Below are 57,671 nucleotides of genomic sequence, written 5' to 3' on the forward strand. Positions count from 1 at the left end.
TCGCTGTCGCAAGCCGCCAGAACCGCCTCGGGCGCGCCCTTTACCGCAAAGAGGAAGCGGCCGTCGCAGCGGTGGACCGTCGCCATCATGCGCGTGGCCGTATCGAAGGCGCAGGCCCGCACCGGCGGCAGTTTTTCCAGCAAGGCCCGACGTTCCAGCCCGGCATTTCCGGCCGCGCGAAGCAGCGCCAGTTCCATGGGATCGCCCACGTCGCCGGATGTCCCCGCATCCCCGCCTCCAAGGCTCGCTTCATTGCACAGGGCCGCGATCTGCAGAAGCGCGCGCACCGCGCCATCGCTGCCAAACGCATGCGCGTCGACCGTGCCTGACGGAAGCACGGCTTTCGCCACGGACATCCGGTTTTCGGTGAGCGTCCCGGTCTTGTCGGTCAGGATCAGCGTCGTCGCCCCCAGCGTCTCGACCGCGGAAAGGCGCTCGACCAGCGCGTTGCGGCGCGCCATGCGCCACATCCCGCGCGCCAGCGCCAGGGTCGCGACGACGGGCAGACCTTCCGGGATCGCGGCAACAGCCAGCGCGATCGCGGTCGTCACGATCCGCAGAGGATCGTGCCCCTGCGCGATGCCAAGACCGACCAGAGCCAAAGCCAGCGCAAGCGTCAGCCAGAGCAACTGGCCCGAAAGGCGCGCAAGGCTTTTTTCCAGCGGCGAGCGTTCCGGATTCGCGTCTTCCACCAGCCGCGAGATATTGCCCAGCTCCGTATTGATCCCGGTGCCTACCACCACCGCGCGCCCGCTGCCGCGAATGGTCGACGTGCCCTTGAACAGCATGGACCGGCGGTCTGCCAGCCGTGTCTCGATGCCGACGGGTTCAGGCGACTTGTCGACCGGAACCGATTCCCCGGTAAAGGTCGATTCGTCTGCCGCGACACTGGATGAAGACAGCAGCCGCAAATCGGCGGAGACAGAATCCCCCGCATCCAGCAGAACCACGTCGCCCGGCACAAGATCGGCCGCGGCCACCATGCGCGCCGTTCCATCGCGCAGCACCCGTGCGGACCGCGTCCCCAGCGACCGCAATGCCTCCATCGACCTTGCCGCCCTGATCTCCGTAAAAAACCCGATCAAGGTATTGAAAAGAAGTACAAGAAGGACTGCAATGCCTTCGGGCCATTCCCGAAAATAGAACGACAGCGCGGCGGCGGCGGCCAGCAGGTAAACCACCGGACTGGCCAACTGGTGCAGCAGGATCGACAACTTCCGCACCCGCCTGCGCGACCGGATCGTATTCGGGCCAAACCGGCCAAGCCGGCGATCCGCCTCTGCCTGCGAAAGACCGGCGGCCGGATCTACGTCCAGCGCGACGATCACGTCGGCCGCAGGCAAATGGTGCGCCCCGGCCAGGGCGGCGCAATCCGGCTGCAAATCTGCCTGCGGCTTCATAAGCGGCCTTTTACCGCAGGCCGGCCGCGAAATTAACCCGTTTCGGACCCCGGGAAGGTTTGCGCGTCGGTTTTGCCGCGCACGCTTTCGTTGCCAGCGTGCCTGTTCGGCAACGTGATGATCGGCGGGTTCAAGGCGGTACTCGTCCTGTCGCCCGCCGCCTGCCGCAGGAGCAGATTACCGAAGAAGCCGTGGAACTGGCAGCCGGATCGCAAGCCGGCCGGCATTGAGGCATCGTCCGAATTTGGGACGATTGCGAAATTATTGATCTGGATCAAAGAGGTTTTATTGCTTTCTTGACAAAGACTTGCCAAATCAAACGACGACTTTGCACGAACTGCTGGAAGATCGAGCGGGGGACGGAAACATGACTATGCTGCCCTGCCGTCCGCATCGAAGCGTTCGCCCCGAGGGCAGAGCCTGCCGGCGGGGTATTGTCCGGCTAAGTTTCACCACATGACCATAAGTATTATATCATACTTTGCTAATGCAGCGCGCGTTACTAGCTATGATGCTCGAACCATCGGTTAGCGCGCTGCTGAACGAAAGTCCGTGTCGGGTCGCCTGAGGTGGCACGGACGGGGCCGGGCCTTTCAAACGGCCCGGCCCCAATTCAGGGATTATCGATCAGCGGCCAGTCTGGCCCAATGTGCCTGTTCCGCCAGTCCAACTTTTCGCCTCGGCCAGAAGGCGGATCACTTCCTCATCCTCGGTCTGCCGGAAATCGCTATAGTGCAGGCCCACCGCCCGGAACGGTTCGGGCGTGGCAAGGCACACCACACGGTCGCACAGCGCGCGCATCTGCTGCACCACGTCTGCCGGGGCGAGTGGCACCGCCAGCACGATCCGCGCGGGCTCTGTCCTGGCGAGCCCGCGCAGCGCCGCGCGAACGGTGCTGCCGGTGGCAATACCGTCATCCACCACCACGACCGTGCGCCCCTTCAGCTCTACGGGAGGCCCGGTGCGATAGAGCGCGCGCCGCCGCTCTATCTCGGCAAGTTCGCGCCGCACCTGCAGTTCGATATATTCGCTCCCCGCACCGACCATGCGCGCCATGGCATCGTCCATCACTACTTGCGGCGAAGCCCCGTCTACCAGCGCCCCGATGCCATATTCCTCATGGCCCGGCGCTCCGATCTTGCGGACCATCAGGATGTCGAGCGGTGCGCCAAGCGCCTTGGCAACCTCGAAACCCACCGGCACGCCGCCGCGCGGCAGAGCCAGCACCACGGGATCTTCAAGATCGAGAGGCAGAACCGTGGCTGCCAGCTTTTCGCCAGCCTCGCGGCGATCCGCAAACAGCACGTCCTGCGTCATCGCGCATCTCCCACATGACGGCGGAACCATTCGATCGCCAGTGCGACAACCTGATCCAGCGTGCCCGGCTCTTCGAACAGGTGGCCTGCCCCCGGGACGATAACCAGGTCGCGTTCGCAGCGCATCGCGTCATAAGCACCGGCATTCAGATCGATCACGATTTCATCCAGCCCGCCCACGATCAGCAAGACCGGCGCACGCACCCGTGCCAGCGCGTCGGCACCGGCGAGGTCGGACCGCCCGCCTCGGGACACGACCGCCGCTATGCGCGGATCGGCTGCGGCTGCCCGCAATACCGCACCGCCGCCAGTGCTGGCCCCGAAATAGCAGGGGCGCAGATCGCGCGTTTCAGGCTGTTCCGCGGCCCAGTCCACCGCGATACGCAACCGGGCGGCAAGCAAGGCAATGTCGAACACGTTGCGCCGGTCCCGCTCTTCCTGCGGCGTCAGCAGATCGAGCAAAAGCGTTGCCAGGCCGGCCTCACGAAGGCGCGCCGCGACATAGTTGTTGCGCGGGCTCAACCGGCCGCTACCGCTGCCGTGCGCAAAGATCACCAGTCCCTTTGCCCCTTGCGGCACGCCGAGGATGGCAGACAGGCCCAGCCTTTCACCGATCAGCACGTCGCGCGGCGCGCCCGTAGGAGGGGCGGGTCCGGTCATAGCCCGAACGGCCAGACTTCGGGCGCACCGCGCGGGCGTTCGTGCCCCAGCGGAGTGACCGCGCGCGTTTCCTCGAACCACACGAAGGCATCGAACTGGTCGGCAAGAACGGCTTCAAAATAGTGGCTCGCGCGCTCGGTTTCCGGCCGATAGACGACGCCGATCGCCCGTTCCAGCAGCGTCTGCGAAAGCAATTCGACCAGATCCTTTCGCTTGCGTCCGCGCCAGTCGGTAAGGCTGCGCGCATAGCCGGTGCGGCGGAACGCGGATTCCCAGCTGTCGTCGCGCGCCGGGCGCACCTGCATGATGCGCATGTCCGCCCCCCAGTCTGACGCCGCTGCCACCGAGCCGCGATCGGTTCCGAAACCGACAAGCACCGCCTGGTCTCCGAACGCGGCGCGCGAAAGTTCGCCTATGTTGAACTCTCCGTGCCAGCCCATCGAGGTGGCCGAAGCGTTGCCGACGTGTGAATTGTGCGCCCAGACGACCGCGCGCGCATCCTCGCGATGCGCCATGATGCGCAGAAGCGTATCGAACATGTGCCGGTCGCGCAGGTTCCAGCTGGCCGTCGATCCGCGATACATCGCCCGGTAATATTGCTCTGCCCCCCGCACGATGCGGGCATTCTGCTCCGCATCAAAATAGGTCTCTCCATCGTCTTCCAGATAGGCCATGCGACTGGCCAGCAGCTTTTCAAGCTGGGCCACGACCGCTTCCTCACACCCCTTGAGCAGGCCCTGCGTCACCGCCCGTCCATAGTGTTGCGGCTCGTCGTGCCATGGCGTGAGGCAGGCATAGCGCCGCCGGGCCTCCGCCGCCGCGGCGGGGTCATGCACGTCCAGATAGGTCGTCACCGCATGGATGGATTCGCCCAGCGAATAAACGTCCAGCCCGTGCATACACGCCCGTCGATCGTCGGGCAGCGTGGCGTTGTGCGCCCGCAGCCAGTCGGCCAGCGCCAGCACCTCCCGGTTACGCCACATCCAGGTGGGGAAGCGCTGGAATGCCTCGCCCTTGCATGGACGCGGCGCACGATGGCGGGCGTAATCGTCTATTCGGGCGATGTCGGGCCAGTCCCCCTCTACCGCCACGATGTTGAAGCCGTGCCGTTCGATCAGCCGCCGGGTGATCGCCGCGCGCGCGGCATAGAATTCGTGCGTGCCGTGCGTGGCCTCGCCAAGCAGAACCAAGCGCGCATCGCCGAACCGGTCAAACGGGTCGGCAAAGTCCTGCGCATCGGCATTGGGCAACTGCTCTGCCGCATCGCGCAGGCCGCCGATCAGGTCAGCCTCGCTAACGGTAATCCGGCTCTCGATCGACATCGGTCGCTCCGCCAGTCTGCAACATGGACGTTTGCGGCGAACCGGCCCTGCCCGCACCGTCTACCGACTGACGCGGCAGTGATCGGGCATGGCGCCGCTCCGCGCCGATTGACCCGCAAGCCCAGACACCGCAAAAAGTGGCAGCCGTTCGGCCGCCAGAGCTTACTTGGGTCGTGGCAGCATATATACCCGATTCGGATTTAATTCACTTGATCCCGATCAAGAAGATCCGGGCCGATCTGCAAATCCATGATTTCACGTTCGTTTATTCGGTAATGCACATGCCAATTCAAACAGGTATTGTCCTGTACAGGAAATCTAGCACGGCCGCGTTGAACTGATCGTTGCGGTCGCCTGCGACCATGTGACCGGCACCCGTTATATTGGTGACTTCAAGCGCGGGGATCCGACGTCTGAGATCGGCGACGCCCTCATCAGTAACAATGTCGGATTTGAGTCCGCGGACCAGCATCGTCGGAATCCTGTCGGTCCAGTCCGCTTCATCCATCACGCTCAGCAGAAAACTTGGCTGGCCTTCCGCACCATCCAGTATGCGCGGGTCCCAATGCCAGCGCCAGCGTCCATCGTCGTCCTGCCTGAGGTTTTTCGCAAGGCCGGATACGTCGTCGGGCCGCGGCCGGTCCGGATTGTAGGCGGCAATCGCGTCTGCCGCTTCCTCAAGATCGACAAATCCCTCGGGGCGGGAGGTCATGAAGGCGCGGATGCGCGCGACACCGTCGACCGAAACGAGCGGCACGATGTCCACAAGCACAAGAGCCGCGGGATCGAGCCCCTCAGTCGCAGCCTTGAGCGACGTAGCTCCGCCGAGCGAAGCGCCAACGAGGGCGAAGGGACTGTTTCCCGCCGCAACGACTGCCCTGAGATCGGCTGCCCGCCCCGCCAGATCGTAGCGTCCCTGTGGGTCCCAATCGCTGTCGCCATGGCCGAGCAGATCGTAGTTGATGACCCGATAGCCGGCATTCGCCAGTTCCACCCCGGCACGCGACCAACTGTGCCGCGTCTGCCCGCCTCCATGCCCGAGCACGACGGTCGGAGCGTCCTGTGGCCCCATTATGTCGGCAGCGATGGTCAGGCCATTGCGTGTGCGTATTCTGATCGTCGCCACGGCAGGCTTCTCCCCGTTGGAACTTTCGCCAGAATGACGAAAAACCCGCACATGCGCATAAAATCAATACCGGAACGTACCCCAATGTTGTTTTGGGCGGGTTCCCGACGAAGACCGCCATGTCCGCCGGCGCGCCTTCGTTGGCCGTCACGACGCCGGCGTTGGACCGGTTGCGCTGGATATCATCCCATGTTGCCAACGCCCTTGCTGCATCGCACAAGGGGGACATGCGTATCGCCATCGTCGATGAAAGTGCCTCTCGTGCGGCTGTGATCCGGGAGGGCCTGGTCGCGATCGAAGGTTGCGAAATCTTCGTCGTGAACGAAAGGCGCGGCCTTGTGGCGCGGATCGGAGAGATCGAACCGGACATCGTGTTGATGGACCTGGGCAACCCGTCGCGCGACGTGCTTGAGGAATACTTCACGGTCAGCCGCGCGTTGGCAAAGCCGATTGCCATGTTCGTTGACGAATCCGATGAGGAATCGATCGCGGCATCGGTCGAAGCCGGGGTGTCCGCCTATGTTGTCGACGGGCTGGCACCGGGCCGCATCCGCCCGCTGCTCGATCTCGCGGTGCGCCGGTTCAATGCTTTCGCGCGCCTGCAGGCCGACCTGAACGAAGCGCGCGGCAAACTGGCCGACCGCGAGACGATAGACCGCGCCAAGCGCATCCTGATGGACACCCGCGGCATATCGGAGCCGGACGCCTATTCCGAACTGCGCAGCACGGCGATGAACCAGGGCCGCCGCATCGTCGACATCGCCGAAGCGGTCGTGACCGCGCAAAAGCTTATGGGGGGCAAGCCTTGAGTGCAGAACTGACAATCGGTTTCCTGCCGCTGGTCGATGCGTGCCTGCCTATCCTGGCGCGCGAACACGGTTTCGCGGAGGAAGAGGGGCTTTCGCTCCGGTTGGTAAAGGACATGAGTTGGGCGACCGTTCTGGACCGCCTGCTCTACGGTCATTCGGATGCTGCGCACCTTCTGGCCCCGTTGGCCATCGCTGCCACTCTGGGCCGTGGGCGGCCCGCGCAGCCGCTTTCGGTTCCCATGGTGCTGGGTCTGAACGGCAATGCGATCACGTTGCACCCCGACATCGCCGACCGCATTGCCCCGAAAGGCGCACTGGCCGACCCGGCCGAAGCAGGCGCTGCGCTGGCGATTGTAGCAAAGCAGCGCAAGGACGCCGGACAACCCCTGCGCTTTGGCGTAGTGCATCGCTATTCCAGCCACAACTATATGCTGCGTTACTGGCTGGCCGCTTGCAGCATCCGCCCGGACCGGGACGTGGAAATCGAGATTGTCCCACCTCCCTTCTGCGCCGATGCGCTCGAGGCGGGAGAGGTCGACGGAATTTGCGTGGGCGAACCGTGGAACAGCGTCGCGGTTGAGCGTGGCGCGGGCCGTATCGTGCTTGTGACCGCCCAGATCTGGCGGCGCGGCGTGGAAAAAGTGCTCGCCTTGCGTGAGCCGACGCTCGATGCGCGGCGCAGCGAGGTCGAGGCGCTTGTCCGTGCGCTGGTCCGCACCGCGGCGCACTTCGTCGACCCTGAAAACTGGGAGGCCAATGCGGCGATCCTGGCGCGTCCGGAATACCTTGACGGTGATGCGGTTCTGATCCGTCGGGCGATTTCGGACCACCCCCTGCTGGCAAGGGGCGAGCCGCCGTTCCACGTACCGGATTTCATGTTCCAGTACCGGGAGGCCGCGACCTTTCCATGGGTTAGCCAGGCCGAGTGGCTCTATACCCAGATGCTGCGCTGGGACGCGCTGCCCTTCGATCCGGAGGAAGCGCGCCGGGCAGCGGCAGTATTCCGTCCCGATGTCTACCGCAGCGCACTAACGGGCAGCGGAGAGCCGTTGCCGGGGGCAAGTTCGAAGGTCGAAGGCAGCCTTTCCGGCCCGACCTCGGTCGGCACGCAGCAAGGTGAAATAACGTTGGAAAGCAATCGCTTCTTTGACGGGAAGATGTTCGATCCGACACATCTAGACCGGTATCTGGCAAGTCTTCCCTGAGGCCACCCATCGACAAATTTCATGTTGCAACGCAAAAAGGGGCTTGCCGTCCGATCGGCGAATCGCTTACTCATCAGGCGAACGCAGGAGGCGCTTCCCAAAGTCGGGAAGGCAAATCGCCACCTTCGCTGACTTCAACATTGCGTGGCAACGTCGCCGCCCGATCTGGTTCCTTCCGGGACCAAGTCGAGGCGGCTTTTTTTCGTGTTGTCCGCGCGCTGAAACGAGGACGGGTAATGAGCGGCAGGACCACCTTCGGAATCGACCGGCGCGGAATGATCGCGGTGCTGCTGGCGGGCGTTGCGCTGGCAAGCTGCGGCAAGGGGCAAAAGACGCCCGAAAGCAGCGCGGCGGTTGCCGCATCGCCCAATGGTGGGGTGGAAAAGCCCGTTCTGAAGCTGGGCTTCATCAAGCTGACCGACATGGCCCCGTTGGCCATCGCCAAGGAAAAGGGTTTCTTCGCGCAAGAAGGCCTGAACGTGACGCTGGAACCGCAGGCGAACTGGAAAGTGCTGCTCGACGGCGTGATCGGCGGCCAGCTTGACGGTGCGCACATGCTGGCGGGCCAGCCGCTTGCCGCGACGCTGGGCATGGGCACCAAGGCAGACCTGATCGCGCCGCTCAGCCTCGACCTCAACGGCAATGCCATCACCGTGTCGAACGGCGTGTGGCAACAGATCGCCCCTTCCCTGCCCAAAGGCGCCGACGGCAAACCGCAACACCCGATTTCGGCCAGCACGCTTGCCCCGGTGGTCGCCAGCTACAAGATGCGCGGCAAGCCGTTCAAGATGGGCATGGTCTTCCCGGTCAGCACGCACAACTATTACCTCCGGTACTGGCTGGCGGCGGGTGGCTTGAATCCCGGCTATTACCAGCCGGGCGGGGTTTCCGGCACAACCGATGCGCAAGTGCAGCTTTCCGTAACGCCGCCGCCGCAGATGCCTGCCACGCTGGAGGCGGGCACCATTGACGGATATTGCGTGGGCGAGCCGTGGAACCAGGCGGCGGTGCAGAAGAAGATCGGCGTGCCGGTCATCACCGACGACGAGATCTGGCATAACAACCCGGAGAAGGTCTTCGGGATGCGCAAGGATTTCGCGGAGAAATATCCCAGGACCACCGAAGCGCTGCTGCGCGCGATCATCAAGGCACAGCAATGGCTTGATGCCGACAATGGCAAGAACCGCGCCGAAGCGGTGAAAATTCTCAGCCAGCCGAACTATGTCGGCGCCGATCCGCAAGTGATTGCCGCATCGATGACGGGCAAGTTCACGTTTGAGCCGGGCGATACGCGCAGCGCGCAGGGCTTCAACATCTTCTTCGACAAATATGCCGGATACCCGTTCTATTCGGACGCGGTGTGGTTCCTCACGCAGATGCGCCGCTGGGGCCAGATCCCGGTCGACCATCCGGATCAGTGGTATTTCGATGCAGCCAAGTCCGTCTATCGGCCCGACCTATATCTGACGGCGGCCAAAAGCCTCGCCGAAAAAGGCGTGATCCCGGCTGCCGCGATCCCCAAGACCGACGGTTTCAAGCCGGTCGACAACGGGTTCATCGACCACGTCCCCTACGACGGCAAGAAGCCCAACGCATACCTCGCCAAGTTCAGGATCGGACTGAAGCAGGGCCAGAAGGTCACCGCTTCGGGCGTGACGGGCTGACACAGACAATTCCCGGAGACTTGAAATGGCAACCGCCTACGCAGAGATCCTTGACGAAGAACCCGCAACGATGACGGCGACCGAACCCGCTGCCCCGGCGAGCGCGCCGGCAAAGGTCGACAGCCAGCAATCCGGCGCGTCCGGTCCGGTCGGCAATGCGCTTGCTGCTCTTGCCACCGGTTTGCGCAAATTCGCGAAGGGCTTGCTGGCCCCGACGCTGGGCATCCTTGCCTTCCTGGGGCTTTGGGCGGTGCTCGCACCGCAAGTGCAGACTTCGCTTGGCGCATTGCCGGGGCCGGTCGAGGTCGCGGAACAAGGCGTCGTATTGTTCGAGGAATGGCAGGCCTCGCGCGAACAGGCGGCGGAGTTCTATGCCGCGCAGGACGCGCGCAACGAAGCTGCGATTGCCGCTGGCAACCCGCAAGCGGTGCAGCACTTTGACTATGCCGGCGCACCGACCTTCGTCAGCCAGGTGTTCACGTCGCTGGAAACCGTCGCGCTCGGCTTCTTGCTTGCGACGATTGTCGCGGTGCCGATCGGGCTCGCCTGCGGGCTTTCGCCGGTACTCAACGCCGCGATCAACCCTCTGGTGCAAGTGATGAAACCGGTAAGCCCCCTCGCCTGGCTGCCGATCGTGACGATGATCGTCTCGGCCACGATCACCAGCACAGACCCGATGCTTGCCAAGAGCTTCGTGATTTCCGCAGTCGTCGTCACCCTGTGCTCGCTTTGGCCCACGCTGATCAACACCGCGGTCGGCACGGCTTCCATCGACAAGGACCTGATGAACGTCGGCCGCGTGCTCAAGCTGGGGTGGTTCGCGAAGCTGACCAAGCTCGTACTGCCATCGACGCTACCCTATATCTTTACCGGCATGCGGTTGTCGCTGGGCGTGGGCTGGATGGTGCTGATCGCGGCAGAAATGCTCGCGCAGAACCCCGGCCTCGGCAAGTTCGTGTGGGACGAATTCCAGAACGGCAGTTCGCAAAGCCTTGCGCGGATCATGTTCGCGGTGATCGTGATCGGCCTGATCGGCTTCGCGCTCGACCGGCTGATGATGGCCCTTGAATCACTCGCTAACCATAATCACGCGATCTGAGGGAGGCAGCGATGCAACCGATCCTTTCGCTTTCCGGCGTCACCAAAAGCTACGAAGGCAAGACCGGCGGTGTTACCGAAGTGCTTGGCGGCATTGACCTGGAAGTTCGCGAAGGCGAATTCATCGCGGTCCTCGGCTTTTCGGGTGCGGGCAAGACGACGCTGATCTCTGCCATTGCCGGATTGATAGAACCCGATGCGGGTGAAATCCTGCTGCACGACGAACCTGTGAACGGGCCGGCGCGCGACCGGGGGCTGGTGTTCCAGTCCTATTCGCTGTTCCCGTGGCTGACGGTCGGCCAGAACGTCGCGCTGGCGGTCGATGCCGTGCACAAGGACCGGTCGCGGGCCGAGCGCGCCGCTCTGGTGCGCCAGAAAGTGGACCTCGTCGGCCTTGGACACGCGATGGACCGCAAGCCCGCCCAGCTTTCCGGCGGCATGCGCCAGCGCGTTTCGGTTGCCCGCGCCCTGGCGATGGAGCCGGAAATCCTGCTGCTCGACGAACCGCTATCCGCGCTTGACGCGCTGACCCGCGCCAAGTTGCAGGACGAGATCGAACGAATTCGCGAGGAGGAAAAAAGAACCATCATCCTCGTGACCAACGACGTCGACGAAGCGCTGCTGCTTGCCGATCGCGTGGCCGTGCTCACCCCCGCCCCGGCCGCGCGGATCGGCCGGGTGTTCGACGTCGCCCTGCCGCGCCCGCGTGAACGCGAAACGATGAACGACGATCCGGCTTTCAAGAGCTTGCGCAACGCGATTGTCGGCTATCTCGCATCGCTCAACGCGGGCGCGGCCTCAGCCGAAAAATCGGGAGAACTGCCCAACGTCACGCCGCTGGACCTCGCGCCGCCGCCCAAGGCCTATCGCGATGCGCAAGCCGCCGGTGTCGAGCGGCGCTATCTGGAGTTCTACAACCTCCACAAGGTTTATCCCTCGCCCAAGGGGCCGCTGACCGTGGTGGAGGACTTCAACCTGCTGATGGACAAGGGTGAGTTCGTCTCGCTCATCGGTCATTCGGGATGCGGCAAATCGACCGTGCTTACGATGGCGGCAGGGCTGAACGAGATCAGCAAGGGCGGCATTGTGCTCGACAACCGAGAGATCGACGTGGCCGGGCCGGACAAGGCGGTGGTGTTCCAGGCACCCAGCCTGATGCCCTGGCTCACCGCGCGGCAGAACGTCGCGCTGGGCGTCGAACGGGTCTATCCGCATGCCGGCAAGTCCGAACGCGGCGACATCGTCGATTACTATCTGGATCGCGTCGGGCTTGGCGACGCAAAGGACAAGATGGCGGCGGAAATGTCCAACGGCATGCGCCAGCGCGTGGGCATCGCCCGCGCCTTTGCGCTCAGCCCGCGATTGCTGCTGCTCGACGAGCCGTTCGGGATGCTCGACAGCCTTACCCGCTGGGACTTGCAGGATGTGCTGGTCGAAGTGTGGAACCGCACCAAGGTCACCGCGATCATGGTTACGCACGATGTCGACGAAGCGATCCTGCTGGCGGATCGCGTGGTGATGATGACCAACGGGCCGCGCGCCACGATCGGCAAGGTGCTGAAAATTGACCTGCCGCGCCCGCGCGACCGCAAGGCGCTGCTCGAACATCCGGACTTCTATGCCTACCGCCAGGAAGTGCTACATTTCCTGGCCGAATACGACCACGGACCCAGCGCGAAGGCGGCCTGAACCGCTCGCACCAGCCGCGCGGCAATGGTGCCGTCCGGCAAGAGAGGATTGCCGATAGATCCGCGCGCACCTTGCGCGCTTTGCGGCGGGCAATGGCGCCTGCCCTCCATGCTTACCGGAGCAATCCCGCTCCGCAAGGGGGACCACATGCGCCATACCGTTTTCACGCTTGCCGCCGTTTCGACCATCGCCATCGCCGCGCCCGCCCATGCGAAAGCAGGCGACCCGGTCGCCATCGGCGGCGGGTTCTCGCTTGACCCGATGCTGAACGCGCGGCTGCGTTATGAAGCGGTCGACCAGCCTGCCACCGATGCCGATGCGGTAACGCTGCGTCTGCGATCCGGCTTCGAACTGAAGCACGCGCCCTCGCACCTGTCCGCACTTGCGGAAGCCGAAGCGACGCTGGGCATCGTGAACGATTACAACGCCTTTCCCTTCGCCATCGCCGACAGCCAGCGCCGCACCGGATATTCGGTCGTGGCCGACCCGATGAACGTCGAACTCAACCGGCTGCAAATCCAGTACAAGACGAGGGCCGTTGCGCTGACAGTCGGGCGCCAGCGCATCAACCTCGACGATCAGCGCTGGGTGGGTTCGGTCGGCTGGCGGCAGAACGAGCAGACCTTCGACGCGGTGCGCGGCGAAGTGAACTTCGGGCCGGTGTCGCTCGACGGCACTTATTCGATAAGCCAGCGCACGATCTTCGGCACAGACGCCGGGCCACGCATGGCCTATGGCGGAGACTTCGTGTTCCTTGGCGCGGGGGTCAAGGCGGGGCCGGTGCAGGTCAAGGGTTTCGCCTACCTGCTCGATTACGACGAAGCGTTTTTCTACGCCAGCAGCACGCAGACATATGGTCTGCGTGCCACAACTGCGCTGCCGCTGGGCAAGGGGATAAAGCTCTCGCTGGCGGGAAGCTATGCGCGCCAATCGAATTACGGCACCAATCCGTTCACCTATTCGGCCGACTATATCGCCGCCGATGCAGGGCTGGCTTTCGGCTCCGTAGCGCTGACCGGCGGCTATGAGAAACTGGGCGCGGACAACGGCCGCGCGGTGCAATCGCCGATGGCGACGCTGCACAAGTTCAACGGCTGGGCGGACGTGTTCCTGACAACTCCGCAGACTCCAAGCTATGCCGGCCTGCAAGACTATCACGGCGGCCTGTCATGGAAGGCACCCAAGTCGCTGAAGGCGCTGCCCGGTCTGAACGCTGCGGTGATCTGGCACAGCTTCGATAGCGACACCGGCAGTGTTCCCTACGGCACAGAGTGGGACGCGAGCGTCGGCTTCAGGCTCGGCCCGGTAGGACTTCTGGCGAAATACGCCAACTACAACGCGAGGGACTTCGGAGCGGATACGAAGAAGTTCTGGCTTCAGGCGGAGATCGCCTATTGAACGCAAGACCGGCCCGGCGTGCTGCACTGCAAAAAACGGCTTGCCGCCGCCGGGCCGAATCGGTTACTCTTCAATCAACGCGAATTGCGACGCTCGTCCACTGGAGGACGAAACGGCCGCCGCAGTCGCGACCAGACTTACAACGCGTGGCAACGAAGCCGCCCGTACCCGTCCCGCAAGGGACCGGTTGCGAGGCGGCTTTTTCGTATGCGCGCGAGACACGGAGGCAGACGTGAATGCGCCGATGAATTTTGAAAGCGGAAAGGCCGGTGGCCAAATCCGCGAACGGCTCGTGGTTATCGGCAACGGCATGGCCGGCTGCCGCGCGGTGGAGGAAATCCTCGCCCGCGATCCTGGCCGGTTCGACATCACGATCTTCGGCGCGGAACCGCGCGTGAACTACAATCGCATCATGCTTTCCCCGGTACTCGCGGGAGAGAAGCGGTTCGAGGACATCGTCATCAACGACGAGGCCTGGTACGCGGACAACGCGATCACGCTGGTTTCGGGCGATCCGGTTGCGCAGATCGACCGCGCGAACGGCGCGGTGATCGCGAAATCGGGAAGGGTGGAGCCTTACGACAGGTTGCTGATCGCGACCGGCTCCGACCCGTTCATCATCCCCGTGCCCGGCGCGGGCCTGCCCGGTGTGGTCACTTTCCGCGACCTCGACGACGTGGAAAAGATGCTCGCGGCAGCCGATGGCGGTGGAAAAGCCGTTGTGATCGGCGGCGGGTTACTGGGCCTTGAAGCCGCGCACGGCCTCAGCCTGCGCGGCATGGACGTGACCGTGATCCACCTGATGCCAACGCTGATGGAACGCCAGCTGGATGAAGCGGCGGGCTACCTGCTCAAGAGCGAGCTTGAACGGCGCGGCCAGACGATCCTGACCGGCGCCGATACAGCCGAGATCGTGGAACGCGACGGGCACGTTGCCGGCGTGAAGCTGAAGGACGGACGCGAGATCGAAGCCGATATCGTGGTCATGGCTGTCGGCATCCGTCCTGCCACCGGGCTTGCTAGGGCGGCGGGGCTGGAGGTCGAGCGCGGCATCCTTGTCGACGATCACATGGTTACGTCCGACCCGGCAATCATGGCGGTGGGCGAGTGCGTGCAGCATCGCGGCACCTGTTACGGCCTTGTCGCGCCGCTGTGGGACATGTGCCGCGCGCTGGCGGATGCCGCGACGGCGCAACCCGGCGCGGGCTATGCCGGTTCGGTCACATCCACCAAGCTGAAGGTTTCGGGCATAGACCTGTTTTCCGCCGGCGATTTCTCCGGCGGTGCGGAATGCGAAGACATCGTGATGCGCGACGCGTCACGCGGCATCTACAAGCGCGTGGTAGTGAAGGACAACCGCGTGATCGGCGCGGTGCTCTATGGCGATACCGCAGACGGCAGCTGGTATTTCGACCTGCTCAAGAAGGGCGAGGACGTATCACCCATCCGTGAGGCGCTGATCTTCGGGCAGGCCTTCGCGTCCGGAGGTGCGCTCGCGGACCCTAACGCCGCCGTTGCCGCCCTCTCGGACGATGCCGAGATCTGCGGCTGCAACGGCGTTTCCAAGGGCGCGGTGGTCAAGTGCATCGAAAGCGGCGCGCATTCGGTGGACGCGGTGCGATCGACCTGCAAGGCGTCTGCCAGTTGCGGCAGTTGCACCGGGCTCGTCGAAAGCCTGCTGGCGATCACGCTGGGCGACGGCGCGGTAGAGGCCGGGCCGAAGACGCTGTGCAAATGCACCAGCTTCACCCATGACGACGTGCGCCGCCTGATCCTGGAAAAGGAACTGAAGGCCATCCCGCAGGTCATGCAGGAACTGCACTGGACCACGCCCGACGGCTGCGCTTCGTGCCGTCCGGCGCTCAATTACTACCTGCTCTGCGCATGGCCCGGCGAATACATTGACGACCAGAAGAGCCGCTTCGTCAACGAACGGCTGCACGCCAATATTCAGAAGGACGGCACTTATTCTGTCGTCCCGCGCATGTGGGGCGGCATCACCAGCCCGAAAGAACTTCGCGCGATCGCCGACGTGGTAGAGAAATACGACGCGCCGATGGTCAAGGTAACGGGCGGGCAACGGCTCGACATCTTCGGGATCAGGAAGGAAGACCTGCCCGCGGTCTGGGCCGACCTGAACGCCGCCGGGATGGTGTCGGGCCATGCCTATGGCAAGTCGCTGCGGACAGTGAAGACCTGCGTCGGGTCCGAATGGTGCCGCTTCGGCACGCAGGATTCGACCGGCCTCGGCGTGAAGATCGAACGCATGACCTGGGGCAGCTGGATGCCGCACAAGTTCAAGATCGCGGTCAGCGGCTGCCCGCGCAATTGCGCCGAAGCCACGATCAAGGACTTTGGCGTGGTTTGCGTGGATTCGGGTTACGAGCTTCACGTCGGCGGCAATGGCGGGATCAGGGTCCGCGCCACCGACCTGCTCTGCAAGGTCGCCACCGAAGAGGAAGCGATGGACACTTGTGCAGCGTTCATCCAGCTCTACCGCGAGCAGGCGCACTACCTTGAACGCACCGCTCCGTGGATCGAACGCGTCGGGCTTGATCACGTAAAGGCCGCCTTGTTTGGCGATCCCAAGGCGGTGAGGCGCTATGCCGCGCGGTTCCGCTTTTCCCAGCAGTTCATGCAGGACGACCCCTGGGCGCGTCGCGCCGCGGGCAAGGAAGCCGAACTGCACCAGCATCTTGCCGAAGTGCGCCCCTTCCCCGCCCCGGCACCACAAGAGGAGATCGCCTGATGCACGGCGAATGGCTCGATATCGGCCCGGTCGACCAGATCGCGCCCGGCAACGCGCGCACGCTTCCGGTTCGCGGCGGTGAGGAGATCGCGATCTTCCACACGCTCGACAACCGCTTCCACGCGCTGGTCAACAAGTGCCCGCACAAGCAAGGCCCGCTCTCACAAGGGATCGTTCACGGCGGCGTGGTGACGTGCCCGCTGCATAACTGGAACATCTCGCTGAAAACCGGGGAGGCGCAAGGCGAGAGTGCAGATGAACGGGGGGCTTGCGTGCCGGTGATCCCGCTGAAGGTAGACGCGGGGCGTATCTACCTGCTGCGCTCGGCCGTGCTCGGGCAGAAGGCGGCCTGACCCTTGCGGCAGGTACGCACAACGTGCGCCTATTGCGGTGTTGGCTGCGGCGTCCTCGCCGACGTTACCGGCGAGCGGTCCGTGCAGATCAAGGGCGACCGCGACCATCCCGCCAACCGGGGCAGACTCTGTTCCAAGGGCACGCACCTGGCGGAAACGGTTGGCCTGGAAGGCCGGTTGCTGCACCCGATGATCGGCACGCAGCCCGCATCATGGGACGCGGCGCTGGACGAAGTCGCGGGCCGGATGCGCGAATGCATCGACCAGCACGGGCCGGACAGCGTGGCCTTCTATGTTTCCGGGCAATTGCTTACCGAGGATTATTACGTCGCTAACAAGCTCATGAAGGGCTTCATCGGCAGCGGCAACATAGACACCAACTCGCGCCTGTGCATGGCAAGCGCAGTCGCTGCGCACAACCGCGCCTTTGGAGAGGACGTGGTGCCGTGCAGCTATGAAGACCTCGACGCGGCAGACCTGATCCTGCTGCTCGGCTCCAACACCGCATGGTGCCACCCGGTCGTGTGGCAACGCATAGAGCAAGCGCGCCAGCGGCGTGGAACGCGGATCGTGGTGATAGACCCGCGCCGCACCGAAACCGCTGACGGCGCTGATCTTCACGTGCCGGTCGCGCCCGATGGAGACGTTGCTCTGCTGGGTGCCCTGCTCGCCGAAATGCGTGCGCGAGGACTGATCGACGAGGAATATCTGCGCGAGCATGTCGAGGTGCCCGAGGGTTTCTGGGATGGCATCGCCAGCGATCCCGGCATCGATCCCGGCACATTCAAGCGCCTTGCCGATCTTGTCGCTGCCCATCCGCGCATGGTTACGCTGTTCAGCCAGGGATCGAACCAGTCGCGCCAGGGGGCCGACAAGGGCAACGCAGTCATCAACCTTCACCTCGCATTGGGACGGATCAACCGGCTGGGCACGGGGCCGTTCTCGATCACCGGCCAGCCCAATGCGATGGGCGGGCGCGAAGTGGGCGGGCTGGCCAACACGCTTGCCTGTCATCTGGGCTTTTCCGATGATGAACGCAGCGATGTAGCGGCATTCTGGCAAACGGACCGGGTCTGCACCGGGCCGGGCCACAAGGCGGTGGACCTGTTTCGCGCGGTGCACGACGGGCGCGTGAAGTTCCTGTGGGTCATGGCGACGAATCCGGCCGTGTCGATGCCCGACGCAGGCTTTGTGCGCGAAGCGCTGGCACGATGCGAGACGCTGGTCGTTTCCGACTGCATCGCGGAAACCGACACCGCGCGGCTGGCGCACGTGCGCCTGCCCGCGCTTGCCTGGGGTGAAAAGGACGGCACCGTCACCAATTCCGAGCGCACAGTCAGTCGCCAGCGTGCGCTGTTTACCGCCCCCGGCGAAGCCCGCGCCGACTGGCGGATCGTTTGCGACGTTGCCGCGCGAATGGGGTGGAGCGAGGCTTTTGCGTTCGACAGCCCCGCCGCCGTGTTCCGCGAATATGCGGCGATGATGGCGCTGGCAGTTCAGCACGGCAAACTGCTCGACCTGACCGCCCACGCAGACATTGCGGACGCCGGTTACGCCGCGATGACGCCCTTCCAGTGGGGCGGCGCCCGTCCGTTGCGCGACCGTTTCCCCACTCCGTCGGGCAAAGCGCGGCTTGTTGCGGTCCACCCGCTGCCGGCGCGTGCAACCGATCCGGACTTTCCGCTACGGCTCAACACCGGGCGCTATCGCGACCAATGGCACACAATGACGCGTACCGGTTTGAGCGCCAAACTGGCACAGCACCGGCGCGAACCGCTGGTTGACGTGCATCCCGCCGATGCACAGCGTTTTGGCGTTGCGGACGAAGGACTGGCCCGGGTCGAGACGACGCAGGGCGCCAGCCTGTTCCGCGTCTGCGTGACGGACCGCCAGCGCGAAGGCGCGATCTTTACACCGATGCACTGGTCCGATGCGATGAGCGGGGCCGGGCGAACCGGACGGTTGCCCACGTCGGATACCGATCCGGTTTCCGGCCAGCCCGCTTTCAAGGACACGGCCGCGCGCATCCGGCCCTTTGCGCCCGAATGGCGCGCCTTTCTGATCTCACAATATCCGGTTGACCCCGACGCACCCTATTGGGTCCGCTCCCGCATCGAAGGCGGGTGGCTGACCGAAATCGCAGGCACGGGCAGCGTCGATTGCGACGCGCTGCTCCCCCACGGCACGCGCAGCGAAGCGAGCGACATGACGCGCGGTATGCGCCGCATCGTCGTGACTGGCGGCGGCGGTTCGCTGCTGGCCGCGCTCTATCTCACCCGCAGCGGCGAACTGCCCGCGCGCGACTGGATCGCCCGCCAGCTTGGCGGTGCCGGGTCGTCCCTGCCCGAATGGCTCGCGGGCCGCACAATGGCCCCGTTGCCCGACCGTGGGCCGATCGTGTGCATCTGCCACGACGTCGGAGAGCGCGACATCCTTGCCGCGATAAACGGCGGCTCTCACGATCTCGACACTGTCGGTGCCTGCACGCGCGCCGGGACGAATTGCGGAAGCTGCCGCCCGATTGTCGCCCGACTGATCGACGATACCCTTGCCAGCCTGAAGGAGGCCGCCGAATGACCGTGTGCGAACCCGGAACCGTGTGGCTGGTGGGCGCCGGCCCCGGCGATCCCGAATTGCTGACGCGCAAGGCGGAAGCGCTGATCCGATCGGCGGACATGGTGTTTCACGATGCGTTGGTCGGACCCGGAATCCTTTCGCTCGTTCCCGCATCGGCAGACCTTGTCAGCGTGGGCAAGCGCGCCGGGCGCCATTCGAAGGACCAGTGCACGATAGACCGGATGATCGTCGATGCGGCGTTGGCCGGGCAAAGGGTGGTGCGACTGAAAGGTGGCGACCCTTCGATATTCGGACGCTCGACAGAGGAACTCGATGCCTGCCGCGCGGCGGGCGTTCCGGTCCACGTCTGTCCCGGCATCACCGCGGCTAGCGCGGCGGCGGCATCGCTGGGTACATCGCTGACGCTGCGCGGCAAGGCGCGCAAGCTGACTTTCGTAACGGCCCATGCCCGTGCAGGCGAAATGCTCGACCTTGACTGGCGCACGCTGGCCGACCCGCAGGCGACGCTGGCGATCTACATGGGCAAGAAGGCGGCGCCCGACCTGGCTGCGGCCCTCGTCGCGGCGGGTCTCTCAGCGGAAACGCCCATCGCGCTGGTGGAAAACGCCAGCCTCCCGGGTGAACGCGTGCTTCGCACCCGGCTAGGCCTGCTACCACTCACCGCGCGCTCCGCTCTCGGCGATGGCCCGGCACTGATCCTGGTGGGTGAGGCAATGGCGGCCCGGCCCGCCCCTCTCCCGTTGCGGACTTCCTACACGGCCATGGCAACCTCCCGGTCCGCCGATCCCTAAACAGCGGCACTACGGCTGTTCGTGCGAATCCGGCGCAGGCCCTTCGTTTGGCGGACGATCACGCCAAGGGGCAGCGCCGGCGCAGGGACTGACGCGCCGACGCCGCCCACCCGGATTACATCAATGCACGATTACTTCGCGCATGACGTAAGTGCCCTTGATATGCCGGATCTTGTTGTAAAGGTTCCGTACCGTTGCATCGCCCTGGTCGATGTTGGCTTTGCCGTAGGCGTCGAGGAACTTCATGTACTGGGCCTTGCTTCCTGCCCATGTGTCGACCGAAGGATATACGATTTCCAGGACAAGATCGAAAGTTCCGGCCGTAGGCGCCGTGTTCCAGTAGATGTGATAGTCCTTGATGTAGCCGAGTTTCTTGGCGACCTCGTTGCTGTCGATCCAGGTTGTCTTGAGGCCTTCCAGATAAGTCTCGAACTGCCCGTCATCCACTTGCACGGTGGTCATTTCCACGACCTCCTGCCCGGGCTCGTAATCCTTGTAGAACTCCATTTTCGCCGATGCCGGGGCAGACACGGCCGCCGCAGACACTGCCGCCGCCGCAGATAGGGCCAGACGCTTCCAATTCATGGCGATACTCCCTTCATCCCTGTTATCGCGACCGCCGCAAAACGGGCCGCCGCGACTTCTTGGCAGGAGCGGAACGAGAAATCCTGATGGAAAGCTGAGGGAGCCGGCCCTTCCGCCCCGAACTTTGCTTCCCCGCCATATTCAGGCACAATACCCGAAACGCATATTCTTCTCTCTTCGCGGGGGACGCACATGCAGTTGGCAGGATGACCATTCTAGAGGGCGATCGAGCCTGCGAGGCCAGGGGTACGTCAGACGTATCGCGGGTTCATTCCGCCCGCTTGCGCGTCGGGGCGTTTACGGCCGATCCCTCCGGCAACCGGCTGGAGTGTTCGGGTGTGGATTACCCGGTCGAGCCTCTGGTCATGGATGTGTTGTGCTTCCTTGCAGGGCGTGCCGGCGAAACGGTTTCCCGCGATGAATTGATCGAACACGTCTGGTTCTTCAACCCCTATGCCGATGAAAGCCTGACCCGCGCGATTTCCCTTCTTCGCCGGATATTCCGGCATGATCCGGGCGGGCGCGCGTACATCGAAACGACCTGGAAGCGGGGCTACAGGCTCACTGCCGACGTAAGGATGCTTGCGCCGGCGCGACACTTGCCAACCTATTACCAGGCCCCCGCGCTCGAAGACGAATTCGCGGTGGCTGTGCTGCCGTTCCGCCGACAATCGACAGAGGAGAGCGACGGCTTCCTGGCAGACGGACTGACGCGCGACCTGACCATGCTTCTCTCACGCGTGCCGCGCCTGCGCGTCGCGGCCTACAGTTCGGCCCAGACGGTGCGCGAAGGGGCGGATCGCGCGCCTGTAATCTCGGATAGACTGGACGTGCGCTATCTTGTTTCCGGTTCGCTGGCCCGTCAGGGGGAGAACTTCCAATTGCGCGTCGCGCTGATGGACGGGGTCGACGATGCGCAGCTCTGGGCACAGCGGATCGACGCCCGGCTGGACCAGTTCTTCTCGGTTCAGGACAAGATCGTGCTCGACGTCTCGACCTCGCTGTCGTCGGCGCTGCACCTGTCGCACGCGGCGGCGCTTCAGCAACGCAAGCCTTTCCAGCTCAATGCCTATGAGCTCGTCCAGCGCGCGGAAGCGCTGCGGCTCCACTACAACAGCGAGACCGCGCACGAGATCGTCACCCTGCTTGAGCACGCGCTGGAGCTGGATCCCGGCGACGGTGCCGTCCATGCGGCGCTGGCGGTTCAACACACGCAGAACGTTACCAGCAAGTTCTGCGATACGCCTGCCGAAACATTCTCGTTGGCGAAGCGCCACATCGACGCCGGACTTTCCCTTTCGCCGCACGATCCGGAAGTCCTGGCAGCGGCAGGAATAACCGCGACGATGATGGGCAACGCACGGCTCGCGGTGCGCCATCTGCGTACAGCACTGGACCTGGACCCGAACAACGCACACACTCTGGCTGTCCTGGGTTGGCAACAATGCTGGCTGACCGGAGAGGAAGAAGGCCTGCGGATGATCGAAACCGCAGAGGAGCGCGCGCCCCATCACCCCCGCTTTTCGCTCTGGGCGCATTACCGCGGCCACTGTGAAATCAGGCTTGGCTGCGCGGAGCGGGCAATCGATGCCTACCAGGATGGCGAGGCGCGCAATCCCGGTTACAGCCTTAACCTGGTGACGCTTGCGGCAGCACAGGCCGTGGCAGGCAGGACAAGCGATGCGCACTCCACGTTGCTGCGCCTGAAACGGGTCGCGCCGGATTACAGGCTTGAAGACTATATCGGCCTGGCAAGGCGAATGACCTATTGGTTTGGCGAACGCCTGACACGCAAGGCCATGATCTCCGCTTTGGCCGACGCCTGGCATACGCTGCCGGCCGATTGATACACCCAGGCTTTCGGTCCGATCCGTGCCGCCTAGTGATGCTCAACCACTTCCTGGGTGTTCCCTTCAGGATCGATGAAGAACGCAAAGCTCAGGCCCAGGCCTTCAACGCGTTCTATTGGCCGCGTGATGCTGCCACCTGCGGCGGCAAGCCTTTCAGCGAAGGCATGGATATCTTCGGTTTCGAAGACGAGTAAGGTACTGCCTGGCAAAGGCTCGCTCCCCTCCTCGTGCATCAGGACGAGCGCGCCGCCGCCGCCCTGCACCGGGATCATTATGGACTCCCTGAAACCGGGCAGTTCCACCCTCTTGGTCACCGCAAACGACGCCACTTTCTCATAGAATGCTTCCTGCGCTTCCAGATCGCGCACCGCGATCTTGGTCATTGCCAATGTCGTCATTCGTTTCCGCTCCCTCGATATTGCCTTTACGCCGAACGGCTTACCACGACATATTTAGAGCGCGCTATATTTTTATTGACTCATGGCGGCAACGCACGGATGCTCAAGAAAAGAAAATGGGAGAGCGCTGTGATGGCGACGACTCTAGGGAACGCTGGCGAGCGCGCAGGAACCGTTTCTTCCGATACACAAACGCAGCTCGCCGATGACGGGTACTGCATCCTGCCCGACGTACTGACCGCAAACGAAGCGGCAGATGCCCTCGACGCGCTGCATCGAGCGGCGGAAGCGGCGCGCACCCGGGGGCACGCGACGTTCATGCCCGCGCTCGATCCCAACGCGAGCAATGTCCGCGTATTCTATCTCCTTGCGCTCGATCCGATTTTCCGGGCGCTGATCCGGCATTCGCGCGCAATCGACATAGTCGAGCGCCTTCTTGGGCCGGACTTCATGATATCCAACTTCACGGCGAACATCGCGCTGCCCGGATCGGGATCAATGGCGCTTCATTCCGACCAGGGGATTGTCGTGCCGGGACCGTGGCTTCAGCCCTGGACCGTCAATATCATCTGGTGCCTGACGGACTGCCATACCGACAACGGTGCAACGCTTTTCATCCCCGGAAGCCACCGTTGGACCAGTCGCGATGACATTCCGGCTGACGCGATTGACCGGCTGCGCCCGTTCGAGGCGAAGGCCGGGTCCATTATCGCGATGGATGGGCGCGTCTGGCACACGTCCGGCGCAAACGTAACCGAAAACGAGGAACGGGCGCTTCTGTTCGGCTATTACACAAAGCCGTTCCTTCGTCCGCAAGTGAACTGGAATGCGCTGCTTTCCGCAGATTTGCAGGCGGAAGCCGATCCCTGGATGCGCCAGAAGCTGGGCCTTGACGTCACGGCGAATACGACCGGCGCGAACGACCTGGCGACTTATCTCGACGGGTCGCAGGCGGAGGCCGCGCCATGACCGATCCATCCGTAGCCATTTCGGGCGAAGGGCTCTTGGTGCCGCCTCCGACCAGGAACCTTGGGCAAGGACTTCGCAACATCGCGGATTACGGCCTGACCGTATATCCCGACGCCATTGATGCCGATACGCTCTCCGCGGCGCGCGATGCGCTCTATCGTGCAGCCAGCTCCGATGCGAAACGGCAGCGTGCTGTGAAGTTCAGCCTCGATTACGGAGAGGACGATTCCAACGCCCGGGTCTGGAACGTGCTGAGCCGTGACCCCGTGTTCGAGGAACTCGCGTTCAGCCCGATCGCCATCGCCTATGTAAAGGCGTTGCTTGGGTGGCCAGCCCTGCTGGGCAATATATCGGCGAACATTACCGGCCCGGGCGGCGGAGAAATGCAACTCCACGCCGATCAGATCTTTGTGCCGGAACCCTGGCCGGCGAACCCCCAGGGACTTAACGTCGCCTGGTGCCTGGACGATTTCACCGATGCGAATGGCGCAACGCGTTTCGTCCCGGGTAGCCACAAACTCAACCGGGCTCCACGCGAAGACGAAGCCGGCGTGGAAACGGTTCCCATGGAAGCACCGGCTGGCTCAGCCGTGATTTTCGAAAGCCGCGTCTGGCACAAGACCGGCTTCAATCGCACGGCGGACGTCCGCCGGGCCGGGGTTTTTGCCTGGTACACAACACCGATCTACCGTCCTCAGGAAAACTGGTTTCTGTCCCTCAAGCCCGAGGTGCGCCAGTTTGCGAGCGAAGATGCGCTAACCCTCCTCGGCTGGCGATCGGAAGGGCTGGGGCTGGTCAACGGAGCCTCACCCGCATGAGATCGAACCTTTGAAAGGACATTGACATGGCCACCCAACCGGAGACCGGCACGCCCGAAGCTGAGGATGTGACGCGGTTCGAGATCTATCGTGGCAAGGATGCAGAGAATTTCGACGAACTCGACTGCATGGAAATGACGGGCCTTACCGAGATCATCCAGGATGGAATTGTGCGCGCCGGTGAAGCCGGAGCCGGTGAAGGACAGCTGGTAAAGATGCTCTTCTCGATTCCGGGAATGAGCCTCACCTATGCCTGGTTCAAAAGCGGTTTCCCGCTTCCGCTGCACAGCCACAACGCAGACTGTCTTTACTACATCGTCTCCGGAACCCTTAGGCTCGGAACGGAGGATCTTGGAGCGGGTGACGGCTTCTTCGTGGGCGCCGACGTGCCCTATTCGTACACGCCCGGCCCTGAGGGCGTCGAAGTGCTGGAGTTCCGGACCGCGAACAAGTTCGACATTCGCTTTCTCGGCAAAACCAGGAAATTCTGGGACAAGACCGTCGCGTCAGTAGAGCGGCGCCGTGCAGACTGGGCGAAGGAAACCAGCCCGCCCGCGCGCATTTCGAGCTAGTCCGTGTACAACCTCGATGGACCCAGTCCGGTCGTTTCGCAGCGCGAACGCGGCAAGGAGAGGCGTCGCGCGCTCATCCGCTCTGCAGCGCGGGAGCTTCTGCGAAAAACAGGGCCGGACGGCTTTTCCATGCGCGAGCTTGCCGATCGGGCGAATGTGAGTCCGGCGACGCCATACAATCTCTTCGGCACCAAGGCCGGCGTGCTGATTGCGGTGTTCGATGCCGATCTGCAAGAGTTCCGTCAAGCATTCGAGCGTATCCCGTCCGCCGATCCGGTCGCCCACCTTTTCGACTTCGTGGACACCGCTTTCGCCTTTTTCCAGCGTGAACCCGAATTCTATCGCAACATGCTGGCACCGATCGCCGCTTCTTCGTCAGGTGAATTGCGCCGCGGGATCATTGACCCGCGAGCGACCGTTTACGCCGATCTGATCAAGGGACTTGTCGACGGCGACGTGCTGCGGCCGGGCATATCCGGCGAGGCATTGTTGCGCACGATCACCAACCTGATGACGATCGGCGTGTTGAACTGGATCAATGAGGACTCCGCTCTCACCCAGTCGCGGGCCGACGTCCAGACCGGCTTCGCATTCGTCCTGCTCGCCGCGTGCCGGGAAACGTTCGCACCATTCCTTCGGGGAAAACTGATACCTCCAGCGGAATGACCTTGCGGGTGGAAACGGCACAATTCGCGGTCGGCTTCGTTTTTGCCGAACGTGAATCGATGCCGGTACGGTCCGATCCCGCCAGGATCATGGATACCAGCGGCGACGCCTCAGAACCTGAAGCCCGCGGCGATGCCGTAGCGGCGCGGTTCCAGCGTGAAGATGTTGGTGAAGTTGCCCGACGACTGGTCCGTTACATAAAGACCGGTGATCGGGTTGGAATTCGCCAGGTTCTGTACATAGCCGCGGATGTACCAGCGGTGATCCGGCCCATCGAGTTGCAATTGGGCGTTGATCTGGGTGTAGCTGGGAATCCGGTTGACGTTGCCGTTGAAGATGTTGCCCGTAGAGGTGCCCGTGAGGATCAGGTCGACACGCGGCGTCAGCGTCATGTTGCTTACCGGGATCTCATACTGGGCACCGGCAGCAACCTTGAAGTTTGGTGCGCCGGGTAGTTGGTGCCCGCGGATGTTCTCCAGGATACCCGACTGAAATACGGAGATACCGTTCGGATCGAAGAACAGGGCCGTGGCCGAGGGCTGCGGCTTTGTAGCCTGCGGATCGACATAGGCGGCCGCAGCTAACTGGCTGCAGATGCTGAACGCGCCGGTCGACGCGATGCCGCTACCCGACGGGAACGCAGTGGTCCCCTGCGAATAGCCCCTAAATTTCTGGACGCCTTCAATCCTAATTTTGAGGACAGGAGCCGACGATGGGGAAGCCCAACTTCAGTGATGAGTTCAAGCGTGATGCGGTGGCCCAGATCACCGAGCGTGGGTATCCGGTAGCCGAGGTTTCGCAGCGGCTCGGTGTCAGTCAGCATTCGCTCTATGCCTGGAAGCGGCAGCTGGGCCGACAAGTATCGGGCGATGCGAGCAAGGATGCCGAGATCCGCCAGCTGAAGCGCGAGCTGGCTCGGGTGACCGAGGAGCGCGACATATTAAAAAAGCCACCGCGTATTTCACCTTTGGTGACTTCGTTCCGCCAGGGATGCAAAGTGAGATACGCGTTCGTTGCCGAGCATCGTGACCGGTTCCGGGTTCGTTCGATGTGTCGGTGCCTGCGCATCCTGCCCAGCGGTTTTATGCCTGGCAGAGGAACCCGCTGAGCCAGCGCGCCCGGGAAGATGCTCGGCAGACCGATCTGATCCGCAAAGCCTGGAACACAGCTGCCCAGAAAAGCACTTTGGGTCCATGGCTACCGCAAGCTGCACGATGATCTGCTGGATCACGGCGAGAGCTGCTGCCCCAACCGCGTTGCCCGGTTGACCAGACTCGCGGGCATCAGGGCGCAGGTCGGCTACAAGCGCAGGCCGGGCAGCCATGGTGGCAAGCCTCCCTGGCGGTCGACAACACTCTGGATCATCAGTGCGAAACGGCTGCGCCCGACCGGGTCTGGGTGACAGACATCATCTACATCCGCACCCTGGAAGGCTTTGCCTATCTGGCTGTCGTGATCGACCTGTACTCCCGCCTTGTAGTGGGATGGTCGATGCAGAGCCACCAGACCATCGATGTAGTACTCCAGGCGCTGCACATGGCGGTATGGCGGCGTAAACCGAAGAGCGGATGCTTACAGGGCTCGCAGTTCACCAGCATGGACTGGACCGCCATCATCCGGGCTCACAATCTTGAGCACTCGATGAGCCGACGCGGCAGCTGCCACGACAACACTGTTGCCGAGAGCTTCTTCTCATCGATCAAGCGTGCGCGCATCTGTCGCCGGACCTACAAAACGCGCGACGAAGCCGGCAAGACGTGTTCGATTAAGTCGAGATGTTCAACAACCCGGTGCGCAAGCAGGTCAGGAATGGAATGCTGTCGCCCGGCGAGTTCGAACAGCAGCAGATTTTGAAAGCGGAAGGCGTCTAGAAAACTAGGGGCTATTCAGACTGCCCCGCCCCTTGAGGGGCTGGCCGGTTTGCGAAGGTGGGGCATCGCCTTGCCCCACCTTTGCCGCTTCTCCATCAATCGGGCGCATTTGCATTGCCAATGCGCCTGGCGCCATCCGGAACGGACGGAAGACGGCCGGCTATTTCTTGGGCTGGCCGCTGGTCGGGATATCCTTGAAGGGAACATCCTTGTCGACACGGATATCGCCCGGCAGGCCCAGCACGCGTTCGCCGATGATGTTGCGCAGGATTTCGTCCGATCCGCCTTCGATACGCGTCGCGGGAGAGCGCATCAGCATGGCCTGGAACCGGCCATTGTGGGGGCTGTCTTCGTTCCACAGGACGCCAGCCTCGCCCTGAAGGTCCAGCGCGAACATGGCTAGTTCCTGCATGGTGGCGCCCGCCACAAGCTTGCCAATAGAGTTCTCCGGCCCCGGCGTCTCGCCCTTCGACAGCGCAGAGATCGCGCGCATGCCCGTGTATCTGAGGCCGCTCTGCTTCACCGCGAACTGGGCAAGCTTTGATCGCACGGCGGAGTCCGCCACGGCGGGCTGGCCGTCGACTTCCGCTTCCATGCAGAATTTGAACAGTTCCGGGAAACCGGTCGACATGCCGGAACCGATGGAAAGCCGCTCATTCATCAGCGTTGTCAGCGAAACCTTCCAGCCTTCGCCAACCGCGCCAAGCCGCTGCGAATCCGGGATGCGGACGTCGGTGAAATAGACTTCGTTGAAACCCGATGCCCCGTTCGCCTGCTTGATCGGCACAACCTTCACGCCCGGCGAATCCATACGCAGGAAGAACATGGTGAGGCCCTTGTGCTTCGCCACGTTCGGATCGGTCCGGGTGATCAGCAGGCCCCAGTCCGAAATATGGGCGCCGCTGGTCCAGATTTTCTGGCCGTTGATGATCCAGTCGCCCGAACCATCGTCTGCCTTCACGGCGCGGGTGCGAAGGCCGGCAAGGTCTGACCCGCTGGCCGGTTCGGAAAAGAGCTGGCACCAGATCTCCTCACCACTGGCGAGCGGCGGGAGCAGCTTTTCCTTCCAGTCCTCGTTCGCCCAGGCCATCACCGTCGGCCCGCACATCCCGTGGCCGATGGTGAACGGGCCGGACAGCACGCCGTAAACGCCCTCTTCCTGCCCCCAGATCACACGCTCGATCGGAGAGCGGGCACCGCCGCCGTATTCCTTCGGCCAGTGGAGGCAGGCCCAGCCAGCCCCGGCCTTTTTCTTTTGCCACGCCTTACTGGCCTTGAGCGGGTCTTCGCTCGACACGCCGCTTGAGCCAAAGCTCGCGCGCATCAATTCGGATTCAAGGTGCTTTGGCGCGTTGGCATCAAGCCATGCACGCACTTCCTTGCGGAAGGCGGCTTCCTGCGGGGTATCATTGAAATCCATGTTCGCCGGTCCTTCCTGCTATGCTGCCGCTTCGATGTTGCCCGCGCTCATCCGTTCGATAAGCAGGCTTTCCCATGTGGATAGCGACCCAAGCGCGAGCGCTAGCGCGTTGGAACGGCGGTAATAGAGGTGGCAGTCAAATTCCCAGGTGAAACCCATGCCACCGTGGGTCTGGATGTTGTTCTTCGCGCAATGCTGAAACGCATTGGTTGCCGAAACGCGCACGGTGGCCGCGGCGACCGGCAGTTCGGCCGCGCTGGAGGCAAGCGCCCATGCCCCATAATAGCAGTTCGACCGGGCGAGCGTTGCGGACACATACATATCGGCCAGCATGTGCTTCACCGCCTGGAACGATCCGATCTGGCGGCCAAAAGCCATCCGTTCAAGCGCATAGTCGCGGGCCATTTCCAGCGCGCGATCCGCGCCGCCAAGCTGTTCGAAGCCCAGCAGGATGGCCGCACGGTCCATGACCTGCGTCGCGATATGCCATCCATCGCCAGCACCGCCGATACGGGTGGCCGGCGCACCGTCAAACCCGATGCGCGCCTGCCCGCGCGTCGGGTCGATCGAACTCAGGCTTTCGCGGCTCACCCCGTCTGACGAGAGATCGACGAGGCAGAGCGAAAGGCCCGCGCCCTCCTTTGCGAGCACGATGGCGAAATCCGCAACGGCGCCGTCTGCCACGGGCGACTTTACGCCGGTGAGCTTGCCGCCATCGAACGAAGCGGAAACCTTGTCCGGGCGCATCCGCCCGGTGCCCTCGTTGACTGCCCAGCAGCCGATCGCCTTGCCAGCCGCAAGCTTGGGAAGCCACGCGGTTTTCTGGTCTTCCGATCCCGCTTGCAGCAGGCATTCGGCAGCCAGATAGATTGAGGACGCGACAGGCACCGGCGCAAGAACGCGGCCAAGTTCTTCAGCGACAACGCACAATTCCAGATGGCCAAGGCCAACCCCGCCATATTCTTCAGGAATTGCCGCGCCCAGCACGCCAAGTTCCGCCAGACCGGTATAAAGGTCCGCATCGTGATCCGCATCGCTCTCCAGAACCTTGCGCACGACCGCTGGCGGGCAGCGGTCCTCAAGAAAGCGGCGCACCTGTTCGCGCAACTGGTTCTGTTCTTCCGAAAAATCGAGGTTCATGAAGCAGTCTCTCCCTTGATCGGCACGTTCCGTTCGATCCGCCGGATGATCCGTCTGGTCTGCCAACGCCGCGCCAATCGCAAATCGGGTGTGGTTGGTTTGGGATGCCGGCTCCGCCGCCACGTGCCGCGACCATTGCCCGGCTGCGCGCGATGCTTGCCAAAGCACATCTTGCTTGTTTGCACAAACAAATTTATCTCACCTGATAAACAGACAGGGAGAGCAATCGTGATTGTCGTCATGGCGCTATATCCATTCAGTGCCGGAATGCGGTTCGATGAGCCGTATTACCTCGAAAAGCACATTGGCCTGGTCAAGGAGATCTGGGCCGAACAGCTCGATCATGTGCGCGTCCTGTCGAGCGACGGCGAAGGTTCGGGCGAGCAACCGCGATATCGCGCTATCACGGAAATGGCATTTGCCTCGCCGGAGGCGCTGGAACAGGCGATGGCCCACCCCCGCGTGCCCGAATTGCTGGCCGACATCCCCAACTTCACCGATACAACGCCCCTGAACCAGATCGCGCAGATCAAGCTGTGAGCGTCCTGCTCTACGATCATCCGCTGTCGCCCTTCGCCCAGAAGGTAAAGATCGCGCTGATGGAAAAGGGCGTGCCTTTCGAGGCGAGGCTGCCCGACGGCCTTGGCGCTGGCGGCGCGGAGGGCGATTTCGCCCTGACCAATCCCCGCCGGGAGGTTCCCGCGCTGGTGCATGGCGATGTGCGGCTGTTCGATTCCACGATCATCCTCGAATATATCGAAGACCGGTGGCCGCAGCCTGCCCTATTGCCCGCTTCTCCCGCCGATCGCGCGAGGGTGAGGCAGATCGAAGACGTCCTCGACACGCACTTCGAGGCTATCGTCTGGGGACTTGGCGAACTGCGCTGGTTCAAGCGGGCAGAAGGAGAACTGGCCACATCGCTGGAATCGCGCGCGGCCGACCAGATCCGGGGATTTCACAACTGGCTTGAACGTCAGCTTGGCACGGCCGAGTGGTTCAACGGCAAAGACTTCGGCTGGGGAGACATTGCCGCAGCGCCCTATCTCAACGGCGCGGCGGCACAGGGGTTTGCCCCCAAGGGTCATCCGGCCCTGCAGGACTGGCTTTCCCGCGTTAACCGGCGCCCCTCCGTGGCCCGCGCCAACCGCGAGGCGAAGGACGTTCTTGGCGCGATGGAGCAGGTGGCGGGCGCTGTCCGATCCGGCACTTTCCGCCGCGAATATCGCGATCACCGGCTCGAATGGATGGTCAAGTCCGGCGGCATCGATGTGGTCCTGAGCGGACTTGCCGAAGACAATATCCGCTTCTCGCCCGATTTCGACTGATTGCCGGAGAACCACGTCGATGCATAACCAAGCCCAAGACCTGATCCTGCACCATTACGATGCGTCACCCTTTTCCAACAAGGTTCGCATGCAGATGGGGCTCAAGCGGCTAACCTGGCAATCGGTCATCACGCCCAACATGATGCCCAAGCCCGACCTCGTTCCCCTGACCGGGGGCTACCGGCGTGCCCCCGTCATGCAGATCGGCGCGGACGTGTATTGCGACAGCCAGGTCATCATGGCCGAGATCGAACGGCGCAATCCCGGACCCGCGACATCGAACGGGATGGACTGGCCGATCAACCTTTGGGCCGACCGGCTGTTCTTCCAGCTGACCGTGGCAATCATCTTCGGCCAGTTGGGCGACCGCGTCGAACCCGCCTTCATCGCGGACCGGGAAAAGCTTTCCGGCAAGCCGTTCGACGTAAAGGCGATGGCCGCGGCCGCAGAGCCCGCCAAGGGACAGTGGCGCGCGCAGGCGGGCTGGATCGAGCAGGCGCTTTCATGCGGCGGCACGGCATTTCTCGACGGTTCGGAGCCGGGCATCGGCGACCTCGCCGCGCACATGAATATCTGGTTTCTGGCCAGCGTCTTTCCGGACCAGGCAGACAACCTGATGGAAGGATACCCCGCATTGGCAAGGTGGCGTGCGGCGCTGGAAGCGATCGGCCAGGGAAACCGCGAGGAGATGACCGCGGCCAAGGCACTGGAAATTGCCCGAAAATCAGACCCCGCACCGTGCGTCATATCGCACGACGAAGTGGATCCATCGGGCCTCGCGCCGGGCGATCGTGTAACCGTGATGGCAGACGACTATGGGCGTGACCCGATTTCGGGCGAACTGGTTGCGTTGGCATCGCAAAGGATCGCGATCCACCGCGAAGACGCGGATCTTGGCCACCTGCATCTGCACTTTCCACGCGCGGGCTTCGTGGTCGTTCGCTCACAATGATTGAAGAATGGCACTGTCAGGCTGGTCGTCAGTCCGTTCGTTGGCTTTGACAGTGCCGGATCGAGATTTATCTCGCCCCTTGGCGGGAATGGACAACGTCACGGCTTGGGTGTCGGCGCGCGAAGATGGTAAGTGCGTCTGACACCAAGGCCGGAGAAACGGTTGGGAGAGCATGTCATGGAATACGATCTCGTCGTTCGCGGAGGTCTGGTGGTCGATGGTTCGGGCTCCCCGCCGTTTCCTGCCGATGTCGCCGTTCGTGACGGCAAGATCGCGGAAGTCGGAGAGGTTCCGGGGCGCGGAACGGAAGAGATCGACGCGACCGGAAGGATCGTCACCCCCGGCTTCGTCGATATTCACACCCACTACGATGGACAGGTGACCTGGGAACAGCGCCTCGCCCCGTCGTCGGGCCACGGCGTGACCACGGTCCTGATGGGCAACTGCGGCGTCGGGTTCGCGCCCTGCCGCCCGCACGAACGCGACATGCTGGTCAAGCTGATGGAAGGGGTGGAGGACATTCCGGAAGTCGTCATGACAAACGGGCTGCCCTGGAACTGGGAAACCTTTCCCGAATACCTCGACGCACTTGATGCGCGCGAGCTCGACATCGATGTCGCAACGCAAGTCCCGCATTCGGCGCTCAGGATTTTCGTCATGGGCGAGCGCGCCGCGCGCCATGAAGCGCCGACGGCGTCCGACCTCGAGCAGATGCGCAAGCTCGTCGCCGAAGCGGTGGAGGCAGGGGCATTCGGCGTCACCACCTCGCGCAACATGATGCACCGGACCAAGGCCGGCGAACTGGCGCCGAGCCTCCATTCCCAGGTCGACGAACTGTGCGCCCTGATGGATGGGCTCAACCAGGCCGACGCGGGCGTTTTCCAGATGATCCCCGCACCCGCCAACGACGCGGAAGAGGAATTCGCGATCCTGCGCCGGATTGCCGAACACGGGCGCCGCCCGCTGTCATTCACGCTGCTTGACGTTCCCGGCCAGCCCGGCGTCGGCTGGCGCGGCATGCTGCGCGGACTGGACCGGGCGCGGGAAGACGGGCTTGAACTGCGTGGCCAGGTCGCGCCGCGTCCGGTCGGCATGTTCTTCGGACTGGACCTCAGCCTGCACCCGTTCAGTTCGCATCCCAGCTACAGGGCTATTGCGGACCGGCCGCTGGAGGAACGCGTCGCCACGATGCGCGATCCCGATTTCCGCGCAAAACTCTTGTCCGAGGAGCCCGAAGACAGCAATCCGGTGACGCTTGCGCTGATCGACGCGTTCCGCGCGACGCACGAATGGGACAACGGAAAGCCCGACTACGAACCGGTGCGGGACAACAGGATCGAGCAGCGCGCAAGGGATGCCGGCTTGTCCGTCGCCGAATTCGCCTATGATCTCTTGCTCAAGAATGGCGGCAACCAGTTGTTCTACCTTCCCGCAGCCAACTACACCGAAGGCAACCTCGGCGCCGTGCGAGAGATGCTGGGCCACCCCGACACGCTGGTCGGACTGGCCGATGGCGGGGCGCACTACGGCCTGATCTGCGACGCCAGCTTCCCGACATATTTCCTGCAACGCTGGGCGCGCGATGCCGACGAGAACGAGAGGATTCCGCTGGCCGAAGCCGTTGCCGAACTGACCTCGCGGCCCGCGGCGGCGGTTCGCCTGCTCGATCGCGGGCGCATTGCCAAAGGGATGAAGGCCGACCTCAACGTGATCGATCTCGACGCACTCAACCTTCATGTGCCGTTCGTTGCATACGACCTTCCCGCCGGCGGCAAACGGATGCACCAGACGGCGGACGGCTATGCCGCCACGATCGTTTCCGGCGTTGTGATCAACCGCGACGGCACCCCCACCGGCGTCTTCCCCGGACGCCTCGTCAGGCGGGCCCAAGCCTGTTCGGCAGCATGAGAGCGCGGCCTACGCCGGCCAGACGCCCCCTGCCCGCCATGCCCCATCCCATGAGGTTTTACCGCTCGGCCAGCCAGCCACGCGCCCCACGTACTGCTTCTAGGCATGGCGATAAACGTGGTGGCGTTCGAAGTTGAAACGATTGGGGACTTTGGTGTGAATCAAAGCGAAATTCTGTAGCGGTTTTGCTTCGCCGCCCTTCGGCTCATCTGCCGGAACCGCAACACCTCTCGCCCCCGTTATCGGCTTCCGGCGATCACCGCGCCGGGCGCTTCGACGAGGTCGCCAAACCGGCGATCCCGATCAGCAGGACAATTCCCGAAAGCCACTGTTCATCAATTGCCGCATATCGGTTCGCTCCGCAGCTTGAAACGGTCAAAACCTCGAAAAATCAACGTTTGGTTAAAGGTATATCCGTAAAACAACCGAAACGGGCGCAATCAGATCAGAAAATGCAACCCCATGTTGAACTGCCGAGGAGTAGCCCGTCATGCTTGCCCCTGAGCCCGCAACCGATGATGTCGGACTGAACGGACACGAGGCACCGCGGATCATCAAGGTTCGCGATGCCGAGCGGCGCACTTTAACGTCGAACGCCGATATCCGGCACAAGGTCGGCGTGCTTTCCAAAGGCGTGATGACCGACATTTCCGAACGTGGCTGTCGCCTCGAAATGCCCTCATGCGGAGGCAAAGCGGGCCAGGTCGTATATGTCGAGATCGACGGCATCGAACCGTGGCCTGGCGTAATCCGCTGGATCGAGCCTGACGCGTTGGGGGTCGAGTTCGTAAATCCGCTCTACGGCCCGGTCGTCGAGCACCTTGCGAGGACTCGGCCAAGCGTTGAAGTCTAACCACGGACATGGACCGAATGCAGCGCGGGCAAATGTTCGCGATCCGTAACCTGAACCTTCAAACCGCGAAACTCCGCCGAATAAGCGGCATCCTTCGTATGCGGTGAACAAGCCGTTGTGAAACATTTCACAGCGATCCAGACGCTTCAAAGCGCTAAGTAATTGCCAATAAATAAAGCGTGTAATCAGGGTCAGTCGCTAAGCCAGAACACGACGAAGGCAATCGGCATGGCAAGAAAGAAGACGATCCACGACCAGTTGAACTCGAAGTAGGAAATGTTCAACGTCTGGACGCGCCAGAACCCCTCACCGTAATCGCCCGGGCCGATCAGGAACGAAGCGATAAGCGTTATCACGGTTGCGAGCGCGATTGCCTTCAACAATGCTGCCATGATCTCTAACCACTTTTGATGATCCCGATATCTACCATGACAGGGGGTTGGCCGTCATTCCTGTTTCCTGTCCGCACACCGCGTCATCAGCCAGGGTATGCGAGTGGCACCGTGAAACTGAGGATCGCCCCGCCCTCGTTCAGATTTGCGGCTTTGATCGTCCCTCCGTGCGCTTCAACGATCGTTCGCGCAATCGCGAGGCCAATTCCCGATCCATCCCGCCTGGTCGTAAAGAAGGTTTCGAAAACATCGGGGAGAACGTCCTGAGGGATACCCGGTCCGTTGTCGGACACGCAAAGCTCCAGGTGCGTCTTGCCTGCAAGGCTGCGGACGGTGACGTTGCATGGCTTGCCGTCCGCTGCTTCGCAGGCGTTCCTGATCAGGTTGATCAAGACCTGCTGTATCTGCAGGCGATCGGCTATGACCGGCGCTACGGATACGATATCGAACGTGATCGATAAGTTCGTTGACCCGGTGAACGACAGGGCAACAGCCTCGTTCACAAGTTGCTCAATTTCAAGATTTGTCCGCTTTGCCAGCAACCTGACGGGCATATTGCGCGTGCGGCGGATGATTTCACCGGCGTGCAAAGTCGATTTCAATGCGGCCTCGAGACAGTCCGTCAACGCCTGTGAGACACCCTCGTGCGCCCCTATGCGGCGGGCGGCTTCGATATAGTTCGATGCAGTGGCCAACGGCTGATTGACCTCATGCGCAAGCGTTGAGGCCATCGTATCCATCGCGCTCGACCTCGACGCATAGATCAATCTGTTCTGTAATGATCGAACCTGTTCCTGCATCGCCTTTTCAGCGGTTACGTCCTGTTTCGTTCCGAATATCCGGACTGGCTTGCCAACATCATGTTCGATTTTTGCGGTAATGCGGATCCATTTTTCGTTGCCACTGGCGCCCCGGATCAGAACGTCCTGTGTGAACCCCGTGCCGGATTTGATCGCCGCGCTGCGTCGCCGTTCCATTTCGCCTCGAGACGCGCTGTCATAGAGGCTCAACACCTCGTCTCGATCAATCGTCTTTCCCCTCGGAATTTCGAAAAGGTCGTAAACAGTATCGGTCCAGGTCAGCCGATCCGTCGCCAGATCGCATTCCCAGACACCAATCTTCGCCAGATCCGAGATGCGATCATACATTTTCTCAAGATGAGCGGCCGATGCGGAATGCAGGTCCAATACACCCACCCGGCATTCCGCATCGCGCGCATTTGCAGATCTGTCGCTGATCGCTTCATCCAGCCGACTGCGATGCTTTTGCGTCATTTTCAGCCTTTTGATCTGGAGCTCGATCAGAAATTGCGCTGAACATTATCGGTCACGCGAGTTGACGGGAATACACGCAATCGAATTGGTGGTCTTGCGAAAACCGGAGGAGACCAGCGATGTAATACCAACCTGCCCCCATCGCGCGCCACCCAGGCGGCGTGGACACGCCCCCCTGGTATAGAGGCTAAAACCGCGCGCATTGCGGTTGCCGACCTGAACGGATGACCTCTATCGGGAAGTCGATTTGGTCGGAGCTACGTTTCCTTTCGGGGCGAATTCCACTCAACGGCCAATCTCGCCTAAAACACTCACATGCAAGTGCCGCGTCACGCCTGCTGACGCGCCTTCGGCTTGGCGCTATGGGACCGTCATGCACGTTCCTCACCGCGAATCCGTTACGCCCGTGTGCGTGGCCGCCTTGTACCGCTTCACGCGCTTCGAGGATTGCGCCGGCTTGCGCACGCCGCTTGAGCGCCTGTGCCGCGAGCAGGGCATTCGCGGTACTTTGCTGCTTGCTGCCGAGGGTATCAACGGCACGATTGCAGGGCCGCCCGAAGGGATCGCCAAAGTGCTGGAACACATCCGCGCCCTGCCCGATTGTGCGGACCTTGACGTCAAACTTTCGCGTGCATCTGCCATGCCGTTCCACCGCATGAAGGTGCGTATCAAGCGCGAGATCGTCACGATGGGCGAGCCGGGCCTCGATCCGCGGACAAGCGTGGGCACGTATGTCGAGCCACAGGACTGGAACGCGCTGATTTCGGCCCCCGACACCATCGTGATCGACACGCGGAACGATTACGAGGTGGCGGTGGGCACTTTCGAAGGCGCGATTGACCCAAAGACGGCGAGCTTCCGTGATTTCCCCGAATGGTTTCGTCGCCAACGCGAAAAGCTGGTTGGCACGGGCAAGCCGCCAAAGGTCGCCATGTTCTGCACGGGCGGCATCCGTTGCGAGAAATCGACCGCGTTCCTCAAGCAGGAGGGGATCGAGGAGGTCTATCACCTCAAGGGCGGGATACTGAAGTACCTGGAAACGGTGCCCGAGGAACGCAGCCTCTGGCAGGGCGAATGCTTCGTCTTTGACCAGCGGGTGACAATCGGGCACGGACTTGTGCAGGGCAGTCATGCCCTCTGCCATGCCTGCCGCCGCCCGGTGAGCACGCAGGACCGCAATTCCCCGCTTTACGAACCGGGTGCAAGCTGTCCCGCCTGCCACTCGGAAAGGACCGACGAACAACGCGCATCCTACCGCGAACGCCACCGGCAGGAGATGCTCGCCGCCGCGCAGGGCCGCGCGCATGTCGGCGCTTCGATGTTAGAGCAGGCAGATGACGGCACCGGCTGATCCCGTTCTCTACAGCTTTCGCCGATGTCCTTATGCGATGCGGGCGCGGCTGGCGCTGGCGGCCAGCGGCGCCCGCTGCGAGCTGCGCGAGGTCAAGCTATCGGCAAAGCCGAAGGCCATGCTCGACGCTTCGCCCAAGGGGACCGTGCCCGTGCTCGTCCTTCCGGACGGACAAGTGATCGACGAGAGTCTCGACATCATGCGCTGGGCGCTGGCGAAACGGGACCCCGAAGGCTGGCTGGCGCGCGACGACGCCGCGCTCATCTCCACAAACGACGGCCCGTTCAAGCACGACCTTGACCGCTACAAGTATCCGGAGCGCCACCGGACAGACCCACTTGGATTTCGCGCGCGCGGGCTGGAATTCCTGCGCGAAATCGATGGCCGCCTGGCGGTTGCCTGCCAGCTTTGCGGTCCCGAGCGCGGATTGGCGGATGCGGCCATCATGCCTTTCGTGCGGCAGTTCGCGGCCGTGGACAGGGAATGGTTCGATACTCTGCCGCTGCCCCATCTCAAGGCCTGGCTGGCCGGTCACCTGGCGTCGGAACTTTTCGACGCGATAATGATGCGGGTGAAGCCCTGGTCGCCCGGCGATCCGTTGACAGTCTTCGCGGTGCCTCAAGACAATCAGGGCACGTAGCGCGCATCCGCTTCGCCCACGATTGACCGATGCCGGCCCGAGCAGAGCCACGGATCGACCGTACCTTTCCCGCGTTTTTTCGGCAGATGTCGATCCGGCGTGCGAACGGTAGATCTTCACCTACCCAGCCCGCTCGTCCATCATGGCGCCGCTGGTCCGGCAGCGTCCTGCCAACCACCGCCGAGCGCCTTGAACAAGTCAATCCTGTTCGATGCCAGCACCTGTTGCGATGCGGCATAATCCGCACGTGCACGCAACATATCCGACTGCGCCACCAGCGCGTCCAGATAGGATATCGAACCGGCCTTGTAGCGCGCTTCGGCCAGTTGCCAGGCGCGTTCCGAACGATCTTTTGCGTCGCGCAAGGCGTCACGCCGCCGCTGCTCTGTATCGACGCGCGTCAATGCCTGCTCAACTTCCTTGAGGGCCGTCAGCACCTTCCCGTCGAAATTTGCCAGCGAGATATCGGCCTGCGCACGTGCCTGCCGGGCCTTGGCTCGCGCAACGGCCATGTTCGGAAAACTCCACGATATGAGCGGTCCCAGCGAAAATCCGAACGAACTCCCGCCGTTCTCACTATCGCTACCCAATGCGGTTCCGCCCAGGCTGATGCGCGGATAAAGGTCCGCGGTCGCGACGCCGATCACCGGCCAATCGGACACGCTGAGCCTGTCATACCAAGGCGCCAAGATGTTGACGCATCACGCCCTGGAAATGTTCATGCACCACAAGAACTTAACCAAAGCGCGATGAGACAAGCTCATCGCGCCTTGGTATCAGTCCGTCAATTACCTGTCCCCGCGACTGACCGCCACAGAGTCGATTTTTCCGGGGAACCGAAAGTTTCCGCGCCCTTCCCCGGTCAGGTCGGCGAAACTCCATCCGGTTTCGGCGTCGTCGGGGATAAGGACAGGCACGATATGGGGTATCGCCTCAGTGACTGGCGAACCGCCGTCGACCGTCAGTTCCGCTTCGCCCTTGCCGCCCGACAGCTTGGTGACCCGAACCGAAAGTACATGCTGGCCCGGTTGCAGCTTGTCAGGCCCTGCTACTCTCACGAAGTCCGCAGGATCGTCGGACGCCTTGTGGATGAAGACCGGACATCCATCGACAATGAATACACCCCACCCCACGGCGCGGCTGCCATTTTCCACCAGAGTGCCGTCTGACTTTCCGTCCGGTACGGTGAACTTGATGTCTACCGACCAACTGCGGCCGCTCAGGTCCGGGAACGCGCCACCGGTGATGCGCCGGTCCGACGGATAGAACACGAAGCGGGACCGGTCGCCCAGCAAGGAAGGCCGATTGGACGTGCGCCAGCGGGCAAACGACCGGTTGTCGATAGGCAGGATGTCGTCGCGCGCGGCCTCCTGCCAGAAGTGCGCCTTCATCCTGGCGAGCTTTTCGGGATACTTTGCTGCCAGATCCTGCGATTGCGAGAAATCGGTATTCAGGTCGTACAACTGCCACTTGCCTTCGGTAGGCAGGCCGCCAGGTCCGGCAAAATCCCACGGCGGACGCGTGGGCGTGGTGTTCGCGAACCAGCCATCCTGATACCACGCCGCATTGCCCTGCATTTCGAACACCTGGCTGGTGCGCCGCGACGGGGCGTCCGGATGATTGAACGAATAGGCCAGGCTGATCCCGTCCATGCGCTGCTGCTTGATGCCGTCCACACTGGTCGGGATCGGAATCCCGGCTGCTTCATACAGCGTCGGGGCAATGTCGCTCACATGGGCGAACTGAGGGCGAAGACCGCCTGGCGCCCTGATGCGTTTCGGCCAGGAAATAACCATTCCGTTGCGGATGCCGCCAAGGTGGGAGGCAACCTGCTTGGTCCACTGGAACGGCGTATTCATCGCCCATGCCCAGCCAACCGGGTAGTTGTTGTAGTATTTGGGACCGCCAAGGTCCGGCATCGCCTTGATCATGGTGGCAAGATCGGCGCGGAAGCCATTGATCGATGCGATGTCGTTTATCGACCCTTCCGGACCGCCCTCGCCGCTCCCCCCGTTATCGCCCTGGATGTAGATGACGAGCGTATTGTCGAACTTCCCTTCCGCCTTGAGTTCACCGATCACGCGCCCGATCTGGTTGTCCGCATACGACAGCGCCGCCGCATAGACTTCCATCATGTGCGCATAGACCCGCTTGCGTTGGGGCGAGAGGGAATCCCAGGCGGGTATGCCCGCCGGCCGAGGGGAAAGGCGCGTGCCCTTCGGGACGACCCCAAGGGCGATCTGCCGGGCAAGCGTTTGCTCACGCATCTTGTCCCAGCCCATGTCGAACTTGCCCTTGAACTTCGCGATCCAGTCGGCTGGCGCGTGATGCGGGCTGTGCGATGTGCCGGGCGCGTAATAGAGCAGGAAAGGCTTGTCCGGTGACGCGGCATTTTCGGTCCGCAACCACGCAATCGCATGGTCTGCGAGATCGTGATCGAGGATGTAATGGGGATCGTTGGCCGGTTTCTGCACCGGCGTGTGGTTTTCGAACAGCGAGGGATTCCACTGGTTGGTGGCACCGCCCATGAAACCGTAGAAATAATCGAAACCAAGACCGTTGGGCCATCGGTCGAATGGCCCCACCGCGCTCTGTTCCCATTCGGGCGTGTTGTGGTTCTTGCCGAACCACGACGTGGCATAGCCGTTGTCGCGGAACACCTCACCGATGGTCGCCGCGCTCTTGGGCAGGACTGTGCTGTATCCCGGGTATCCGGTTCCCATCTCCGTGATGGCCCCGAACCCGACCGTATGCGGCTCGCGCCCGGTCAGCAGCGAGGCGCGGGTCGGCGCACAAAGGGCTGTGGTATTGAACCGGTTATAACGCTCACCGACCTTTGCCAGCGCGTCGAACGTCGCCGTCGGAACGGGGCCGCCGAACGTGCTGCTTGCGCCGAAGCCGACATCGTCGGTCATGATGAGCAGGATGTTCGGCGCTCCGGGCGGCGCCTTGGTGTCCATCTTGTAATACGGAGCAGACGAAGTCTGGATGGTCCGTCCAATGGTGCCGTGCCATGTTTCTCCAGGGCGTGGCAGCACCGTCGACGGGCGCCAGACGCTGCGATCGACGCCTTGCTGCCGCGCCTGATCCCCCGCCGCACCAGTATGCTGCGCGGATGCCGTGGCGGCGGCGACGAGCGCGAGCCCTGTCGCCGCCAGGATGCGAGGGAGCATCCGCATCAGAAGTTGCGGCGCAGGCTGAGCGACCACTGGCGCGGTGCCGCGACCTGACCGGTTGTGATCCCGATCGGCAGCCGTATCTTGTTGAGATAGTAGAACTTGTTCGTCAGGTTCGTCACCGCCGCGGCAACTTCCCAATCGTCATCGGCCGAACGCCACGTGATACGCGCGTTGAAAACCGAATAGGGATCGACCAGGCCAAGCGGATTGTTGTCAACGTTGATGAAGAACGACGACTGGTAGGCAAAGTCGAGACGCGGCGTAATGCTGCCCAGATCGCCCAGTTCGGCACGATATTGCGCACCCGCGCTCACCTTCCATTTGGTGATATAGGGCGCGACGTTGTCGAGCGTGATGCCCCGGAACGTCGCTCCGGCAGCCGACACGGATTTCAGCTTGAAATCGAGGTAACTGGCCGAACCGTCGAATTCGAACCCGCCGAGGCGCGCATTCAACTCTGCCTCTACGCCGCTGAGGCGGGCATCGCCGGCATTCGTGGGCGTGGCATTCTGCGGGCTGATCACCACTCCGTTGACGACCGTAGGCGCGTTGTTTGTGAAGATGATGTTCTTGTAGTCGTTGATGAAGCCGGCCAGGTTGAAACGCACGGCACGGTCGAACAGCGTGGTCTTCAAACCAGCTTCATAGGCTGTGAGCGTTTCCGGGTTGAACGGCAGGACTTGCTGCGAAACGAACGGCCTCGGGTTGATGCCGCCCCCGCGATAGCCGGTGGAAATCTGTGCATATCCCATTACGGCAGGGCTGAACTGGTAGGAAAGATTGGCGCGGTAGTCCCAGCGGCTTCCCGAATAACGGCCAACGTCCCCGTCGATAGCCGCCTGTGCGGTATAGCTGGTTTGCGATGTGTCGAACGGGTTCAGACGGCGGAAATAATAATCCTTCTTGTCGCTGGTGTACCGCAGCCCGCCGGTCAGCGTCAGTGCATCGGTCAGATGGAATTCGCCGTGTACGAATCCGGAAATGCTGCGCGAAGGTATGCGGTCGTTCGAATAGAAGGCGGATTCGAACGGCGCGCCGGGGGCGATGATGTCTCCGCCTTCGATGTAAGCCGTCGATTTGTAGTAGAACGCGCCAACGGTCCAGTCGAGCAAGTGATTGAAACTGGACCCGTTAAGCCGGGCTTCCTGGGTGAATTGCTCGAACGAATTGGTAAAGGTTGAGGTGTTGATGCCAAACGGCGTCGTATCGAAATCGGTGCTGTAGCGTCCGGACAGGTCCATGTAGGCGGTGATCAGTTTCAGTGCCAGGTTGTCGGCAAGATCGATATCGACCGTTCCCGACACGTCCCAGGCACGAAGCCGGGTGTTCGGAGTCCACATGGTGGCCGGATGCGATCCGGCCTTGTCGGTGAACGCAGGCGTTTCGTAACTTGAATAGTTGGAATACTCGTTCGGCGGCGTCAAAAACGTCGAAAGGTCCGGCACGCCCGGCGTGAGAAGCCCCGGCGTTGCCAGATTGATCAATTTGGTCGCCGACGGCTCTGAATCGTCCACCAGCTTGCTTGCAGCGATGTTCACTTCGACAGAATCGCTGGCTTTCCAGCGCAGCGCGAGGCGCCCCGCGGTATAGTCCTTGCCGCCTTCGTGACCGATCACGCAATTGGTGCCCCCGGCCGCAGTCGACGGAATCCCGGCGGCATTGCCGGGGTTGCGGCAGCCATAGTCATACCGCGTGAGATAACCGTCCTGATGCCGCGTCACGCCCGAAAACCGGACCCACAACTGGTCCGGAACAAGCGCGATGTCAGCCACGCCGCGCATATCCATGCGATCACGCGATCCGGTTGTGGCTTCAAGGAAACTGCCGCCGGAACCCGGCTTGCGCGTATAAAGCTTGACCGCGCCGCCGATGGAATTCTTGCCGGCCAGTGTGCCCTGCGGACCGCGCAGGATTTCCACCCGGTCCAGATCCAGCAGATCAAGCTGCGCACCGAAGATGGCGCCGTGATAAACGTCGTCAACGTAAAGCCCGACGCCCGGTTCAAAGGCAAAGTTGGAATCGTACTGGCCAACGCCGCGGATGAAGATCGCCGCGCCCGGGCCATAGGCTGAACCGGTCGGCTTCATGACAACGTTCGGTGCGCTGTCCGTAAGATCGGTAATCGTCTCGTAGCTTTTCTGCTCAAGCGTCTGGGAATTGAACGCCGAAACCGCCAGTGGCGTTTCCTGCAGGTTCTGGGACCGGAACTGCGCTGTAACGACGATTACATTGGAGTCGTCGGCAGCATCGGCGGCGGCTCCGGCCTGCGTGGCCGCTTGCGTCGAAGGTTGTTCCTGCGCAACCGCAGGCGTAGCGAAAGCGATCGCAGAAATCGCTGCGCCGCTCATCAGAATCATCCTCATTTCTCTCTCCCAATTCCCTGTGATTGCTGGTTATTCGGTATCGACGTCGAGCGAGGTCAGTGTCGCTCCGCTCAACGGGCCACGCTGTTGTCCCGCGAAAAGAAGCCCCAGTCCGTCGCGGCCCACATAGGTGTATCCAAACACCCGGTAGGTGACCGGAACGGATGCACTCGCCACTGGCTGTCCATCGATTTCCATCTTCAATACCGAAGCGCGCGCGCCCGCCGCATCGTCTGGCTGGAAATGCACGGAAACTGTGTGTTTGCCGGTATCGAGCGGCCGATCCGATCCCAGGATCACGCGCTCCTTGTCCCGGCCGGTCGGATTGTAGAAAAACCGCGGGAAGCCGTTTTCGAGCGAGAAACCGAAACCGCTCGAATGATTGCCTCCGATGGCGATCGGGCCGCGCGCCTCATCGCTTCCCACCACAAGGTGCGCGGTTAGCGTCCACCCCCGGGAAATCGATGGGAACGAATTTTCCGGATAACGGGTATCGCCCGGATAATAGGTAAAGTGCGTTCGCCCGGCCAGAAGGCTTGGACGATTGGACGGCGCGAACCGCGTCATCAGGTTGGCGCCAAGCGGATAGACGTGGAATTTGGTCGCCGCCGCGTCGAAGTCCTTTTTCAGTTCCGCCAGCTTCTTCGGATCCTGCGCCGCGAGGTCGTGCGACTGGCTGTAGTCATCGCGCAGATTGAACAACTGCCACTTGAACTTATACGGATCGACCGGCGGGTGCTTGCGGTCCCACGGCGCGATTTCGGGGATCGTGTTGGCGAACCAGCCGTCCTTGTAATAGCCGCGATTCCCCAGCATCTCGAAATACTGCTGACGATGCCGTTCGGGCGCATTCGGGGCGTTGAACGAATAGACAAGGCTCGTCCCGTCAATCGGCTGTTGGACCACACCGTCGACCTTGGCGGGCGGCGTTATGCCCGCCGCTTCGTATATCGTCGGCGCGATATCGATGATATGACTGAACTGGGTGCGAAGACCGTCATGCTGCTTGATCCGGTCGGGCCAGGAAATAACCATGCCATCGCGCAGACCGCCCAGGTGCGATGCAATTTCCTTGCCCCACTGGAAGGGCGTGTTTGTAGCCCAGCCCCAGGCGGCGGGATAATTTCCGAATCCCAGCGGGCCGCCATGAATGTCGAGTGTTTTTGCGAGTTCGGCCTGGGTCGGCTCTATACCCAGAAGACTGGCCATTTCATCATTCGCACCGTTGAGGCTTTCGTCGCTGGCGCCGTTGTCCCCCTGGATGAAGATGATCAGGGTGTTATCGAACTGGCCGCTTTTCTTGAGCCAGTCGACCACGCGGCCGATCTGGTAATCGCATTGGGCAAGCTGTGCCGCGGCGACTTCCATCATCCGCGCGGCAACATGCTGTTCTTCCGGCGTAAGGCTGTCCCAGGCAGGAAGCCCTTTGGGTCGCGCTGTCAGAACGGCATTGGCGGGAATGATGCCCAGCTTCTTCTGTCGCTCGAACGTCTGCTCGCGCAGTTTGTCCCACCCCATGTCGAACTTGCCCTTGAACCGGGCGATCCAGTCTGCAGGCGCCTGGTGCGGGGAATGAACGGTGCCGGGCGCCCAATAGGCGAAGAACGGCTTGTTTGGACGAACGGTGTGCTGGACCTGCAACCAGTGCAGAAGGTGATCCGAAAAGTCCCGGTCGAGATTGTAGGCAGGATCGTTTTCCGGTGCCTCTATCGGATTTCGATTTTCGACCAGTTGGGGGTTGAACTGGTCCGACATCGCGGAATTGAAGCCATAGAAGTAATCGAAGCCCATGGCATTGGGCCAATGATTGAACGGTCCCGTGGGGCCGGTCTCCCAGACCGGCGTATTATGGTTCTTGCCGATAAATGCGGTCGCATACCCATTCATCTGCATCACGCGGCCGATAGTCGCGGCGCTGGCGGGCATGACCGAGGTGTAGCCCTTCTGATCCGTTGCGAGGTTGCTGATCGCCCCGGATGCCACCGCGTGATGGTTCCGCCCGGTCAGCAGGGCCGCCCGCGTGGGCGAACACATCGCGGTTGTATAGAACGCGTTATACTTGATGCCCTCCTTGGCGAGAGCATCGAACGTGGGTGTAGGAATCGCGCCGCCATATGCGGTCGAGGCCGAGAATCCCACGTCGTCGGTCATGATGAGCAGCACGTTGGGCGCGCCGCGCGGAGCCTCTGGCGGATTTGGATAATAGCGCCACTGGTGGGGCGCCTGTTCCGTGGCAGGGGCGGAGTTGTCGGCCGACTTGGCCAGGGCGGACGGGATGCCGCACAATGTAAGGGAGAGACCGCCGCTAACCAGGGCAGTTGCGGCAAGCGCGCGTGCGAGGGTGGTACGACACCTGGTCTTCATCCGTTCTCTCCCAGCAAGGGGGAAAGGACGGCTGTTTCGGCCCCTTTGCTTCCCCCCGACATTTTCAATTCGGGGTCGTTCAGCGCCGCCCCACCCCTGGTGCAATGCCCGTCGCGGCCTTGCCCAAGGTGAGAGAAAACTGCGTATTTGGCGCTTGCGCAGCAAGAGAGTGAGCGGTTATCAGGGGTATAAGAAAAAGGTTATAGGTTGGGATGCCCACACTCAGACAACTCGAGGTTTTCATCGAGGCTGCCGGCGATTGCAGCTTCCGTGTGACCGCAGATCGCCTCGGCATCAGTCAGCCGGCGATAAGCAGCCAGATCAAGGCCTTGGAGCATGATCTCGGCTATGCCCTCTTCATCCGCAGGCAAGGTCGCAACCCGATCCTGACCGGACAGGCTATCGAGTTGCTGCCGCGCGCCAAGGAGGTGCTCGAAAAGAGCCGCGCGTTCGTGCCCGTTTCCCACCGTGACCGGCGACCGGGCAAGATCAGCCTGGTTGCATCGATCCGGAATTTCCTGCTCGACACGAAATTGAAGCCACTTCTGCCGGATTTCCTCAGTGCGCATCCCGAAATCGATCTGGAGATACGCCAGGCGGAGAGCACGAGAGACCTTTTCGACGCATTCAATTCAGGTCAATGCGACATCGCGATCTATCGTGGCACTTTCCTGCCGAACGTGCAGGGCCGTGTAGAGATTCTCTCGCACGCCAACGTAACGCTTTACGCAAGCCGGCCGATCGCGGAATCGCTCGAAAGCGGCGAATTGACCATGGATACCGTGCCGTTCGTCCTGCCGCGACAGGATACCGAAGTGTTCCGCCTGCTCGGCCAGGCACTCGAAGCGGCCGGGATCGTGCCGCGGCAAATCGCCGGGTACACCCAGTTTCCGGAAGTGCTTGCCGAATGGGTCATCGAAGGACGCGGGATCAGCCCGCTGTTTGAAGATCATCTCAAGCGCGAAATCGAATCTGGCAAGGTTCGCGCGATAGGCGCGCCGATTTATCGCGTCGACACTGTGATGGTCTTGCGCAACCATGCCTTGCGTCCCGAAGCCGCCCCCTTTCTCGATCTTGTCCGTTCCGCATTGGCATGACGTCTTGCGAATGACCTCCGGCCATCCCCACACACGCTCCAGCCCGTCCGTGAAAGCCGGGCACATAGACGTTGGGCTCCTGATCGATTCCGCAGGCCTGAACCCGTTAAGCAAGCTTGTTCTGGCATTGGCTTGCCTCACCAGCTTCATGGAGGGTCTGGACCTAAGCGTCATCAGCTACGTTGCGCCCTACATTCGCGACGACCTCAAGTTGCCTGCGCAGTCCTTGGGAAACGTCTTTTCGGCATCTGTCTTGGGCATGCTGATTGGCGGACTGGCAATCTCACCGCTCGGCGACAGATTCGGACGAAGGCCGGTCATCGTATTCGCCGGTTGCGCCTTCGCGCTGATGAGCGTGCTACAGGTATCGACCGCATCATATGTTTACCTACTGGGGGTGCGTTTCTTCCTGGGCCTTTCGGTCGGGGCGATCGGTCCGCTGTTGACCGCACTGGCGATCGAGTATGCGCCGCAAAACCTGAAGATACGGTTCGTCGGCTTCATGGTCATGTCCTATTCGCTCGGCGCGGCGGCATCGGGCCCGCTGACGGCCGCGATCGCACCTGAACTGGGCTGGCGCGCGGTCTTTGTCGTCAATGGTCTGCTGACTGCCGCGGCAGCCGTTGCCCTGCTGCGCTTCTTGCCAGAATCCATCCGGTTCATGGTCCACAGCCAGGCTCCGGCGTCCGTCATCGCCAGCCTTGTGAACAGGCTCGCCCCTGCAACACGCGCAAGCGAAGCGGACAGGTTTGTCGTATGCGACGAGCGTCGCGACCACGACGGCGCCCGGATCACCGACCTTCTGGCCGGGGATCTCAGGTTCGTTACTCCCATGCTTTGGCTGGGATGTGCCGCAAGCGCGATGGCGATCTATTTCAATGCCAGTTGGGGGCCCATCATCTACGAAGGCCTGTCGATCGAACGGAATGCGGCCGCAATATTCAGTTCGGCAGCCAGCCTTTCAGGAGCAATAGCAGGCTTGGCGACAACGCACCTGATCGATCGACGGGGAGTTGTGAGCGCCATATGGTTTCCGCTTAGTGCGGTGCCGTTGTTGCTTGTTGCCGGTAGCGGCATGTTGCCTCCGGAATACGTGATCGCCTTCGCGGTCCCCGCATCCGTGCTACTGATTGCCGGCCACTTTGGCATGATCTCGATCATCGGCACTTACTATCCGACTGCCATGAGAGTTCGCGGCATCGCGTGGGCCACATCTATCGCCAAAGTCGGTGGCGCCACCGGTCCCGCAATCGGCGGCAATGTCATGGCAGCGGGTATCCCGCTGACAAGCAGTTATCTTTTGCTTGCCGTTTGTCCGATAGTCGTCGCCCTGTCGCTACTCGCGATCGCACATCGCACTGCAATGTCCTCAACAAGGCTTACGCAATAACTCTTGGCTGCCGGTCCAATGCGAGCCGGTCCAAGACGTTGCGCAGGTTCGGCGCAAAACCGGACGCTGCACGTCACCTTGCGCGACCCGAAGGCTGGTCGGCCTTCGGCCAAGGTGCATGGCGAGGGAACCGGTCCCTCGCCATGCAGCGGTTAGCGCAATTCGGATCATGTAATCACGGCGTCTGTTCGACAGGCACCGCGTATTCGTGGATATAGTTGATCACCTCGCGCGCGTCTTCCACCGCTTGGGCGAAACCGTCGAAGCCGCTTTCGCTCGTGTAATCGGTATCCTTGAAGACGGCTTCGTAGATGTTGACCTCGGTCGGCTTCCAGGTGCCGTCGGTCTGTTGCACCAGAACGGTGGCGGTCACGTCCTGATAAGCGTCCGCACGATCGTAGCTGAACGTGCTGTAATCCATCGAAGAATAGGTGATATCGCCGGTCTTGACGGTGTTGATGCCAAGGATGGCGTTGATATAGGCGACCGTATCCGGCGTGATGCTTTCGAACTTGTCGCTTGCGCCCGCCAGCAGCGACGCGGCCGTCAGCATGTCCTGGGTCGTGAACTTGCCGTCCACAAGGTAATCGTATTCGGTGCCCGGCAGATCGGTGACGCCGGGGATGGTTCCCGTGGTCATCAGCGCGACGTAGATCGCAAGGTTTTCAAGCGGGGCGTCGATCGTCTTGCTCGTCCCGTCGGGTGAGGTCACCACAAGCCGCCCTGCCGGATCGAGGGATATCGCGGTTGCAGTATCGAGCAGCGCGACGACTTCGTCCGCTCTCTTCAGGAGCACGCTCGTCGGTGCGCGGCCCACGTTCAGGCGGCTCATGTCGACTTCGATGGCAAGCGACGGATCGATGGGCGCACCTTCCGCATCGAGCGGGATCGGATTCCCCTCCGCATCGATCGGCTGCACGAAACCTTCGGGCGTCAGGATCGGGACGCCGTTGTCGTCGCGAAGGATCACGTACATGTCGCCATAAAGATCGCCGCGCTCGGTCCCGGCCGTGCCGGGTTGTCCGCCGTGTTCGTTCTTGCCGCCCTTGGCTCCGGCCCAGTCGGGCCGGTCCGAATCGTCTTCTTCGCTGCCGATTTCGCGGAAGATGTCCTCAAGGCTGCCGTGGCTGCGGCTACCCGCTTCACCCGACGCGCGGCCCTTGCCGCTCTGCTTGCCCTGAGAGCCGTGGTCCCCTTCGCTGCCATGGGTGCTGCCCGAGTGGCCGCCTGCCTGCCCTGAGGAATGCCCGCTTTCGCCATCGTGCTGAACGGCGGCGAAAGCAGCCTGCGATGCGACGGGGCCAAGCCCGACGACCAGCACCGCGGCAAGCGCTGCAATCGACGCTCCGCCTTTGCGCAACCTGTTTCCTGTCATTGTCACCATCCGACTCCTAAATATGTCCGATATGAACTGATTAATATTAGGGACAACTCATATTTCATTGATCGAGAGCAAGTTCGGCGGAAGGACCGGAATCATATTTTCCATGAAAAACCGATGCTTGCGGTATTCTCGTAATTCCGGAACGTATCGGCAGACACGCCATAGGCGATCGCATATCCCGGATAGCGGGCGACGGTGTATTCAAGCCGCAAGCGTGCGCTGCCGCCCAGCGCGAACTGCAGGCCGCCGCCATAGCGTATGCCTGTTCTGGTCGTGATATCCCGGACGCTCGTTCCAGACGTGCTGTAGTGCGTGTCGAACTGCGTGCGCACCGCGCCGATCCTTGCGTAGGCCAAAGCGGTTGGGTTCACGCTTACGCCCAGAAGCGCGCTGGCGCCGTATGAATGATCGCGGGCCATCGAATAGATGCGGCCCTGCGGGTCACGCTCGATGTTCCAGTCGAGATGAGCGACTTCGGCGTGCAGTTCCGCGCCGGCATAAAGACGGCCGGCGAGAAGCCCGGCGCCTGCGAACACGCCCAGCAGGCCACCCTGGCCGCTTCGCGTCGCATCGAGAACGAAGCCGCCGCTGCGCGGCCCACGGTTCAGGCTCGTCAGTGCGCCGTGGCCCAGGTTCACCCCGGCATAGAATCCGGAGAAATCCGCAGGCGCATCGTCACGTATCGGATTCCCGGCAAAGCGGACACCCACCGCCACCCGGAAGCGGCTTTCCGCGTTTGAGAAGTTGTCCACCTTTCCGTCGCCGGACACCACGTCATAATCATTAGTGGAAACAAGGCCGTATTCCGTGCGCACGAAACCATATCGCCCGACCGCGGCTTCCAGCCCCAGGGCCGCGCCAAGACCGATGCGTGTCGTTTGCGTGTCGGACGATCCGCCGGCGTAATCGTATCGTGTCCGGTACGTCGTCCAGGACGGGCCGAAGCGGCCGTATATGATGTCCTTTCCGGACGTCAGGACGCCAAGGCGGATGGCGGCGTCGACGGCCCGCGACCGTTCGACCGAAAAGGTGCGGTCCCCGCCATGCTGCCAGTCGGGACCACCGCCGAAGGCGGACACCTCGGCCCCCAGATAAACGCGCCCGACCGCCTGGCCATAGCCCAATGCCACGCCGATTTCCGCGCCCTGGCCGCCAAAATCCGCGGTATTCGTCCCGGTGCCGCGCGGTCCGTCGAGGCCGGTTGTCAGAACGCCGTGGCCAAGTTCCGTGGCGAAATAGAATCCGCCGATTCCTCCGCTTCGAACCGCCGATGCGCTTGCATCGGACTTGCCGTACCGGGGGGAAAGCTGCGCACCGATCGTGACGAAAACGCGGTTCCGGTCATAATCGTATCCGGCCGCGTTCGAGGCACGCTGCGCCAATCCGTAATCGATGCCCGCAAACAGGTTGCGTTCGAACCAGTATCGCGCCCAGACGTTCGCGCCGATCACGAACTCGGACCGGTCGGCGCCGCGATAGTCATAGCTCGTTCCAGAAAGGCTGCCGCCGAACGCCAGCTTCCGTCCGGCGTCGGCACGGACCGAAAGCGTGCCGTCGGTAAGCATATAGGACGATGCGCCCGGCAGGGTCGTTTCCTCTACGCTGCGGCCAAGCTTGAACGAAGCGCTGACGCCGCTGCCGGTCCAGTTGACCAGCGCGCCGTAATCGATCGTGTTGACGTCCGGCAGGCGCGGGTCGGCATAGTCCTGCCGCAACACGCCGACGAATATTTCTCCGTCGAGCCTTGCGGAAACCTTCTGGTGAACGCCCGCCGCGACGGAGAAGCCTTCGGAGTTGCGCCGATATCCCCAGTCGTCCACCGGACGGCGGTAGTCGCGCTTGTCCCACTGGCCCTGCACGAAAAGCTCCGGCCCCCTGGTCAGCGTGTAGCCGACTCGCGCGCCCAGCTCGAACTGGCGACGATTGCGGTCCGCGTTGTCGATCGTGCCTGCTGACGCAGGGGTATCCGAAAAATCCAGGCCGGTCGTCGTTGCGCCGATCCGGTATGCCCAGGCGCCGCCCTTTCCGACCAGGCCGAGATAGCCGTAGTCGCGCCGGAACCGCGTCGGCTCGGTCCCCGCTTCGCTTTCGGGTGAGGTGCGGCTCTCGTGGCTCCAAGCATAACTGCCACCGGCAATGGTCTGAATCCCCGTCGTCAGGCGCAGCCGTCCATCGGTGGCAAGCATTGCATCGTCATAGTCTTCGCTCGGGTGATCGCGGTATCGGGCGAACTCGCCTGAGCCGCGCACCGTAACGCCGCCGGCCGTTCCGCCCAGATCGAGCGTGAGCGCGGGCTGCACCAGCAGGAAGCGGTCTGAAACCTTGCCGTTCTTCGTGGCGAACAGATTATCGTCCACTCCGAAGGCGATGGCGACATCGGCATTCAGTTTGTGCGCGGACGCATCGCGGGGGGGCGCGTCGTGCGAAACGTCGGGCGCCGGATTCGCCGGTTGCGCATCCTGCGCGCGGGCTGTTCCCGAAACGAGCCCCGCCGCCCCGATCAGCAGCAGTCTTCTTGCCAATGCGCCTCGCATCAGGACTCTCTTTTCTGTCGATTTCAAGAGGGTTGCTGGCACGGATCGCCGCGCCCCGGAATGACGCGGATCAAATGGCGAGGCGTAGGATCACGGGCACTGCGCGCGCAGAAAACTTGACTCTGAAATGACATTTCGAAGGGCGACCGGTTGTTGATCATGATCAATTGCTATTACATCCGCTTTGGATATTAACAATCGGTAATCCCCGATCCCGGGGCATTCAAATTGGCATGGGAGACTGCCGATGCGTGCCGTTGTTCGACGTACCCTTTTCGCGGCGATAGCCGCCTTGCCCCTGGCGCTGGCCGGATGCGCCAGCGTTGGCAGCACACCCTACCAGCCTGTTTCCGCGTCCAACCCGGCGGCGGGCGGGTTTACCGACCAGCGGCTCGCCGAAGGGCGATACAGCGTTACCTTTTCGGGCAACCGGCTGACATCGCGCGAGACGGTTGAGGCATACCTGCTCTATCGCGCGGCGGAACTTACCCTTGAACAGGGGTACGACTGGTTCGCCATTGTCGACAGGCAGCTTGAACACAGGGTCGACCGCGACGTGGTTACCGATCCGCGTTACGATCCGTGGTTCGCTTCGGACTATGGCTATTGGCGGCCATACTGGCGGTATTACGTTCCGGGCACGGGATGGCAAAGCTGGTATCCGTATTACGGCGACCCGTTCTGGACGAGCCGCATGCAGACCCAGACCTCCGAAAGATACGAAGCGACCGCCGAAATTCGCATGGGACATGGCCCGATGCCGGCAACCGACGTTCGCGCCTTCGACGCGCGGGACGTGATTGCCCGGATCGGCCCCGATGTGCGGCGCCCGCAAGGCTGAACGGAATTTCTCAATATCGCTGATGGAGTACAACCGGTGAAATACAGTGCTTCGATGAAATACGGCGTTGCGGCCGCTTTGCTGGCGGCCTCGGCAATTACCATATCTTCTCCCGCAGTTGCCCAGCGTGGCGGCGGCGGGGGAGGCGGTGGCGGCGGCATGCCGTCCGGCCAGGCCATGCCGCCGATGACCGGTCAGGGCACGCTTGACCGCATGCGCGATCAGGACCGGTTGCGCGATCCGTCCAGCGATCAGGACCGGGACCAGGATCGCCTTCGCGACCGCGATCAGACCCAGACGCCCGATCAACTGCGCGACCGGGACCGTGATCGTATCCACGTTGACCAGGTCGTCGAAGGACAGATTGCGAGCTGGCAACTGCTCGACGATGGCGAGCGCATGCAATTCCACAACCGGATGATGCAGGCCAAATCGCAGGAAGAGCGCAACCGCATCCGGACAGAATACCAGCAAACGATCCGCCAGCGCGCCGGCGATCTGGGCGTTGATGCTCCGTTCGGGCCGCAGCGGTCCGGATCGGGCATGCGCGACGGATATTACCTTGCGCAAATGCTGACCGAGCAGGAGCGCGCGCAATTCCACCAGCGCATGCGCCAGGCCGGAAGCGCGGAAGAGCGCAATCGCATCCGCACCGAAATGCAGACGACCGCACGCGAACGCGCGCGAGAGATGGGCATCGACGTACCCGCGTGGTTCGGCAGCGGGCAAGGCAACTGATTGGCCAGGGCGGGTGCCGGTGTCGCGTAATCTGTAGAAGATTGGACGTAATCTGACAGACGGTATCATAAGGCTCGAGGAATTGCCGGGGCCGGGCGCGGAGTGGTTGGGGTTACGCAGCGCCCGGCCCCGGCATTTTGATGGCACCGATATGACCAAGGATTAGAAAGTCATTCGGGGCGAAGTCGGGCTGCTGGAGCTTGGCAAGCAGGTGGGCAATGTCAGCCATGCCTGCAAGATAATGGGCTATTCGCGCGACAGCTTCTACCACTTCAAGGAACTGTATGACACCGGCGGTGAGATGGCGCTGCAGGAGCTGACGCGCAGGAAGCCGCTGCTGGCCAATCGGACTCCGCCGCAGGCTGAGCCATTCGATCTCGCCCGCCGGCATGCGCGGCATGTGGCAGCACCACGAATACGAGCTCTACCTGGCGGTCGAGGACGTGGATCATTCCCGCACCAAGACCAAGAGCCCGCTGACGAACGGCATCGTCGAGCGGCTTCACAAGACCATGCTGGACGAGTTCTACCGGATCGCCTTCCGCAAGAAGATATACCGGTCCATCGACGAGTTGCAGGCCGATCTGGATCAATAGGGCATCAGCTACAACGAAGAGTGGCCACATCAAGTCCGCTGGTGCTTCGGCAAGACGCCCATGCAGACCCTTGTTTACGCATCCCCGCTGGCAAAGGAAAAGATGATCGCGGCCTGAGCCTCCGGGACAGATCCATGCTGACCACTCGCAGGCACCAACTGTCCGATCTAGTGTCAACTTCTACAACTAACTGTTTCCTCTATCCCGGGTATATTCCTACAGGAACACCCTTAGCGCCGCTTAGCACTTCAAAAAGTGCTCCATCATATTCGGATGGCGGTAACCCTGTCGCGGCCGACGTCACGAACATGCGGTCTAGGGCTTCACCCGCAAAGGTAATGTTAGTAACCCGCCGTGCCGGTAGGCCGATCGCGCGGTCCAGATGTCCATCGGGCGTGAAGCGACTGATACGCCCGCCATCCCAATGCGCTACCCAGAGAAAGCCTTGCGCATCGGCGGTCATTCCGTCCGGGTAGCCGTCGTCATCGTCGAACCGAATAAACGGCTGCTTGTTGGAGAGACCCGCGTCCGTGATCTCGAAGCGATAGATCGTGCGCTTTGCGGTATCAGAGTGATAGAGCCAACGGCCACAAGGCGAGAAGGCCGGGCCATTGGGAACCAGATAGTCCCGGTCCATCACTTGCCATGTGCCGTCCGGCATGAAGCGATAGAGCGCGCCGCATTCCTCCTTTTCGGCCATGTCCATCGTTCCGCACCAGATCGCACCGAACCGGTCTGCCTTGCCGTCGTTCATGCGGCTGCCCGGTAGGTGCGGTTCTGGATCGCCGAGCGGGGTGATGGCCATCGTGTCCAGCCGGATTCGCTTAAAGCCGCTCTGAAATCCACCAATCAAAGTTTCGTCACGTGCCTCAGCCACCCAACCGAGCGGCTCGGGCATCTTCCAACGCTCGATAGCACCGTCGTCGAGTGACAATCGGTTAAGTGCGGGCGCAAGAATATCTACCCAATAGACTGCATTCTCGCGCGCGCTCCACATGGTGCCTTCGCCCAGCATATCGCACACGTCGCGCTCGATCTTGCGCCATTCCGCCATGAAGCGCCTCCCGGTCAGTGGTTGTCGCGCGGGAGCCCCATGGTCTGGGCGATGCGCTGGAATTTTTCCGAACCTTCGAGGATCGCGCCCGTGTTCATCTGCCCGACCACGGCGCGCTGCAGTTCCTGCCAAGGTGTCTGCGAAGCGGGATAAGGGAAGCCTCCCTTCGCTTCGAGCGCCTTGCGGCGTTCGGCCAGTTCATCGTCGGAGATGAGGACGTTCACCGTGCCGTTGCGCAAATCGATGCGCACACGATCCCCTGTCTCCAGCAAGGCAAGTCCGCTCATCGCCGCGGCTTCGGGACTGGCATTGAGGATCGAAGGACTGCCAGACGTGCCCGACTGCCGCCCGTCGCCAATGCACGGCAATGCACCAATGCCTTCCGTGATGAGATAGGCAGGCGGCCGCATGTTCACCACTTCAGCGGCGCCCGGATAGCCAATGGGACCGGCCCCGCGCATGAACATCAGCGTTTCGGGTGTGATCCCCAACGCCGGATCGTCGATGCGGCGGTGATAGTCTTCCGGGCCGTCGAATACGACGGCAGGGCCCTCGAAAGCATCGGGATCGTCCGGATTGGAGAGGTAGCGCTGACGGAAATCCCTGCTGATCACGCTTGTTTTCATGATCGCGGCGTCAAACAGGTTTCCGGTAAGGACAAGGAAGCCCGCATCGGCAAGGATCGCCTGATCGAACGGCTTGATCACGCGTTCGTCCTCGATCGTCGCGTCGCGACAGTTTTCACCGATCGTCTTGCCGTTCACCGTCATCGCGGACTCATTGATCAGGCCCTGGCCCATCAGTTGGGCGACAACCGCCGGAACGCCCCCGGCGCGGTAATAGTCTTCGCCAAGGTATTCGCCGGCAGGTTGCAGGTTGACCAGAAGCGGAACCTTGTGACCGTGCGTTTCCCAATCCCGAAGCGGAAGATCGACGCCGATGTGCCGGGCAATCGCAACAAGATGGATCGGCGCGTTGGTTGAACCACCG

Annotated in this window: 47 protein-coding genes and 2 pseudogenes (2 of these 49 only partly in view); 28 read left to right on the forward strand and 21 right to left on the reverse strand. The window is 62.5% G+C overall.

The annotated features are described in order from the left end of the window. The 6 genes from RXV95_RS11085 to RXV95_RS11110 form a co-directional block, all read right to left on the reverse strand. On the reverse strand, positions 1-1,400 hold the 5' portion of the coding sequence (locus tag RXV95_RS11085; RefSeq protein ID WP_338466113.1) for a cation-transporting P-type ATPase. It extends 1,267 nt beyond the left edge of the window; the window shows 1,400 of its 2,667 coding nt (coding positions 1-1,400); the start codon lies at positions 1,398-1,400; its stop codon lies beyond the left edge, outside the window. A 32-nt stretch (positions 1,401-1,432) separates the two neighbouring features. Then, on the reverse strand, positions 1,433-1,678 hold the full coding sequence (locus RXV95_RS11090) for a hypothetical protein (RefSeq protein ID WP_338466114.1): 246 nt from the start codon (positions 1,676-1,678) through the stop codon (positions 1,433-1,435). Positions 1,679-2,027: 349 nt separating this feature from the next. Then, positions 2,028-2,717, reverse strand: a complete 690-nt coding sequence (locus tag RXV95_RS11095) for a phosphoribosyltransferase (protein ID WP_338466115.1) — start codon at positions 2,715-2,717, stop codon at positions 2,028-2,030. Continuing rightward, on the reverse strand, positions 2,714-3,376 hold the full coding sequence (locus RXV95_RS11100) for a dienelactone hydrolase family protein (protein WP_338466116.1): 663 nt from the start codon (positions 3,374-3,376) through the stop codon (positions 2,714-2,716). Before RXV95_RS11100 ends, RXV95_RS11095 begins: the two co-directional genes overlap by 4 nt. Continuing rightward, complete coding sequence (locus tag RXV95_RS11105) at positions 3,373-4,698, reverse strand: erythromycin esterase family protein (RefSeq protein WP_338466117.1); 1,326 nt, start codon at positions 4,696-4,698, stop codon at positions 3,373-3,375. The genes RXV95_RS11100 and RXV95_RS11105 overlap by 4 nt, the downstream gene beginning before the upstream one ends. Before the next feature lie 289 nt (positions 4,699-4,987). Further along, positions 4,988-5,824, reverse strand: coding sequence for an alpha/beta hydrolase (locus tag RXV95_RS11110; RefSeq protein WP_338466118.1), 837 nt, complete (start codon positions 5,822-5,824; stop codon positions 4,988-4,990). A gap of 227 nt (positions 5,825-6,051) precedes the next feature. Here RXV95_RS11110 and RXV95_RS11115 point away from each other — a divergent pair, with 227 nt between their 5' ends. The 10 genes from RXV95_RS11115 (at position 6,052) to cobA (ending at position 20,157) form a co-directional block, all read left to right on the forward strand. Then, positions 6,052-6,633 (forward strand): ANTAR domain-containing protein, encoded by a 582-nt coding sequence (locus RXV95_RS11115; RefSeq protein WP_338466119.1) that lies wholly within the window; start codon positions 6,052-6,054, stop codon positions 6,631-6,633. Beyond that, positions 6,630-7,838, forward strand: a complete 1,209-nt coding sequence (locus tag RXV95_RS11120; RefSeq protein ID WP_338466120.1) for a CmpA/NrtA family ABC transporter substrate-binding protein — start codon at positions 6,630-6,632, stop codon at positions 7,836-7,838. Before RXV95_RS11115 ends, RXV95_RS11120 begins: the two co-directional genes overlap by 4 nt. A gap of 236 nt (positions 7,839-8,074) precedes the next feature. Continuing rightward, positions 8,075-9,502, forward strand: a complete 1,428-nt coding sequence (locus RXV95_RS11125) for a CmpA/NrtA family ABC transporter substrate-binding protein (RefSeq protein WP_338466121.1) — start codon at positions 8,075-8,077, stop codon at positions 9,500-9,502. Between the two features lie 25 nt (positions 9,503-9,527). Then, positions 9,528-10,601 carry an ABC transporter permease gene (locus tag RXV95_RS11130; protein WP_338466122.1) on the forward strand — a complete coding sequence of 358 codons (1,074 nt, stop codon included), beginning with the start codon at positions 9,528-9,530 and terminating at the stop codon, positions 10,599-10,601. A gap of 11 nt (positions 10,602-10,612) precedes the next feature. Beyond that, positions 10,613-12,289 carry a nitrate ABC transporter ATP-binding protein gene (locus RXV95_RS11135; RefSeq protein ID WP_338466123.1) on the forward strand — a complete coding sequence of 559 codons (1,677 nt, stop codon included), beginning with the start codon at positions 10,613-10,615 and terminating at the stop codon, positions 12,287-12,289. A 147-nt stretch (positions 12,290-12,436) separates the two neighbouring features. After that, positions 12,437-13,687, forward strand: coding sequence for an alginate export family protein (locus tag RXV95_RS11140; protein WP_338466124.1), 1,251 nt, complete (start codon positions 12,437-12,439; stop codon positions 13,685-13,687). Between the two features lie 244 nt (positions 13,688-13,931). Beyond that, positions 13,932-16,436: a nitrite reductase large subunit NirB gene (nirB, locus tag RXV95_RS11145; RefSeq protein WP_338466125.1), complete on the forward strand. Its 2,505-nt coding sequence runs from the start codon at positions 13,932-13,934 to the stop codon at positions 16,434-16,436. After that, positions 16,436-16,789 (forward strand): nitrite reductase (NAD(P)H) small subunit, encoded by a 354-nt coding sequence (locus RXV95_RS11150; RefSeq protein ID WP_338466126.1) that lies wholly within the window; start codon positions 16,436-16,438, stop codon positions 16,787-16,789. Before nirB ends, RXV95_RS11150 begins: the two co-directional genes overlap by 1 nt. Before the next feature lie 3 nt (positions 16,790-16,792). Continuing rightward, the gene (locus RXV95_RS11155; RefSeq protein WP_338466127.1) at positions 16,793-19,366 is read left to right on the forward strand and encodes a molybdopterin-dependent oxidoreductase; all 2,574 of its coding nucleotides are present in this window, start codon (positions 16,793-16,795) and stop codon (positions 19,364-19,366) included. After that, the gene (gene cobA, locus RXV95_RS11160) at positions 19,363-20,157 is read left to right on the forward strand and encodes a uroporphyrinogen-III C-methyltransferase (RefSeq protein ID WP_338466128.1); all 795 of its coding nucleotides are present in this window, start codon (positions 19,363-19,365) and stop codon (positions 20,155-20,157) included. The genes RXV95_RS11155 and cobA overlap by 4 nt, the downstream gene beginning before the upstream one ends. A gap of 120 nt (positions 20,158-20,277) precedes the next feature. Here cobA and RXV95_RS11165 read toward each other — a convergent pair whose 3' ends face one another. Beyond that, entirely contained in the window at positions 20,278-20,742 is a 465-nt protein-coding gene (locus tag RXV95_RS11165; protein WP_338466129.1) for a hypothetical protein, read from the reverse strand. A 206-nt stretch (positions 20,743-20,948) separates the two neighbouring features. Here RXV95_RS11165 and RXV95_RS11170 point away from each other — a divergent pair, with 206 nt between their 5' ends. Continuing rightward, positions 20,949-22,589, forward strand: a complete 1,641-nt coding sequence (locus RXV95_RS11170; RefSeq protein WP_338466130.1) for a winged helix-turn-helix domain-containing protein — start codon at positions 20,949-20,951, stop codon at positions 22,587-22,589. Positions 22,590-22,621: 32 nt separating this feature from the next. On the opposite strand, the gene RXV95_RS11175 is transcribed toward RXV95_RS11170, so the two are convergent. Continuing rightward, the gene (locus RXV95_RS11175; protein WP_338466131.1) at positions 22,622-22,975 is read right to left on the reverse strand and encodes a VOC family protein; all 354 of its coding nucleotides are present in this window, start codon (positions 22,973-22,975) and stop codon (positions 22,622-22,624) included. A 147-nt stretch (positions 22,976-23,122) separates the two neighbouring features. Between RXV95_RS11175 and RXV95_RS11180 the strand changes: the two genes are divergently transcribed. The 4 genes from RXV95_RS11180 to RXV95_RS11195 are packed head-to-tail and all read left to right on the forward strand — an operon-like array spanning position 23,123 to position 26,015. Next, complete coding sequence (locus tag RXV95_RS11180) at positions 23,123-23,959, forward strand: phytanoyl-CoA dioxygenase family protein (protein WP_338466132.1); 837 nt, start codon at positions 23,123-23,125, stop codon at positions 23,957-23,959. Next, positions 23,956-24,777, forward strand: coding sequence for a phytanoyl-CoA dioxygenase family protein (locus RXV95_RS11185; protein ID WP_338466133.1), 822 nt, complete (start codon positions 23,956-23,958; stop codon positions 24,775-24,777). Before RXV95_RS11180 ends, RXV95_RS11185 begins: the two co-directional genes overlap by 4 nt. Before the next feature lie 26 nt (positions 24,778-24,803). After that, a complete protein-coding gene (locus tag RXV95_RS11190; RefSeq protein WP_338466134.1) occupies positions 24,804-25,349 on the forward strand; it encodes a cupin domain-containing protein in 546 nt (181 codons plus the stop codon). 3 nt (positions 25,350-25,352) lie between these two features. Further along, positions 25,353-26,015 carry a helix-turn-helix domain-containing protein gene (locus RXV95_RS11195; RefSeq protein WP_338466135.1) on the forward strand — a complete coding sequence of 221 codons (663 nt, stop codon included), beginning with the start codon at positions 25,353-25,355 and terminating at the stop codon, positions 26,013-26,015. A gap of 110 nt (positions 26,016-26,125) precedes the next feature. On the opposite strand, the gene RXV95_RS11200 is transcribed toward RXV95_RS11195, so the two are convergent. After that, complete coding sequence (locus RXV95_RS11200; RefSeq protein ID WP_338466136.1) at positions 26,126-26,407, reverse strand: hypothetical protein; 282 nt, start codon at positions 26,405-26,407, stop codon at positions 26,126-26,128. Positions 26,408-26,727: 320 nt separating this feature from the next. Here RXV95_RS11200 and RXV95_RS11205 point away from each other — a divergent pair. Further along, positions 26,728-27,886 (forward strand): annotated as a pseudogene (locus tag RXV95_RS11205) (IS3 family transposase). A gap of 160 nt (positions 27,887-28,046) precedes the next feature. On the opposite strand, the gene RXV95_RS11210 reads toward RXV95_RS11205, so the two are convergent. Both RXV95_RS11210 and RXV95_RS11215 read right to left on the reverse strand, forming a co-directional pair. Next, positions 28,047-29,306 (reverse strand): acyl-CoA dehydrogenase, encoded by a 1,260-nt coding sequence (locus RXV95_RS11210; protein ID WP_338466137.1) that lies wholly within the window; start codon positions 29,304-29,306, stop codon positions 28,047-28,049. Between the two features lie 18 nt (positions 29,307-29,324). Further along, a complete protein-coding gene (locus tag RXV95_RS11215) occupies positions 29,325-30,446 on the reverse strand; it encodes an acyl-CoA dehydrogenase family protein (protein ID WP_338466138.1) in 1,122 nt (373 codons plus the stop codon). A 15-nt stretch (positions 30,447-30,461) separates the two neighbouring features. Between RXV95_RS11215 and RXV95_RS11220 the strand changes: the two genes are divergently transcribed. The 5 genes from RXV95_RS11220 (at position 30,462) to RXV95_RS11240 (ending at position 35,484) form a co-directional block, all read left to right on the forward strand. Beyond that, the gene (locus tag RXV95_RS11220) at positions 30,462-30,986 is read left to right on the forward strand and encodes an EthD family reductase (RefSeq protein WP_338466139.1); all 525 of its coding nucleotides are present in this window, start codon (positions 30,462-30,464) and stop codon (positions 30,984-30,986) included. Continuing rightward, positions 30,983-31,771: a glutathione S-transferase family protein gene (locus RXV95_RS11225; RefSeq protein WP_338466140.1), complete on the forward strand. Its 789-nt coding sequence runs from the start codon at positions 30,983-30,985 to the stop codon at positions 31,769-31,771. The genes RXV95_RS11220 and RXV95_RS11225 overlap by 4 nt, the downstream gene beginning before the upstream one ends. A 19-nt stretch (positions 31,772-31,790) precedes the next feature. Continuing rightward, positions 31,791-32,723, forward strand: coding sequence for a glutathione S-transferase (locus tag RXV95_RS11230; RefSeq protein WP_338466141.1), 933 nt, complete (start codon positions 31,791-31,793; stop codon positions 32,721-32,723). 177 nt (positions 32,724-32,900) lie between these two features. After that, entirely contained in the window at positions 32,901-34,631 is a 1,731-nt protein-coding gene (locus RXV95_RS11235; protein ID WP_338466142.1) for an amidohydrolase family protein, read from the forward strand. Positions 34,632-35,121: 490 nt separating this feature from the next. Further along, positions 35,122-35,484 carry a PilZ domain-containing protein gene (locus RXV95_RS11240; protein ID WP_338466143.1) on the forward strand — a complete coding sequence of 121 codons (363 nt, stop codon included), beginning with the start codon at positions 35,122-35,124 and terminating at the stop codon, positions 35,482-35,484. A 191-nt stretch (positions 35,485-35,675) separates the two neighbouring features. Here the strand turns inward: RXV95_RS11240 and RXV95_RS11245 are convergent, their stop codons facing one another. Then, entirely contained in the window at positions 35,676-35,876 is a 201-nt protein-coding gene (locus tag RXV95_RS11245; protein ID WP_338466144.1) for a hypothetical protein, read from the reverse strand. Between the two features lie 86 nt (positions 35,877-35,962). After that, a complete protein-coding gene (locus RXV95_RS11250) occupies positions 35,963-37,150 on the reverse strand; it encodes an ATP-binding protein (protein WP_338466145.1) in 1,188 nt (395 codons plus the stop codon). 373 nt (positions 37,151-37,523) lie between these two features. Between RXV95_RS11250 and RXV95_RS11255 the strand changes: the two genes are divergently transcribed. Next, complete coding sequence (locus tag RXV95_RS11255; protein ID WP_338466146.1) at positions 37,524-38,501, forward strand: rhodanese-related sulfurtransferase; 978 nt, start codon at positions 37,524-37,526, stop codon at positions 38,499-38,501. Next, the gene (locus RXV95_RS11260) at positions 38,485-39,141 is read left to right on the forward strand and encodes a glutathione S-transferase (protein WP_338466147.1); all 657 of its coding nucleotides are present in this window, start codon (positions 38,485-38,487) and stop codon (positions 39,139-39,141) included. The genes RXV95_RS11255 and RXV95_RS11260 overlap by 17 nt, the downstream gene beginning before the upstream one ends. 140 nt (positions 39,142-39,281) lie before the next feature. On the opposite strand, the gene RXV95_RS11265 is transcribed toward RXV95_RS11260, so the two are convergent. The 4 genes from RXV95_RS11265 to RXV95_RS11280 all read right to left on the reverse strand — a co-directional run bounded on the left by RXV95_RS11265 (position 39,282) and on the right by RXV95_RS11280 (position 47,047). Further along, entirely contained in the window at positions 39,282-39,803 is a 522-nt protein-coding gene (locus RXV95_RS11265) for a TolC family protein (protein ID WP_338466148.1), read from the reverse strand. A 126-nt stretch (positions 39,804-39,929) separates the two neighbouring features. Beyond that, positions 39,930-42,320 carry an arylsulfatase gene (locus RXV95_RS11270; RefSeq protein ID WP_338466149.1) on the reverse strand — a complete coding sequence of 797 codons (2,391 nt, stop codon included), beginning with the start codon at positions 42,318-42,320 and terminating at the stop codon, positions 39,930-39,932. Then, positions 42,320-44,683 (reverse strand): TonB-dependent receptor, encoded by a 2,364-nt coding sequence (locus tag RXV95_RS11275; RefSeq protein WP_338466150.1) that lies wholly within the window; start codon positions 44,681-44,683, stop codon positions 42,320-42,322. The genes RXV95_RS11270 and RXV95_RS11275 overlap by 1 nt, the downstream gene beginning before the upstream one ends. 30 nt (positions 44,684-44,713) lie before the next feature. After that, the gene (locus RXV95_RS11280; protein WP_338466151.1) at positions 44,714-47,047 is read right to left on the reverse strand and encodes an arylsulfatase; all 2,334 of its coding nucleotides are present in this window, start codon (positions 47,045-47,047) and stop codon (positions 44,714-44,716) included. A gap of 212 nt (positions 47,048-47,259) precedes the next feature. On the opposite strand from RXV95_RS11280, the gene RXV95_RS11285 reads away from it, so the two are divergent. Both RXV95_RS11285 and RXV95_RS11290 read left to right on the forward strand, forming a co-directional pair. Next, the gene (locus RXV95_RS11285) at positions 47,260-48,144 is read left to right on the forward strand and encodes a LysR family transcriptional regulator (protein WP_338466152.1); all 885 of its coding nucleotides are present in this window, start codon (positions 47,260-47,262) and stop codon (positions 48,142-48,144) included. Between the two features lie 10 nt (positions 48,145-48,154). Then, a complete protein-coding gene (locus RXV95_RS11290) occupies positions 48,155-49,534 on the forward strand; it encodes an MFS transporter (RefSeq protein ID WP_338466153.1) in 1,380 nt (459 codons plus the stop codon). A 175-nt stretch (positions 49,535-49,709) separates the two neighbouring features. Here RXV95_RS11290 and RXV95_RS11295 read toward each other — a convergent pair whose 3' ends face one another. Both RXV95_RS11295 and RXV95_RS11300 read right to left on the reverse strand, forming a co-directional pair. Further along, positions 49,710-50,909: a hypothetical protein gene (locus RXV95_RS11295; protein WP_338466154.1), complete on the reverse strand. Its 1,200-nt coding sequence runs from the start codon at positions 50,907-50,909 to the stop codon at positions 49,710-49,712. 101 nt (positions 50,910-51,010) lie between these two features. Continuing rightward, positions 51,011-53,440: an outer membrane beta-barrel protein gene (locus tag RXV95_RS11300; protein ID WP_338466155.1), complete on the reverse strand. Its 2,430-nt coding sequence runs from the start codon at positions 53,438-53,440 to the stop codon at positions 51,011-51,013. A 259-nt stretch (positions 53,441-53,699) separates the two neighbouring features. Here RXV95_RS11300 and RXV95_RS11305 point away from each other — a divergent pair, with 259 nt between their 5' ends. The 3 genes and pseudogenes from RXV95_RS11305 (at position 53,700) to RXV95_RS11315 (ending at position 55,744) form a co-directional block, all read left to right on the forward strand. Next, positions 53,700-54,293 carry a hypothetical protein gene (locus RXV95_RS11305; protein ID WP_338466156.1) on the forward strand — a complete coding sequence of 198 codons (594 nt, stop codon included), beginning with the start codon at positions 53,700-53,702 and terminating at the stop codon, positions 54,291-54,293. 36 nt (positions 54,294-54,329) lie between these two features. Continuing rightward, positions 54,330-55,031: a hypothetical protein gene (locus RXV95_RS11310; RefSeq protein WP_338466157.1), complete on the forward strand. Its 702-nt coding sequence runs from the start codon at positions 54,330-54,332 to the stop codon at positions 55,029-55,031. A gap of 172 nt (positions 55,032-55,203) precedes the next feature. After that, positions 55,204-55,744 (forward strand): annotated as a pseudogene (locus RXV95_RS11315) (helix-turn-helix domain-containing protein). A gap of 82 nt (positions 55,745-55,826) precedes the next feature. On the opposite strand, the gene RXV95_RS11320 reads toward RXV95_RS11315, so the two are convergent. After that, the gene (locus RXV95_RS11320; protein ID WP_338466158.1) at positions 55,827-56,681 is read right to left on the reverse strand and encodes an SMP-30/gluconolactonase/LRE family protein; all 855 of its coding nucleotides are present in this window, start codon (positions 56,679-56,681) and stop codon (positions 55,827-55,829) included. A gap of 14 nt (positions 56,682-56,695) precedes the next feature. Beyond that, positions 56,696-57,671, reverse strand: partial view of an IlvD/Edd family dehydratase gene (locus RXV95_RS11325; protein ID WP_338466159.1) — the 3' portion only. It continues 821 nt past the right edge of the window; the window shows 976 of its 1,797 coding nt (coding positions 822-1,797); its start codon lies beyond the right edge, outside the window; its stop codon occupies positions 56,696-56,698.

Origin of the sequence: Novosphingobium sp. ZN18A2 (assembly GCF_036784765.1) — a bacterium.
GTDB lineage: Bacteria > Pseudomonadota > Alphaproteobacteria > Sphingomonadales > Sphingomonadaceae > Novosphingobium.

Bases quoted from the DNA above. Each gene is read 5' to 3' on its own strand.
- RXV95_RS11095 (WP_338466115.1), bottom strand. From the start codon at position 2,717: ATGACGCAGGACGTGCTGTTTGCGGATCGCCGCGAGGCTGGCGAAAAG.
- RXV95_RS11100 (WP_338466116.1), bottom strand. From the start codon at position 3,376: ATGACCGGACCCGCCCCTCCTACGGGCGCGCCGCGCGACGTGCTGATC.
- RXV95_RS11105 (WP_338466117.1), bottom strand. From the start codon at position 4,698: ATGTCGATCGAGAGCCGGATTACCGTTAGCGAGGCTGACCTGATCGGC.
- RXV95_RS11115 (WP_338466119.1), top strand. From the start codon at position 6,052: ATGCGTATCGCCATCGTCGATGAAAGTGCCTCTCGTGCGGCTGTGATC.
- RXV95_RS11125 (WP_338466121.1), top strand. From the start codon at position 8,075: ATGAGCGGCAGGACCACCTTCGGAATCGACCGGCGCGGAATGATCGCG.
- RXV95_RS11130 (WP_338466122.1), top strand. From the start codon at position 9,528: ATGGCAACCGCCTACGCAGAGATCCTTGACGAAGAACCCGCAACGATG.
- RXV95_RS11135 (WP_338466123.1), top strand. From the start codon at position 10,613: ATGCAACCGATCCTTTCGCTTTCCGGCGTCACCAAAAGCTACGAAGGC.
- RXV95_RS11140 (WP_338466124.1), top strand. From the start codon at position 12,437: ATGCGCCATACCGTTTTCACGCTTGCCGCCGTTTCGACCATCGCCATC.
- nirB (WP_338466125.1), top strand. From the start codon at position 13,932: ATGAATTTTGAAAGCGGAAAGGCCGGTGGCCAAATCCGCGAACGGCTC.
- RXV95_RS11150 (WP_338466126.1), top strand. From the start codon at position 16,436: ATGCACGGCGAATGGCTCGATATCGGCCCGGTCGACCAGATCGCGCCC.
- cobA (WP_338466128.1), top strand. From the start codon at position 19,363: ATGACCGTGTGCGAACCCGGAACCGTGTGGCTGGTGGGCGCCGGCCCC.
- RXV95_RS11165 (WP_338466129.1), bottom strand. From the start codon at position 20,742: ATGAATTGGAAGCGTCTGGCCCTATCTGCGGCGGCGGCAGTGTCTGCG.
- RXV95_RS11170 (WP_338466130.1), top strand. From the start codon at position 20,949: ATGACCATTCTAGAGGGCGATCGAGCCTGCGAGGCCAGGGGTACGTCA.
- RXV95_RS11175 (WP_338466131.1), bottom strand. From the start codon at position 22,975: ATGACCAAGATCGCGGTGCGCGATCTGGAAGCGCAGGAAGCATTCTAT.
- RXV95_RS11180 (WP_338466132.1), top strand. From the start codon at position 23,123: ATGGCGACGACTCTAGGGAACGCTGGCGAGCGCGCAGGAACCGTTTCT.
- RXV95_RS11185 (WP_338466133.1), top strand. From the start codon at position 23,956: ATGACCGATCCATCCGTAGCCATTTCGGGCGAAGGGCTCTTGGTGCCG.
- RXV95_RS11190 (WP_338466134.1), top strand. From the start codon at position 24,804: ATGGCCACCCAACCGGAGACCGGCACGCCCGAAGCTGAGGATGTGACG.
- RXV95_RS11200 (WP_338466136.1), bottom strand. From the start codon at position 26,407: ATGACGCTGACGCCGCGTGTCGACCTGATCCTCACGGGCACCTCTACG.
- RXV95_RS11210 (WP_338466137.1), bottom strand. From the start codon at position 29,306: ATGGATTTCAATGATACCCCGCAGGAAGCCGCCTTCCGCAAGGAAGTG.
- RXV95_RS11215 (WP_338466138.1), bottom strand. From the start codon at position 30,446: ATGAACCTCGATTTTTCGGAAGAACAGAACCAGTTGCGCGAACAGGTG.
- RXV95_RS11230 (WP_338466141.1), top strand. From the start codon at position 31,791: ATGCATAACCAAGCCCAAGACCTGATCCTGCACCATTACGATGCGTCA.
- RXV95_RS11235 (WP_338466142.1), top strand. From the start codon at position 32,901: ATGGAATACGATCTCGTCGTTCGCGGAGGTCTGGTGGTCGATGGTTCG.
- RXV95_RS11240 (WP_338466143.1), top strand. From the start codon at position 35,122: ATGCTTGCCCCTGAGCCCGCAACCGATGATGTCGGACTGAACGGACAC.
- RXV95_RS11245 (WP_338466144.1), bottom strand. From the start codon at position 35,876: ATGGCAGCATTGTTGAAGGCAATCGCGCTCGCAACCGTGATAACGCTT.
- RXV95_RS11250 (WP_338466145.1), bottom strand. From the start codon at position 37,150: ATGACGCAAAAGCATCGCAGTCGGCTGGATGAAGCGATCAGCGACAGA.
- RXV95_RS11255 (WP_338466146.1), top strand. From the start codon at position 37,524: ATGCACGTTCCTCACCGCGAATCCGTTACGCCCGTGTGCGTGGCCGCC.
- RXV95_RS11260 (WP_338466147.1), top strand. From the start codon at position 38,485: ATGACGGCACCGGCTGATCCCGTTCTCTACAGCTTTCGCCGATGTCCT.
- RXV95_RS11270 (WP_338466149.1), bottom strand. From the start codon at position 42,320: ATGCGGATGCTCCCTCGCATCCTGGCGGCGACAGGGCTCGCGCTCGTC.
- RXV95_RS11275 (WP_338466150.1), bottom strand. From the start codon at position 44,683: ATGAGGATGATTCTGATGAGCGGCGCAGCGATTTCTGCGATCGCTTTC.
- RXV95_RS11280 (WP_338466151.1), bottom strand. From the start codon at position 47,047: ATGAAGACCAGGTGTCGTACCACCCTCGCACGCGCGCTTGCCGCAACT.
- RXV95_RS11285 (WP_338466152.1), top strand. From the start codon at position 47,260: ATGCCCACACTCAGACAACTCGAGGTTTTCATCGAGGCTGCCGGCGAT.
- RXV95_RS11290 (WP_338466153.1), top strand. From the start codon at position 48,155: ATGACCTCCGGCCATCCCCACACACGCTCCAGCCCGTCCGTGAAAGCC.
- RXV95_RS11295 (WP_338466154.1), bottom strand. From the start codon at position 50,909: ATGACAGGAAACAGGTTGCGCAAAGGCGGAGCGTCGATTGCAGCGCTT.
- RXV95_RS11305 (WP_338466156.1), top strand. From the start codon at position 53,700: ATGCGTGCCGTTGTTCGACGTACCCTTTTCGCGGCGATAGCCGCCTTG.
- RXV95_RS11320 (WP_338466158.1), bottom strand. From the start codon at position 56,681: ATGGCGGAATGGCGCAAGATCGAGCGCGACGTGTGCGATATGCTGGGC.